Source organism: Pseudomonas typographi, assembly GCF_014694385.1.
GTDB classification, from domain to species: domain Bacteria; phylum Pseudomonadota; class Gammaproteobacteria; order Pseudomonadales; family Pseudomonadaceae; genus Aquipseudomonas; species Aquipseudomonas typographi.
In genome coordinates, this window is the sequence record NZ_JAAOCA010000020.1 from 1 (window position 1) to 54,762 (window position 54,762).

At 61.7% G+C, this 54,762-nt stretch carries 58 protein-coding genes; 29 read left to right on the top strand and 29 right to left on the bottom strand.

Features of this window, described 5'->3' with window-relative positions:
• The 3 genes from HAQ05_RS16090 to HAQ05_RS16100 form a co-directional block, all read left to right on the top strand.
• The coding region (locus HAQ05_RS16090) for an oligopeptide/dipeptide ABC transporter ATP-binding protein (protein WP_338050240.1) at positions 1–259 on the top strand (259 nt) is incomplete at its 5' end.
• The gene (locus HAQ05_RS16095; RefSeq protein WP_190422368.1) at positions 256–1,665 is read left to right on the top strand and encodes a M20 family metallopeptidase; all 1,410 of its coding nucleotides are present in this window, start codon (positions 256–258) and stop codon (positions 1,663–1,665) included. The genes HAQ05_RS16090 and HAQ05_RS16095, both read left to right, overlap by 4 nt.
• Positions 1,662–2,801 carry a M20 family metallopeptidase gene (locus tag HAQ05_RS16100; RefSeq protein ID WP_190422370.1) on the top strand — a complete coding sequence of 380 codons (1,140 nt, stop codon included), beginning with the start codon at positions 1,662–1,664 and terminating at the stop codon, positions 2,799–2,801. The genes HAQ05_RS16095 and HAQ05_RS16100 overlap by 4 nt, the downstream gene beginning before the upstream one ends.
• A 70-nt stretch (positions 2,802–2,871) precedes the next feature.
• Here HAQ05_RS16100 and HAQ05_RS16105 read toward each other — a convergent pair whose 3' ends face one another.
• Positions 2,872–3,888 carry a 1-aminocyclopropane-1-carboxylate deaminase gene (locus HAQ05_RS16105; RefSeq protein WP_190422372.1) on the bottom strand — a complete coding sequence of 339 codons (1,017 nt, stop codon included), beginning with the start codon at positions 3,886–3,888 and terminating at the stop codon, positions 2,872–2,874.
• A gap of 169 nt (positions 3,889–4,057) precedes the next feature.
• Here HAQ05_RS16105 and HAQ05_RS16110 point away from each other — a divergent pair, with 169 nt between their 5' ends.
• The 3 genes from HAQ05_RS16110 (at position 4,058) to HAQ05_RS16120 (ending at position 5,569) form a co-directional block, all read left to right on the top strand.
• Positions 4,058–4,567, top strand: a complete 510-nt coding sequence (locus tag HAQ05_RS16110; protein WP_190422374.1) for an Lrp/AsnC family transcriptional regulator — start codon at positions 4,058–4,060, stop codon at positions 4,565–4,567.
• 119 nt (positions 4,568–4,686) lie between these two features.
• Positions 4,687–5,067, top strand: a complete 381-nt coding sequence (locus tag HAQ05_RS16115) for a lysozyme inhibitor LprI family protein (RefSeq protein WP_190422376.1) — start codon at positions 4,687–4,689, stop codon at positions 5,065–5,067.
• A 19-nt stretch (positions 5,068–5,086) separates the two neighbouring features.
• Entirely contained in the window at positions 5,087–5,569 is a 483-nt protein-coding gene (locus HAQ05_RS16120) for a DUF2938 family protein (protein ID WP_190422378.1), read from the top strand.
• Positions 5,570–5,576: 7 nt separating this feature from the next.
• Here the strand turns inward: HAQ05_RS16120 and bkdR are convergent, their stop codons facing one another.
• The gene (gene bkdR, locus HAQ05_RS16125) at positions 5,577–6,065 is read right to left on the bottom strand and encodes a Bkd operon transcriptional regulator BkdR (protein ID WP_190422380.1); all 489 of its coding nucleotides are present in this window, start codon (positions 6,063–6,065) and stop codon (positions 5,577–5,579) included.
• A 271-nt stretch (positions 6,066–6,336) separates the two neighbouring features.
• Positions 6,337–7,224, bottom strand: a complete 888-nt coding sequence (locus tag HAQ05_RS16130; RefSeq protein ID WP_190422382.1) for a LysR family transcriptional regulator — start codon at positions 7,222–7,224, stop codon at positions 6,337–6,339.
• 131 nt (positions 7,225–7,355) lie between these two features.
• Between HAQ05_RS16130 and HAQ05_RS16135 the strand changes: the two genes are divergently transcribed.
• Positions 7,356–9,017: a GMC family oxidoreductase gene (locus HAQ05_RS16135; RefSeq protein WP_190422384.1), complete on the top strand. Its 1,662-nt coding sequence runs from the start codon at positions 7,356–7,358 to the stop codon at positions 9,015–9,017.
• Between the two features lie 113 nt (positions 9,018–9,130).
• Entirely contained in the window at positions 9,131–10,753 is a 1,623-nt protein-coding gene (locus HAQ05_RS16140) for an MFS transporter (RefSeq protein WP_190422386.1), read from the top strand.
• A gap of 109 nt (positions 10,754–10,862) precedes the next feature.
• On the opposite strand, the gene HAQ05_RS16145 is transcribed toward HAQ05_RS16140, so the two are convergent.
• From HAQ05_RS16145 to glyQ, 4 genes are read right to left on the bottom strand one after another with little or no spacing between them, the layout of a single operon-like run.
• Positions 10,863–11,624: a lysophospholipid acyltransferase family protein gene (locus HAQ05_RS16145; RefSeq protein WP_190422574.1), complete on the bottom strand. Its 762-nt coding sequence runs from the start codon at positions 11,622–11,624 to the stop codon at positions 10,863–10,865.
• A gap of 38 nt (positions 11,625–11,662) precedes the next feature.
• Positions 11,663–12,196 carry a D-glycero-beta-D-manno-heptose 1,7-bisphosphate 7-phosphatase gene (gene gmhB, locus HAQ05_RS16150; RefSeq protein ID WP_190422388.1) on the bottom strand — a complete coding sequence of 178 codons (534 nt, stop codon included), beginning with the start codon at positions 12,194–12,196 and terminating at the stop codon, positions 11,663–11,665.
• A 3-nt stretch (positions 12,197–12,199) separates the two neighbouring features.
• Positions 12,200–14,254 carry a glycine--tRNA ligase subunit beta gene (glyS, locus tag HAQ05_RS16155; protein WP_190422390.1) on the bottom strand — a complete coding sequence of 685 codons (2,055 nt, stop codon included), beginning with the start codon at positions 14,252–14,254 and terminating at the stop codon, positions 12,200–12,202.
• Complete coding sequence (gene glyQ / locus HAQ05_RS16160) at positions 14,251–15,198, bottom strand: glycine--tRNA ligase subunit alpha (RefSeq protein WP_190422392.1); 948 nt, start codon at positions 15,196–15,198, stop codon at positions 14,251–14,253. The genes glyS and glyQ overlap by 4 nt, the downstream gene beginning before the upstream one ends.
• A gap of 84 nt (positions 15,199–15,282) precedes the next feature.
• Between glyQ and HAQ05_RS16165 the strand changes: the two genes are divergently transcribed.
• Positions 15,283–15,834 (top strand): DNA-3-methyladenine glycosylase I, encoded by a 552-nt coding sequence (locus tag HAQ05_RS16165; protein WP_190422394.1) that lies wholly within the window; start codon positions 15,283–15,285, stop codon positions 15,832–15,834.
• A gap of 47 nt (positions 15,835–15,881) precedes the next feature.
• Positions 15,882–16,769 (top strand): lysophospholipid acyltransferase, encoded by an 888-nt coding sequence (locus HAQ05_RS16170; RefSeq protein ID WP_190422397.1) that lies wholly within the window; start codon positions 15,882–15,884, stop codon positions 16,767–16,769.
• A gap of 59 nt (positions 16,770–16,828) precedes the next feature.
• Here HAQ05_RS16170 and HAQ05_RS16175 read toward each other — a convergent pair whose 3' ends face one another.
• From HAQ05_RS16175 to def, 7 genes are all read right to left on the bottom strand, one after another.
• Complete coding sequence (locus HAQ05_RS16175; RefSeq protein ID WP_190422400.1) at positions 16,829–17,278, bottom strand: hypothetical protein; 450 nt, start codon at positions 17,276–17,278, stop codon at positions 16,829–16,831.
• Between the two features lie 63 nt (positions 17,279–17,341).
• Entirely contained in the window at positions 17,342–17,878 is a 537-nt protein-coding gene (locus tag HAQ05_RS16180; protein WP_190422402.1) for a lipid II-degrading bacteriocin, read from the bottom strand.
• Positions 17,879–18,297: 419 nt separating this feature from the next.
• Entirely contained in the window at positions 18,298–18,576 is a 279-nt protein-coding gene (locus HAQ05_RS16185) for a tetratricopeptide repeat protein (RefSeq protein WP_190422576.1), read from the bottom strand.
• A gap of 45 nt (positions 18,577–18,621) precedes the next feature.
• Positions 18,622–19,995, bottom strand: coding sequence for a Trk system potassium transporter TrkA (gene trkA, locus HAQ05_RS16190; protein ID WP_190422404.1), 1,374 nt, complete (start codon positions 19,993–19,995; stop codon positions 18,622–18,624).
• 12 nt (positions 19,996–20,007) lie between these two features.
• Complete coding sequence (rsmB, locus tag HAQ05_RS16195) at positions 20,008–21,318, bottom strand: 16S rRNA (cytosine(967)-C(5))-methyltransferase RsmB (protein ID WP_190422406.1); 1,311 nt, start codon at positions 21,316–21,318, stop codon at positions 20,008–20,010.
• Positions 21,315–22,259: a methionyl-tRNA formyltransferase gene (gene fmt, locus HAQ05_RS16200; protein WP_190422408.1), complete on the bottom strand. Its 945-nt coding sequence runs from the start codon at positions 22,257–22,259 to the stop codon at positions 21,315–21,317. Before fmt ends, rsmB begins: the two co-directional genes overlap by 4 nt.
• Positions 22,260–22,356: 97 nt before the next feature.
• Positions 22,357–22,863: a peptide deformylase gene (def, locus tag HAQ05_RS16205; RefSeq protein ID WP_190422410.1), complete on the bottom strand. Its 507-nt coding sequence runs from the start codon at positions 22,861–22,863 to the stop codon at positions 22,357–22,359.
• A gap of 135 nt (positions 22,864–22,998) precedes the next feature.
• Here def and HAQ05_RS16210 point away from each other — a divergent pair, with 135 nt between their 5' ends.
• The 3 genes from HAQ05_RS16210 (at position 22,999) to tsaC (ending at position 25,798) form a co-directional block, all read left to right on the top strand.
• Positions 22,999–24,024 (top strand): LysM peptidoglycan-binding domain-containing protein, encoded by a 1,026-nt coding sequence (locus HAQ05_RS16210; protein WP_190422412.1) that lies wholly within the window; start codon positions 22,999–23,001, stop codon positions 24,022–24,024.
• An 82-nt stretch (positions 24,025–24,106) separates the two neighbouring features.
• Positions 24,107–25,225: a DNA-processing protein DprA gene (gene dprA, locus HAQ05_RS16215; RefSeq protein WP_190422414.1), complete on the top strand. Its 1,119-nt coding sequence runs from the start codon at positions 24,107–24,109 to the stop codon at positions 25,223–25,225.
• An 18-nt stretch (positions 25,226–25,243) separates the two neighbouring features.
• The gene (gene tsaC / locus HAQ05_RS16220; RefSeq protein ID WP_190422416.1) at positions 25,244–25,798 is read left to right on the top strand and encodes an L-threonylcarbamoyladenylate synthase type 1 TsaC; all 555 of its coding nucleotides are present in this window, start codon (positions 25,244–25,246) and stop codon (positions 25,796–25,798) included.
• A 36-nt stretch (positions 25,799–25,834) separates the two neighbouring features.
• On the opposite strand, the gene HAQ05_RS16225 is transcribed toward tsaC, so the two are convergent.
• Positions 25,835–26,809 carry an NADPH:quinone reductase gene (locus HAQ05_RS16225; RefSeq protein WP_190422417.1) on the bottom strand — a complete coding sequence of 325 codons (975 nt, stop codon included), beginning with the start codon at positions 26,807–26,809 and terminating at the stop codon, positions 25,835–25,837.
• Between the two features lie 147 nt (positions 26,810–26,956).
• Here HAQ05_RS16225 and hemF point away from each other — a divergent pair, with 147 nt between their 5' ends.
• Together hemF and aroE are read left to right on the top strand one after the other, a co-directional pair.
• Entirely contained in the window at positions 26,957–27,892 is a 936-nt protein-coding gene (gene hemF / locus HAQ05_RS16230) for an oxygen-dependent coproporphyrinogen oxidase (RefSeq protein ID WP_190422419.1), read from the top strand.
• A 17-nt stretch (positions 27,893–27,909) separates the two neighbouring features.
• On the top strand, positions 27,910–28,737 hold the full coding sequence (aroE, locus tag HAQ05_RS16235; protein WP_190422421.1) for a shikimate dehydrogenase: 828 nt from the start codon (positions 27,910–27,912) through the stop codon (positions 28,735–28,737).
• Positions 28,738–28,773: 36 nt separating this feature from the next.
• On the opposite strand, the gene choX is transcribed toward aroE, so the two are convergent.
• Together choX and betC are read right to left on the bottom strand one after the other, a co-directional pair.
• A complete protein-coding gene (choX, locus tag HAQ05_RS16240; RefSeq protein ID WP_190422423.1) occupies positions 28,774–29,694 on the bottom strand; it encodes a choline ABC transporter substrate-binding protein in 921 nt (306 codons plus the stop codon).
• A 14-nt stretch (positions 29,695–29,708) separates the two neighbouring features.
• Positions 29,709–31,226, bottom strand: a complete 1,518-nt coding sequence (gene betC, locus HAQ05_RS16245; RefSeq protein WP_190422426.1) for a choline-sulfatase — start codon at positions 31,224–31,226, stop codon at positions 29,709–29,711.
• Between the two features lie 115 nt (positions 31,227–31,341).
• On the opposite strand from betC, the gene HAQ05_RS16250 reads away from it, so the two are divergent.
• From HAQ05_RS16250 to HAQ05_RS16270, 5 genes are all read left to right on the top strand, one after another.
• Complete coding sequence (locus tag HAQ05_RS16250) at positions 31,342–32,274, top strand: choline sulfate utilization transcriptional regulator (RefSeq protein ID WP_190422428.1); 933 nt, start codon at positions 31,342–31,344, stop codon at positions 32,272–32,274.
• A gap of 105 nt (positions 32,275–32,379) precedes the next feature.
• The gene (locus HAQ05_RS16255) at positions 32,380–32,841 is read left to right on the top strand and encodes a hypothetical protein (protein WP_190422431.1); all 462 of its coding nucleotides are present in this window, start codon (positions 32,380–32,382) and stop codon (positions 32,839–32,841) included.
• Between the two features lie 528 nt (positions 32,842–33,369).
• A complete protein-coding gene (locus HAQ05_RS16260) occupies positions 33,370–33,864 on the top strand; it encodes a hypothetical protein (RefSeq protein ID WP_190422433.1) in 495 nt (164 codons plus the stop codon).
• A gap of 85 nt (positions 33,865–33,949) precedes the next feature.
• A complete protein-coding gene (locus HAQ05_RS16265; protein WP_190422434.1) occupies positions 33,950–34,426 on the top strand; it encodes a hypothetical protein in 477 nt (158 codons plus the stop codon).
• Between the two features lie 209 nt (positions 34,427–34,635).
• A complete protein-coding gene (locus tag HAQ05_RS16270; RefSeq protein WP_190422436.1) occupies positions 34,636–35,415 on the top strand; it encodes a hypothetical protein in 780 nt (259 codons plus the stop codon).
• 1,758 nt (positions 35,416–37,173) lie between these two features.
• Here the strand turns inward: HAQ05_RS16270 and HAQ05_RS16275 are convergent.
• From HAQ05_RS16275 to trpB, 3 genes are all read right to left on the bottom strand, one after another.
• Positions 37,174–37,683, bottom strand: a complete 510-nt coding sequence (locus HAQ05_RS16275; RefSeq protein WP_190422438.1) for an anti-virulence regulator CigR family protein — start codon at positions 37,681–37,683, stop codon at positions 37,174–37,176.
• A 120-nt stretch (positions 37,684–37,803) separates the two neighbouring features.
• Complete coding sequence (gene trpA / locus HAQ05_RS16280; protein WP_190422440.1) at positions 37,804–38,622, bottom strand: tryptophan synthase subunit alpha; 819 nt, start codon at positions 38,620–38,622, stop codon at positions 37,804–37,806.
• A complete protein-coding gene (trpB, locus tag HAQ05_RS16285) occupies positions 38,622–39,842 on the bottom strand; it encodes a tryptophan synthase subunit beta (RefSeq protein WP_190422441.1) in 1,221 nt (406 codons plus the stop codon). The genes trpA and trpB overlap by 1 nt, the downstream gene beginning before the upstream one ends.
• Positions 39,843–39,952: 110 nt before the next feature.
• Here trpB and HAQ05_RS16290 point away from each other — a divergent pair, with 110 nt between their 5' ends.
• Complete coding sequence (locus HAQ05_RS16290) at positions 39,953–40,843, top strand: LysR family transcriptional regulator (protein ID WP_190422442.1); 891 nt, start codon at positions 39,953–39,955, stop codon at positions 40,841–40,843.
• Here the strand turns inward: HAQ05_RS16290 and HAQ05_RS16295 are convergent.
• Positions 40,840–41,163, bottom strand: coding sequence for an ElaB/YgaM/YqjD family protein (locus HAQ05_RS16295; protein WP_190422443.1), 324 nt, complete (start codon positions 41,161–41,163; stop codon positions 40,840–40,842). The genes HAQ05_RS16290 and HAQ05_RS16295 overlap by 4 nt on opposite strands.
• A gap of 159 nt (positions 41,164–41,322) precedes the next feature.
• Between HAQ05_RS16295 and HAQ05_RS16300 the strand changes: the two genes are divergently transcribed.
• Positions 41,323–41,538, top strand: a complete 216-nt coding sequence (locus HAQ05_RS16300) for a dodecin (RefSeq protein ID WP_190422444.1) — start codon at positions 41,323–41,325, stop codon at positions 41,536–41,538.
• Positions 41,539–41,632: 94 nt separating this feature from the next.
• A complete protein-coding gene (locus HAQ05_RS16305) occupies positions 41,633–41,857 on the top strand; it encodes a DUF1161 domain-containing protein (RefSeq protein WP_190422445.1) in 225 nt (74 codons plus the stop codon).
• A gap of 82 nt (positions 41,858–41,939) precedes the next feature.
• On the opposite strand, the gene HAQ05_RS16310 is transcribed toward HAQ05_RS16305, so the two are convergent.
• On the bottom strand, positions 41,940–42,944 hold the full coding sequence (locus HAQ05_RS16310) for an LLM class flavin-dependent oxidoreductase (protein WP_190422446.1): 1,005 nt from the start codon (positions 42,942–42,944) through the stop codon (positions 41,940–41,942).
• Between the two features lie 151 nt (positions 42,945–43,095).
• Here HAQ05_RS16310 and HAQ05_RS16315 point away from each other — a divergent pair, with 151 nt between their 5' ends.
• The gene (locus HAQ05_RS16315) at positions 43,096–43,536 is read left to right on the top strand and encodes an OsmC family protein (RefSeq protein WP_190422447.1); all 441 of its coding nucleotides are present in this window, start codon (positions 43,096–43,098) and stop codon (positions 43,534–43,536) included.
• Between the two features lie 2 nt (positions 43,537–43,538).
• Positions 43,539–43,775 (top strand): DUF1161 domain-containing protein, encoded by a 237-nt coding sequence (locus HAQ05_RS16320; RefSeq protein ID WP_190422448.1) that lies wholly within the window; start codon positions 43,539–43,541, stop codon positions 43,773–43,775.
• A gap of 22 nt (positions 43,776–43,797) precedes the next feature.
• Here the strand turns inward: HAQ05_RS16320 and HAQ05_RS16325 are convergent, their stop codons facing one another.
• Entirely contained in the window at positions 43,798–44,214 is a 417-nt protein-coding gene (locus HAQ05_RS16325; protein ID WP_190422449.1) for a PA0061/PA0062 family lipoprotein, read from the bottom strand.
• A gap of 47 nt (positions 44,215–44,261) precedes the next feature.
• On the bottom strand, positions 44,262–44,681 hold the full coding sequence (locus HAQ05_RS16330; RefSeq protein WP_190422450.1) for a PA0061/PA0062 family lipoprotein: 420 nt from the start codon (positions 44,679–44,681) through the stop codon (positions 44,262–44,264).
• Positions 44,682–44,753: 72 nt separating this feature from the next.
• On the opposite strand from HAQ05_RS16330, the gene HAQ05_RS16335 reads away from it, so the two are divergent.
• Positions 44,754–45,836 (top strand): aminopeptidase, encoded by a 1,083-nt coding sequence (locus tag HAQ05_RS16335; RefSeq protein WP_190422578.1) that lies wholly within the window; start codon positions 44,754–44,756, stop codon positions 45,834–45,836.
• Here the strand turns inward: HAQ05_RS16335 and HAQ05_RS16340 are convergent.
• Both HAQ05_RS16340 and HAQ05_RS16345 read right to left on the bottom strand, forming a co-directional pair.
• Complete coding sequence (locus HAQ05_RS16340; protein ID WP_190422580.1) at positions 45,811–46,491, bottom strand: HAD family hydrolase; 681 nt, start codon at positions 46,489–46,491, stop codon at positions 45,811–45,813. The genes HAQ05_RS16335 and HAQ05_RS16340 overlap by 26 nt on opposite strands.
• 2 nt (positions 46,492–46,493) lie before the next feature.
• Entirely contained in the window at positions 46,494–47,039 is a 546-nt protein-coding gene (locus tag HAQ05_RS16345) for a gamma carbonic anhydrase family protein (protein WP_190422451.1), read from the bottom strand.
• Positions 47,040–47,130: 91 nt separating this feature from the next.
• Here HAQ05_RS16345 and prlC point away from each other — a divergent pair, with 91 nt between their 5' ends.
• Both prlC and HAQ05_RS16355 read left to right on the top strand, forming a co-directional pair.
• Positions 47,131–49,182 carry an oligopeptidase A gene (gene prlC / locus HAQ05_RS16350; RefSeq protein ID WP_190422453.1) on the top strand — a complete coding sequence of 684 codons (2,052 nt, stop codon included), beginning with the start codon at positions 47,131–47,133 and terminating at the stop codon, positions 49,180–49,182.
• A complete protein-coding gene (locus HAQ05_RS16355) occupies positions 49,179–49,448 on the top strand; it encodes a YheV family putative zinc ribbon protein (RefSeq protein WP_190422455.1) in 270 nt (89 codons plus the stop codon). The genes prlC and HAQ05_RS16355 overlap by 4 nt, the downstream gene beginning before the upstream one ends.
• 12 nt (positions 49,449–49,460) lie before the next feature.
• On the opposite strand, the gene HAQ05_RS16360 is transcribed toward HAQ05_RS16355, so the two are convergent.
• Entirely contained in the window at positions 49,461–50,174 is a 714-nt protein-coding gene (locus tag HAQ05_RS16360; protein WP_190422457.1) for a FadR/GntR family transcriptional regulator, read from the bottom strand.
• Between the two features lie 254 nt (positions 50,175–50,428).
• On the opposite strand from HAQ05_RS16360, the gene gudD reads away from it, so the two are divergent.
• Positions 50,429–51,775 carry a glucarate dehydratase gene (gene gudD / locus HAQ05_RS16365; RefSeq protein WP_190422459.1) on the top strand — a complete coding sequence of 449 codons (1,347 nt, stop codon included), beginning with the start codon at positions 50,429–50,431 and terminating at the stop codon, positions 51,773–51,775.
• A gap of 16 nt (positions 51,776–51,791) precedes the next feature.
• Here gudD and HAQ05_RS16370 read toward each other — a convergent pair whose 3' ends face one another.
• Both HAQ05_RS16370 and HAQ05_RS16375 read right to left on the bottom strand, forming a co-directional pair.
• Positions 51,792–53,825 carry a GGDEF domain-containing protein gene (locus HAQ05_RS16370; RefSeq protein ID WP_190422461.1) on the bottom strand — a complete coding sequence of 678 codons (2,034 nt, stop codon included), beginning with the start codon at positions 53,823–53,825 and terminating at the stop codon, positions 51,792–51,794.
• 81 nt (positions 53,826–53,906) lie between these two features.
• Entirely contained in the window at positions 53,907–54,545 is a 639-nt protein-coding gene (locus HAQ05_RS16375; RefSeq protein WP_190422462.1) for a thiol:disulfide interchange protein DsbA/DsbL, read from the bottom strand.
• Between the last annotated feature and the right edge of the window lie 217 nt (positions 54,546–54,762).

Consider the following 54,762-nt stretch of genomic DNA (forward strand, 5'->3'; position numbering starts at 1 on the left):
AGCCCACCCTTACACACGTGCCCTGCTCGGCTCGGTGCTGACCCCCGACCCCCACATGGGTATCCCAGACATCGGCCTGGGCGGCAGCTTCCCCAACCCTATCTCGCCACCCAGCGGTTGCGCTTTCCACCCGCGCTGCCCGCAGGTGTTCGGCACGTGCGCCAGCCAGCGCCCGGAAACCTTGCCGGTCAGCGGCGGCCGAGTGGCCTGCCACCTGAATGCCCCCCCTTCTCAACCCCTGGAGTTAATCGCCTCATGAGTCGCTCCCTTGCCATCGAATATGCCACCGAACACTTCGAAACCGGCCGCTTTCTCGAACTGCTCGACAGCGCCGTGGCGCACCCCACGGAAAGCCAAGAGTCGGAACGGCTGGCGGCCCTGTATGTGTACCTCAGCGACTTCATCGCCCCCCAGGTGCAGGCGTTGGGGTTCGAGGTGGTGATCCATGACAACCCGGTCGCCGGCCGCGGGCCTTTCATGATCGCCAGCCGGGTCGAAGGCCCTGGCCTGCCGACCTTGCTCAGTTATGGCCATGGCGACGTGGTGCGCGGCTACGATGCACAATGGCGTAAAGGCCTTGAGCCGTGGAAAGTGGTGGTAGAGGGTGAACGCTGGTATGGCCGCGGCACGGCGGATAACAAAGGCCAGCACCTGATCAACCTGACCGCATTGGAGCAGGTGATCCGGGCCCGGGGTGGCCAGCTTGGCTTCAACGTCAAGCTGCTGCTGGAGATGGGCGAGGAGACCGGCTCGCCGGGCTTGAGAGCGTTCTGTGCCGCACACAAGGCCGAGCTGGCGGCGGACGTGTTCATCGCCTCCGACGGCCCACGGTTGAATGCGGCCCGGCCCACGTTGTTTCTGGGTTCCCGGGGCGCATTCAACTTTGAACTGAGCGTGGAGCTGCGCGAAGGTGCCCACCATTCCGGCAACTGGGGCGGGTTGCTGGCCAACCCCGGCATCATATTGGCTAACGCCATTGCCTCTATGGTCGACCAACATGGCCGGGTGAAGGTGGCCGCGCTCAAACCCCGCGGCCTGCCGGCGGCGGTCAAGGCGGCGTTGAGCGATATCGAAGTAGGTGGCGGCCCCGATGACCCGGCCGTAGACCCCGATTGGGGTGAGCCTGGCCTGAGCGCCAGCGAAAAGGTCTTTGGCTGGAATACCCTGGAAGTGTTGGCCTTCAAAACCGGGAATCCGGATGCCCCGGTGCATGCCATTCCGGGGACAGCCTGGGCGCTGTGCCATGTGCGCTTCACCGTCGACAGCGATTTTGAAACCTTCATCCCGGCGGTGCGCGCACACTTGGACGCCCACGGGTTCGATGGGGTCAAGGTGACCCAGACCCGGATGGAGGTGATGCACGCCACGCGCCTGGACCCGGCTAGCCCCTGGGTCGGCTGGGCCATGGACTCGCTGCGCAAGACCACTGCGAAACCGCCTGCGCTGCTGCCGAACCTGGGTGGCTCGCTGCCTAACGACGTGTTTGCCGATGTGCTGGGCCTGCCGACAGTGTGGGTTCCCCACTCCTACCCGGCGTGCTCGCAACACGCTCCCGACGAACATGTGTTGGCGCCGGTGGTGAAGGAAAGCCTGCAGATCATGGCCGGCATGTTTTGGGACCTGGGCGAAGACGGCGCGCGGCTGGTACGGGAGTGCCAACCATGAACCCGGCGCTGCAATGGCTGGCGACCCAGGAGGGCGCTATGGAGCGGCTGCTGGCCAGGTTGGTGGATACCGATTCCAACAGCTATGACAAAGCGGGTGTCGATGCGGTGGGCGACCTGCTGGTGGCCGAGTTGCAAGCGGAAGGCATCGAGGTCCGGCGCACGCCGATGGAAGGCTTCGGCGACCTGTTGATGGGCGAGCTGCCAGGCGGCCCGGGTAAACCGGTGCTGCTGCTGGGCCATCGCGACACGGTGTTCCCCAAAGGGACCGTTAGCCGCCGCGGCTACACCCGCCAAGGCCACCTGGCCTATGGGCCCGGAGTTGCCGACATGAAAGGCGGGCTGGTGCTCGACTGCTTCGCCCTCAAGGCATTGCGCCGTGCCGGGCCGCTGCCGTTCGCCGTGCAGGTGCTGTACACCGGTGATGAAGAAATCGGCTCGGGCAGCGCCAGGGCTGCCATCGAGGTAGCGGCGCGGGCGGCGCAGGCGGTGCTCAATACCGAGCCGGCTCGGGCCACCGGCAATGTGGTTAGCGCGCGCAAGGGCGGCGCCAGCCTGGTCATCGAGGTCAGCGGCCGCGCCGCGCACGCGGGCGTCAACCATGCCGACGGCGCCAGCGCCATCGAGGCGCTGGCGCGCAAGGTCATCAAACTGCATGCTCTGACCGACTATGGGCGCGGTATCACCACCAACGTGGGGCTGGTGGCCGGCGGCACGTCCAGCAACACCGTGGCGCCGTCGGCCAGCGCCAAGCTGGATATCCGCTTCGTGGAGCTGGCGCACTGGCCCGGCATCCGCGCCCAGGTCGAAGCAATCATCGCCGAGCAGGAGCTGCCCGGAACCACGGCGGTGCTGAGGGAAGGCTCGACCTTTCTGCCGATGGAGGCGCGGTACAGCGCGGCTTTGCTGGAAACATACCAGCAGCAGGCGCGGGCATTGGGCTTTAAGGTAGAGGGGGAGTTCACTGGCGGTTGTGCCGACTCCGGTTTTACCGCGAGCCTTGGCGTGCCGACCTTATGCGGCCTGGGCCCGGTGGGCGGCAAGGTGCATACCGAGCATGAATACCTGGAGCTGGATACCTTGGTGCCCCGGGCACAGGCGTTGGTGGGGACGATCCTGGCCTTGGCCGGCCAATAGCGGCCCGCCAGGCGCGGTGTATGTTGCAGCTACGGGGCTGCCTGTAGCTGCATGCAGCTAAACCGACGGTTCAACCGTTGCGGAACAGGAAGCTGTAGGCGTTCAACGCCGGGGCGCCCCCCAAGTGCGCGTATAGCACCTTCGAGCCTTTGGGGAATTCGCCGTTACGCACTTTATCGATCATGCCCTGCATCGACTTGCCTTCATACACCGGGTCGGTCAGTACCCCTTCCAAGCGCGCGCACAGGCGAATGGCCTCCAAGGTGCCTTCGCTGGGCAGGCCGTACTCGGGGCCACCATAGCGGGTGTCCAGTACCACGTCTTGCTCGCTGATCGGGCGGCCCAATTCGACGATTTCGGCGGTATGGCGGGCGATGCGCAGTACCTGCGCACGGGTTTGCTCGGGCTTGGCCGAGGCGTCGATACCGATCACCCGGTTGGCACGGCCATCGGCTGCGAACCCCACCACCATGCCAGCTTGGGTGCTGCCGGTTACCGAGCACACCACGATGTAGTCGAAGGTAAAGCCCAGGTCTTTTTCTTGTTGGCGCACCTCTTCGGCAAAGCCGACGAAACCCAGGCCGCCATAAGGGTGTTCGGAACAACCGGCAGGAATCGGGAATGGCTTGCCGCCTGCTGCCTTCACGTCGAGCATGGCTTGTTCCCAACTCGGGCGAATGCCGATGTCGAATCCGGCGGCGTCCAGGCGCACGTCGGCGCCCAGGATGCGCGACAGCTCGATATTGCCCACGCGGTCGTATACCGCATCGGAGTAGTTCACCCAGTTTTCCTGCACCAACACGCACTTCATGCCCAGGTGCGCCGCCACTGCCGCCACCTGGCGGGTTTGGTTGGACTGTATGCCACCGATCGAAACCAAGGTGTCGCAGCCTTGGGCCAGCGCTTCGGGAATGAGGTATTCCAGCTTGCGGGTTTTGTTGCCACCGAAAGCTAGGCCGCTGTTGCAATCCTCACGTTTGGCGTACAGCTCGACCGTGCCACCCAGGTGTTCGCTCAGGCGCTTCAAGGGCGTGATCGGCGACGGGCCGAAGGTTAGCGGGTAGCGCTTGAATTTATCGAGGTTCATGGCTGTTCTCCTGCATCGATGAGGGTTTCGGGGGCCGGAGCACAGCGGCCGGCGATGCAAAATAGGGTAGGAGAAACGGCGTGGCCCGTGGTTGCAAATAGTTGATTATTTTCAGCTATTAATTAATAAATAAAGCATTATGGGTAATTTAAATAAGGCCATACCCCTTATGAAAGCAATAAATGAACGAAAGAAGCGCGCCGCGCCCAGCTTGGCGCCCCTGGAGCTGGACCGTACCGACAGGGCCATCCTCAAGGCCCTGCAAAAGGACGCCTCGGTGTCCAATGTGGCGTTGGCCGAGAAGGTCAAGCTCAGCCCACCAGCGTGCCTACGGCGGGTGGAACGGCTAAAGGATGCCGGCCTGATCAAGGGTATCGTGGCGCTGCTCAACCCGCTGGCGATGGAACTGGGGATGGTCGTATTGATCGGCGTGGTGCTGGACCGCTCTACGCCAGAGTCGTTTGCCGACTTTGAAAAGGCTGCCCAGCGGGTGTCTGGCTGCATGGAGCTGCATGTGGTAACCGGGGAGTTCGACTATTTTATGTTGTTGCGAACCCGCGACAACCAAAGCTTCAACCGGCTACATGCCGAGCAGTTGCTGTACCTGCCGGGCGTGCGGCAGATCCGTTCGTTCATGGGCTTGCGGGAGGTGCTGTCTACAACATCGTTGCCCATATAACGCAGTGGGGCACTCGCACGGGCAAGCGCAGCCCCACAGCCGGCACCGATACAAAAGTACTTGGCCTCGGCAACCCCCCGAGCCATCATGGCGCAAACTTGCCCTTGCCAAGGAACTCGATGTTGCGTGCCATCGCATTTGCCTTTGCCCTCGCGTTGCCATTGGCGACTGCCCTGCCGGCCTACGCGGGCGCCGCCACGCCCTGTGCCGAAGCCACCAGCACCCGTGCATTGGAGCAATGTGCCCAACAAAGTTTAGCGACTGCAGACCAAGCCTTGAACAGCGCCTACCGTGACCTGCTGGGGCATGTAAGCGAGCCTGCCGCCAACACTAAATTGGTCGCGGCGCAAAGGGCCTGGGTGGCGTTTCGCGACGCTGACTGCGCTGCGCAATATCAGTTATACGAGGGCGGCAGTATGCGGAACCTGGCGTTGCTAGGGTGCAAACAACAGCGCACCGAGGAGCGCACCCGAACGCTACGCAATTACTTACCCAACTGACGCGCTCAAGGAGCTCCGGGTGTTCGATTTTATTGTATCTGCTGTGGTAATAGGCGCAGGCGGCACGGCGCTGCTGGACCTATGGAACCTCTTTTTGAACCGCGTGCGTGGCTTGCCATTGCCCCCGTGGCACTTGGTCGGGCGCTGGTTCGCGGGGTGGGTGCAAGGTGTATTCGTGCATCGCCGGGGGATCACCCAGTCACCGCCGGTTCATCGAGAGCTGGCGCTCGGTTGGCTGATGCACTATGTGGTGGGCGTGGTATTCGCGGCGGCGCTGCTGCTGCTCTGGGGGCCGGGCTGGGCCCACGCGCCGAGCTTTATCCCGGCGCTGATCGTGGGCTTGGTCACGGTCGCGGCCGGCTGGTACGTGCTGCAGCCCGGCATGGGCGTTGGCGTGGCCTGCTCCGGTGCGGCCAACCCGGTGCAGGCCCGTTGGCTCAATGTGATCGGCCACGTGGTGTTCGCCATCGGCATGTACGCCAGTGCGCGGCTGTTTCTTTGAGCTGCGCTCAACATGGCACGCTCAAGCCATTGGCCGGTAACGGCAACGCGGTTTTGTAGCGCACCTGTTTGAGCGCGAAGCTCGAGCGGATATTGGCAACGCCCGGAAAACGTGTGAGGTGGTCCATGATGAACCGCTCCAGGGCCTGGATATCGGGCACCAACACGCGGATGAGAAAGTCCGCGTCACCGCTCATCAGATAACACTCCATCACTTCATCGCGCTGGGCGATCGCCTGTTCGAAACGCGCTAATGCATCTTCCACTTGCTTCTCAAGGCTCACATGGATGAACACATTCACGTGCAGCCCGAGCATTTCAGGGGCCAACAAGGTGACCTGTTGGCGAATCAACCCTAATGCCTCCATGGCTTTGACCCGGTTGAAACACGGCGTGGGTGACAGGTTCACCGCCCTCGCCAACTCGGCGTTGGTGATGCGGGCGTTGTCTTGTAGAGCGTTGAGGATGCCGATATCCGTTCGGTCCAGTTTACGCATGGGCTTTCTCCGTTGCCGCTTGGGGTGGTGTCTTAGAAATTAGGACCCGATGTGACGAGTGAATGTTGTGGTCAGGCTAGGCCCCTGACAAGCGACAGCTTTGACCCCGCCTTCGATAACGGCGCGACTGGCCCTGCTTACGGCGTATTTTGGCTGCCTGCTATCCCTCGGCGAGCGACTGTTTGGGGCCTAAAAAAGAAAATGGTACATACCACGTTCTATCCCAGGCAGCCCCCGATAGCACGGGGGCGAAGGGCGGTAAGTAGCCATGCTACGGCGCCATAAGCTCGCCCTGGGCCTCGTTACACAGCTCGGCCAGGAAGTCCCAAACCACCCGCAGCCGTACCGAGCGGTGCAGCTCGCGCCGGCAACTGATCCAGTAGCTGCGCTGGATGGTTTCCTGCGGCAGTAGCCGCTCAAGCTCCAGGTCGTGGCGGGCCATGTAATTGGGCAGCACGGCAATGCCCAAGCCCGCGCGCGCGGCAACCTGTTGTGCCACCACACTGGTGCTGCGGTACACCACATTGGGGTTACGGCAAAAGCCGTCGAGAAACAACAGTTCTTGGCTGAACAGCAGGTCGTCGACGTAGCCGATCCAGGCGTGCTGGCTTAGGTCTTCATGGGTGTGCAACGGGGCGGCCCGCGCCAGGTAGTGGGGGCTGGCGTAAAGTGCCAGGCGGTAGTCGGTCAATTTGCGGCTGATCAGCAGGTCTGCCTGGGGGCGCTCGAGTTGTACGCTGATCTCCACCTCCCGGTTGAGAATGCTCACGAACCGGGGCACCGCCACCAGCTCCACTTCCAGGCCTGGGTACCGCGCCAGCAGCAGGCCCATGCGCGGGGTCAAAAACGCCACGCCCAGCCCTTCGGTCACGCCCAGGCGCACCTTGCCCAACGGGGTGGGGCTTTGGCTGATCGCCTCCTGGGCCTGCAAGGCAGCATTCTCCATCGCCTCTGCATGCGTGACCAATGCCTGCCCGGCGGGTGTCAGCTCATAGCCTTGTGCGTGTTGTACGAACAGCGCGGTGCCTAGCTCGCGCTCGATGTTTTCGATGTGCCGCGCCACCGTCGTGTGGGTAGTGCCCAGGCGGCGGGCGGCCGTCAGCAAGCGCCCGCTGCGCTGCAGCTCGAGAAAAAACCGCAGGTCATTCCAATCGAACATCGCCAGCACCCCCCGGTTCGGTGACGCTGCTGTGCGAAAACGCACAAGCACTGGGCGAAAACTATCGTAGGCAAATGGTTTTCTATCAATGAATATGAAGCCCAACAACAATAAAAGCGGCGAGGTGTTCAATGCCATCAGCCACCGATACCTATGACTACATCATCGTAGGGGCCGGCCCCGCGGGTTCGTTATTGGCCAACCGGTTGTCTGCCAGCCCAGCGGTACGGGTATTGCTACTGGAGGCCGGAGGCGAAGACAACTACCCCTGGATTCACATCCCGGTGGGCTACCTCTACTGCATCGGCAACCCCCGCACCGACTGGTGTTTTCAAACCGAGGCACAACCCGGCCTACACGGCCGCCGGCTGAGTTACCCGCGCGGCAAGGTGCTCGGCGGTTGCTCGTCGATCAACGGCATGATCTACATGCGCGGCCAAGCCCGCGACTATGACCTTTGGGCGGCGCAGGGCAACCCAGGCTGGGGCTGGGACCAGGTATTGCCGCTGTTTCGCAAAAGCGAGAACCACTTCGGCGGCAACAGCCCAGCCCATGGCGGTGACGGCGAATGGCGGGTGGAGCGGCAACGCTATCACTGGCCAATCCTCGACGCCTTTCGCGATGCCGCCGAGCAATGTGGTATCGCCAAGGTCGATGACTTCAATACCGGCGACAACCAGGGCTGTGGCTATTTTCAGGTCAACCAGCGCAACGGCGTGCGCTGGAACTCGGCCAAGGCGTTTCTGCGGCCTATCCTCAAGCGGCCCAACCTGACGGTGCTGACCAAAGTCACTGTAGACCGCTTGCGTTTCGAGCAAGGCCGTGTGGTGGGGCTGGAAGCCGATTGGTTGGGCGCCAAGCGGGTATTCAATGCCCGCCGCGAAGTGGTTTTGTGCGCCGGTGCCATAGGTTCGCCCACTATTATGCAGCGCTCGGGGTTGGGCCCTCGCTCATTGCTGGAGCGCCTGGGCATCGCGGTACGCCGCGACATGCCGGAGGTGGGCGGCAATCTGCAGGACCACTTGCAGCTAAGGCTGATCTACCAAGTCACCCGGGTGCGCACGCTCAACCAGGTGGCGGGCAGTGTGTGGGGCAAAATGGGCATGGGCTTGCGTTACCTGTATGACCGCAGCGGCCCGTTGGCCATGGCGCCTAGCCAACTGGGCGCGTTCGTGAAATCCGATGCCAGCCAGCCCAGCGCCAACCTGCAATACCATGTGCAGCCGCTTTCGCTGGAGCGCTTTGGCGAGCCGCTGCACAGTTTCCCGGCCTTCACCGCCTCGGTGTGCAACCTACGGCCACTGAGCCGCGGTTCGGTGCGCATTCAGGCTGCCGCGCCCGAGCAGGCGCCCTCGATTGACCCGAACTACCTTAGCCACCCGCAAGACCTTCACGTGGCCGCCCAGGCCATACGCCTGACCCGGCAGATCGTGCAAGCCCCGGCCCTGGCCCGCTTCGCCCCGGTAGAGTACCTGCCCGGCGCGCAGCTTCAAACCGACGAGCAACTGCAGGAAGCGGCCGGGGCCATAGGCACGACCATATTCCACCCGGTAGGCACCTGCCGCATGGGCAGCGATCCGAGCGCGGTAGTCGATGCGCAACTACGGGTGCATGGCGTGGCAGGCTTGCGCATTGCTGATGCGTCGATCATGCCGCAGATCACCTCTGGCAATACCTGTACGCCCACCTTGATGATCGCCGAGAAGGCCGCGCAGATGATCCTTCACGCGCATAACTGGCAGGCACCCAATGCTGTGGGCCAGCCTCGGGAGGTGGAAACCGCCGTGGGGTAACCCCACACAGACGACCTGATACAGCGATCAGGGCCCCGCGGGGTGCGGTAGCGCGGGGCCGACAGTGGACAACAAGAATAATCACTGTGCCCCCGGGCCCGAGGATTTCACCCATGTCGGATTATATCGAGCATCACCCCCAAGCTTCCGTTGCCGCCGCGCGCCGTGAGGAACGCAAGATCATTTTCGCGTCCTCGCTGGGCACGGTATTCGAGTGGTATGACTTCTTTCTCTATGGGGCCCTGGCGGCGCTGATCAGTAAGCAGTTCTTTGCCGGTGTGAACGATACCACCGCGTTCATCTTCGCCCTGATGGCGTTCGCGGCGGGGTTTTTGGTGCGGCCGTTCGGCGCGTTGGTATTCGGCCGGCTCGGCGACATGATCGGGCGCAAGTACACCTTTTTGGTCACCATCGTGCTCATGGGCCTCTCTACCTTCGCCGTAGGGCTGCTGCCGGCCTATGCCAGCATCGGCATAGCCGCGCCGGTTATCCTCATTGCCTTGCGCATGCTCCAGGGCCTGGCGCTGGGCGGGGAGTACGGCGGCGCCGCCACCTATGTGGCGGAACATGCGCCCGCAGAGAAACGCGGGCAACACACCGGCTGGATTCAGTCCACCGCCACGTTGGGGCTGTTGTTGTCACTGGTGGTGGTGATGGTCTGCCGTTATATCACCGGCGACCAGTTCGAGGCCTGGGGCTGGCGTTTGCCGTTCCTGCTGTCCATCGTATTGCTGGGTATTTCTACCTGGATTCGCCTGAGCCTTCATGAGTCACCGGCGTTTCTTAAAATGAAAGCCGAGGGCAAGGTGAGCAAAGCGCCGATCCGGGAGTCGTTCGGTTCCTGGCAGAACTTGAAGGTGGTGCTGATCGCCTTGTTCAGCGTCAATGCCGGGCAAGCGGTCACGTTCTATACGGCGCAGTTTTATGTGCTGTTTTTTCTTACGCAAATCTTGAAGATGGATGCCGCGCAAGCCAATAGCCTGCTGATCGTGGCGGTAATTCTCGGGGCGCCGTTCTTCGTCATCATGGGCTGGCTGTCCGACCGGATTGGGCGTAAACCGGTCCTGTTGATAGGTTTGCTGCTGGCGACGGTCTTGTATTTTCCGCTGTTCAAAGCCTTGAGCTACTACGCTAACCCTGCCATCGACCAAGCCAGTGCCCGGGCGCCGATTACCGTGATCGCAGACCCCGCCACCTGCACCTTCCAATTCGACCCCGTGGGCAAGGCGCGCTTCGATAGCCCATGTGACAAGGTCAAAACGTTTTTGGTCAAGGCGGGTTTGCCTTATAGCAGCCAAGAAGCGCCGGCGGGCAGCAACGTGGTGGTTTCGATCGGCGATACCCGCATCGAAGGGGTGGACACCGCCGCGATGGCCACGGCGATCAATGCCGCGGGGTACCCGGCCAAGGCGGACCCCAGCCAAGTCAACCAACCCATGGTGGTGGCCGTGGTGTTTGCGCTGATCCTGATTGCCACGATGTGCTATGGCCCGCTGGCGGCACTGATGGTCGAGCTGTTCCCCACGCGGATCCGCTATACCTCGATGTCACTGCCCTACCACATCGGTAACGGCTGGTTCGGCGGGTTATTGCCGACCATCTCTTTTGCGCTGGTGGTGTATACCGGCGACATCTTCTATGGCTTGTGGTACCCAGTTATCGTCACGGCGGTGAGTGTGGTGGTGACCCTGGCGTGCCTTAAAGAAACCCGGCAGGTTGATATCACCCGTACCTGAGTCGAAAATGTCATTCACAGTTATGCGATAAAAAAATAAGCAGTTAATTCATGTGGTTAGCTGCTTATCGAAAAAGTTATTCGAGGTTTTGCCCACAAGTTATCCACAATTACGCCGGGTGTGTCTCGGCGGCTTGGGGCAAGGCGCCCAAGGCTTGCTGGGTCCCTTCGTTCCAAGCGAATACCTGGTCATTCAGGTTAGCCACGTCGCGCGGCCCGGTGCCCGCCGCATATAGCGGCGCACCGATCACTACATCGATGGTGCCGGCGTATTTACCCCAGCCCTTACGCGGCCAAAACTTGCCAGCGTTGTGGGCTATCGGCAGCACAGGCAGGTTGGCATGGGCGGCCAATGCTGCCCCGCTACGGGTGAATTTGCCGATTTGCCCATAGGGCACGCGCGTGCCCTCGGGAAAGATCAGCACCCACACGCCATCCTTGAGCAGCTTGTTACCCTCGCTGGCGACCCGCTTCAGCGCTTCCTTGGGGTTGTCGCGGTCGATCGCGATCGGCCGAAGCATGGCCATTGCCCAGCCAAAGAACGGCACGTACAGCAGTTCCTTCTTCAGTACCTGGCTCATGGGCTGAAAATACGCAGACAAAAAGAATGTCTCCCAGGTGCTCTGGTGGTTCGACACGATCACACATGGCTGCGCCGGTACGTTTTCCGCGCCACGGATACGAACCTTTAACCCTAGCACCGCCCCAGCCAACCAGATGGCGAACCGGCACCAGTAGCCGTTGATGAACCGGTAACGCCGGGGAAAACTCATGAATGGTGCAAAGAAGAAACTTAACGTGCACCAGAGAAAGGCACTGGTGCCGAGCAGGAAATAAAATAAGGCGACGCGAAAGGCCGGCAGTTTCGACATAGCGATGTGGTCCATGGGCGGATGCGCCACCTTCGTGACTAAGCGTTGATCAAGGCCTGGGCCACAGCGGCCAGGTCGTCGAAAAGCAGTGTATCGCCGGCCACCCCCTCGTTCGCGGTTTTCTCGCCTTTGCCGGTTTTTACCAGCACCGGCTGGGCCCCCACGGCGCGCGCCGCCTGCAGGTCGCTATGGCTGTCGCCCACGAACCACACCCCAGGCAGGGCTACCCCATAGTGCCTGCCGATGGTACGCAGCATGCCGGGGCGCGGCTTGCGACAGTCACAGCCGTCGCCGGGGCCATGGGGGCAGTAGACAATCAAGCCGACTTCACCGCCTTGCTCGGCCACCAACGTGCGCAGCCGTTCGTGCATTGCCTCAAGGGCGGCGACAGGGTAATAGCCCCGGGCAATACCCGACTGGTTGGTGGCCACCGCCACTGTCCAGCCGGCCTTGCTGAGCGCGGCGATGGCGCTGATCGAGCCGGGAATAGGCAGCCATTCGTCAACCGATTTGATGTACGCATCGGAGTCATGGTTGATCACGCCATCGCGGTCAAGAATCAGCAGCTTCACGCCTTACCCCAGCACCGATATGTCGGCGACGCCCAGGAATAGCCCCCGCAAGCGCGCCAACAAGGCGTAGCGGTTGGCCCGCACATTAGGGTCGTCGGCGTTGACCATCACCGCGTCGAAGAACGCATCGACCGGCTCGCGCAGGGCGGCCAGGCGGGCCAGCGCCTCGCTGTATTGGCGTGCCTTGAACATCGGCTGCACGGCCTGGTCGGCCTGCTGGATGGCGGAGTACAGCGAGAACTCATGGGCGTTGTCGAAGTACTTCGGTTCGACGCTGGCGGCGATGCCGCCCTCGGCTTTGCTCAACAGGTTCGACACGCGCTTGTTCACCGCCGCCAAGGCTTCGGCCTCGGGCAGCCTGCGAAACCCCTGCACCGCTTGCACGCGCTGGTCGAAGTCCAACGCCGAGCCCGGCTTGAGCGCCCGTACCGCCAAGTAGCAGGCCACATCCACGCCTTCGTCTTCATAGCGGGCGCGCAGGCGGTCGAACACAAACTCCAGTACCTGGTCTGCCAGCGCGGCGGTTTGTACGTGGTCGCCAAACAACGAGATGGCGTACCCCACCGCGTCGTTCAGGTTCAGGTCGAGTTGCTTCTCGATAAGAATCCGCAGCACCCCCAGCGCAGCGCGGCGCAGCGCGTAAGGGTCTTTGCTGCCGGTGGGAAGCATACCGATGCCGAAGATCCCGACCAGGGTGTCGAGTTTGTCTGCGATGGCCACGGCGGCGCCGGTCAGGGTTTGTGGCAACTCAGCCCCGGCACCGCGCGGCATGTACTGCTCGTTCAGGGCCTTGGCTACGTCTTCGGGTTCACCGTCGTGAGTGGCGTAGTAATAGCCGGCGATGCCTTGCATCTCGGGGAACTCGCCGACCATCTCCGTGGCCAGGTCGCACTTGGACAGCAACCCGGCCCGGGCAGCCTGGGTAGCGTCGCCTTGAATGCGCGGTGCGATGAAGGCGGCCAATTGCGACACCCGCACGGCTTTGTCGAACACACTGCCCAGTTGTGCCTGGAATACCACGTTGCGCAAGCGCTCGTTGAAGTGTTCCAGGGGCTGTTTTTTATCTTGGTTGAAGAAGAACTCCGCATCGGTCAGGCGTGGGCGCACGACCTTTTCGTTGCCCTGCACGATTTGTTGTGGGTCTTTGCTCTGGATGTTGGCCACGGTGATGAACCGTGGCAGCAGCTTGCCTTCGGCGTCGAGCAGGCAGAAGTACTTCTGGTTGTCTTGCATGGTGGTGATCAGCGCTTCTTGCGGCACGTCGAGGAAGCGTTCCTCGAACGAACACACCAGCGGCACCGGCCATTCGACCAGCGCCGATACCTCATCGAGCAGGGCCGGCGGCACGATGGCCGTGCCTTCTTGCTGCAACGCCAGTGCATCGACGCGCTTGGCGATCAACTCGCGGCGCTCGGCAAAGTCGGCCAACACGTAGGCCAGGCGCAGGTCTTCGCGGTAACTGGCCGGCGACTGGATGCGCACGGCCTGCGGGTGATGGAAACGATGGCCGCGGGATTCGCGGCCGGCGCGCTGGGCCAGGATCGTGCAATCGACCACTTCGTCACCGAACAGCATCACCAGCCATTGGGTTGGCCGCACGAATTCCTCTTTGCGCAGGCCCCAACGCATGCGCTTGGGGATCGGCAGGTCGTTGAGCGAATCCTCGACGATCGTCGGCAACAGGCTGGCGGTTGGCTTGCCCTTGATGTTCTGGCTGTAGCGCAATTTGGCGCCGCTGCGGTCGATTTCCGCCAGGCCTACCCCGCATTTGCGGGCAAAGCCTAGGGCGGCTTGGGTGGGGTTGCCGTCGGCGTCGAAGGCCGCCTGTATCGGCGGGCCGTCAAGGTTGATGGCGCGGTCGGCCTGCTGCGTATCCAGGCCCTGGACCAGCACCGCCAGGCGCCGGGGCGCCGCGAAGAAGCGCTTGGCGGTGTAATTCAGGCCCGCGGCCTGCAGGCCTTTCTCGATGCCGGCCAGGAACGCTTCGCCGAGGCTCAGCAGCGCTTTGGGTGGCAGTTCTTCGGTGCCCAGTTCAACCAAAAAATCTTGAGCACTCATTGCGCCGCCTCCAGCTTAGCCAACACTTCATCTCGCAGTTCAGGGGTTGCCATTGGGAAGCCCAGGCGTGCCCGGGCTTGCAGGTAACTGTGCGCCACGGCACGGGCCAGCGTGCGAACGCGCAGGATGTAGCGCTGGCGCTCGGTCACGGAAATCGCACGGCGTGCGTCAAGCAGGTTGAAGGTGTGCGAGGCCTTCAGCACCATTTCATAGGTCGGCAGCGGCAGTTGCAGCTCGATCAGCCGGTTGGCTTCGCTTTCATAGAAATCGAACAGCTCGAACAGCTTCTCGACATTGGCGTGTTCGAAGTTGTACGTCGACTGCTCCACTTCGTTTTGGTGGAACACGTCGCCGTAGGTGACCTTGCCAAACGGGCCGTCTGCCCAGACCAGGTCGTACACCGAATCCACACCTTGCAGGTACATGGCCAGGCGTTCCAGGCCATAAGTGATCTCCCCGGTGACCGGGTAGCACTCGATGCCGCCGACTTGCTGGAAGTACGTGAATTGGGTCACTTCCATGCCGTTGAGCCAGATTTCCCAGCCCAGGCCCCAGGCGCCGAGGGTGGGCGATTCCCAGTTGTCTTCGACGAAGCGGATATCGTGCACCTGCGGGTCCAGCCCAATACGCTCGAGCGACCCCAGGTAAAGCTCCTGGAAGTTTTCCGGGTTAGGCTTGAGCACCACCTGGAACTGGTAATAATGCTGCAGGCGGTTGGGGTTCTCGCCATAACGGCCATCGGCAGGGCGGCGGCTGGGCTGCACGTAAGCGGCGTTCCAGGTTTCCGGCCCCACGGCGCGCAGGAAGGTGGCGGTATGAAAGGTACCCGCGCCTACTTCCATATCGTAGGGCTGAAGCACCACACAACCTTGCTCGGCCCAGTACTGTTGCAGGGCCAGAATCAAGTCTTGGAAGGTACGCACGGCTGGCGTAGGCTGGGTCACGAATTCACCTGTATCTTGGGCTGCACATGTAAAGAGCGGAAGTATACCGCGAATCAGGCGGCCCCTTGCCACCCCCGGAGTCTTATGCCACGCTGCTTTTGGTGTTCCGACGACCCTATCTACCAGCTTTACCACGACCAGGAATGGGGTGTGCCGTTGCGCGACCCGGGCCGGCTGTTCGAGTTGCTGGTGCTCGAAGGGTTCCAAGCGGGGTTGTCATGGATCACCGTGTTGCGCAAGCGCGAGCGCTACCGCCAGGTGCTGTTTGGCTTCGACCCCACACGCCTGGCCGCCATGAGCGATGAAGACATCCAGGCGCGCATGCAAGACCCGGGTATCATCCGCAACCTGCTCAAGCTCAAGGCGGCCCGCCAGAACGGCCAAGCCTGGCTGCGCCTGGAAGACCCTGCCGGGTTTTTATGGTCGTTCGTGGGCGGTACGCCGCAGGTCAACCACCACCCCGATCGAAGCACCATACCCACTGAAACCGCTGCCGCCCTGGCCATGAGCAAGGCGCTGAAAAAGGCCGGGTTCACTTTCGTGGGGCCTACCATTTGCTACGCCTTCATGCAGGCCACCGGCATGGTGATGGACCACACCACCGACTGTGACCGTTACGCTGTGCTGGCGGGCTGAAACACCTGGGTTAGAATGGCGCCGCTCGAAACTTAAGGGAGTGGCCTGTGGAAACGTTCAAGGGTGCCTTGCTGGTCGGCGCGTTGAAAGCCTTCGCGCTGTTGCCGTGGGGCGCGGTGCAGCGGGTGGGGGCGGTGATTGGCTGGCTGATGTGGAAGCTGCCGAATCGCTCCCGCGACGTGGTGCGCATCAACCTCGCCAAGTGCTTTCCAGAACTGGACCCTGCCGCCCGCGAACAATTGGTGGGCCGTAGCCTGCAAGGTATCGGCCGCTCCTTCACCGAAAGCGCCTGTGCATGGATCTGGCCGGCCGAACGCTCATTGGCCTTGGTGCGCGAGGTGCAAGGCCTCGAGGTGCTGCAACAGGCCCTGGCCAGCGGCAAGGGCGTGGTCGGCATCACCAGCCACCTGGGTAACTGGGAAGTGCTCAACCACTTCTATTGCCACCAATGCAAGCCGATCATCTTCTACCGCCCGCCCAAGCAAAAGGCGGTAGACGCGCTGCTGCGCAAACAGCGCGTGCAACTGGGTAACCGCGTGGCGCCGTCGACCAAAGAGGGCATCCTCAGTGTGATCAAGGAGGTGCGCAAGGGCGGCCAGGTGGGTATCCCCGCCGACCCGGAACCGGCCGAATCAGCCGGCCTGTTCGTGCCGTTTCTCGGCACGCTGGCGCTGACCAGCAAGTTCGTGCCGAACATGCTCGCCGGCGGCAAGGCCGTGGGCGTGTTCCTGCATGCCCTGCGGCTGCCCGATGGTTCCGGTTTCAAGGTGATCCTCGAAGCCGCGCCTGAAGCCATGTACAGCACCGACACCGCGGTGGCCGTGGCGGCCATGAGCAAGGTAGTGGAGCGCTATGTGCGGGCCTACCCGGACCAATACATGTGGAGCATGAAACGCTTCAAGAAGCGGCCGGAGGGCGAGGCGCGGTGGTATTGAAGCCGGTCGTTGGGACGGGGTATGGGATGATGCGCGGGGATGGGTTGCGATGCTTAAGTTTATGGTTTGGGACTGGCCTCATGCTGGCCCCGGATATCTTTGTAGGGCGCTGCAAACCTAGCCAGAGCGGTCATGAGCGAAAGGGCAAACGTGACAAATGCGATGATGAACCAAATGTTGGTAAATTCCCTGATATAGGTCATCCACAGAGCGAATGATACGACTGCGCAAAATGGTAAGCACCCCCAGGGTTGGATGCATCGAATAATGACCGGGTTGAGTTTTCTAGTGAGGACGAGGCAAAATAACTCGGCAATAAGAAAAAGTATGATGCTAGCTAGGCCCACAAGGACCATGGTCACAAATAAGAAGTCGTAAGGATCTATGCCGTAAGTATCTTCGGTCGGATCAAAGCGAGCATGATTATCGATCGTAGTTGCTTCGGAAAGAAGAAGCCAGCCAATGCAGAGGAGGCCGGGACTATATAGAATTTTTAGAATCCTAGTCATGCTGGCTTCCAGAAAATATGTCCAGGTGGGCACAATAATACATTTACGAAATGTAGCGCTTGATTAATTGTTACTGGGTATGTGATATTGAATCGCTCCCGGCAGTTGAATTTCATAGGGTGTCGCTTTAGCTCTTTGTCCCACGAGCCTTCCAGCCGTCGTCGCAGCTTCGGTAAGGATCGATCTATGGGTGCTTTTGTCGAAGTCATAGAGGTCGTTATAAGCTCGGATCTCGCCGTTGAACGTGATAGGCCCTGACTCCGGACGCACTATTTTACCGACCGCTCGAATCGTTATATTGCCAATCACATATTTAGCTACACTGGAGTCAAGGCCCGCGTCATAAGCCATATTTATGTCTATATTCGTTATCCCGGTCCCTGCAAGACTAATTGCCCGCTGCAGATCCGGTAGCTTTGCTACTGTGGGTGTGATACCTGTATTCTCCAAGCGCCATGTCAGAGGCACGCCCTTTCCCATCAAGTAGTGGCTATACGCTTTCATGATAGTGAACGTATTTCCCGAGAGTTCTTCGGTCAATGTTGGCGTGCCATACATGCTTATCTGGTTGGCTTTTTTGCCGGCCCGCTCGCCACGCATCGGCGTCTGGCATATGCGGCGTTATACACTGTAAATAATCCGCATGGTGCGCGGTGACCAAATCATGCTTAAGGGGCTCAACAAAACTGTAAGCCGGGCGAGCATGCTTCAACGACTCTAAAAGCTTGGCAAACATCTCGAGGCAGCTGCCCTGGGTATAGGCGCGGTCACGCTGTGCCCGGGCGTGCATTTTCACCAGTGCAGGGTTACCCATGGGGGGCGAGCTACCCAAGCTAGGTGATGGCCCTATCCCGAAGCCGGGCGCCGAGATATTAATGGGGCCTAATTCGATCTGCGGCATAAGCCTTCTCCTTGTCGATGAGGAAGTTGGAAAGCAACTTCCTGGTCGATGTTAAGGAGGAGAAATCTTTGGCTGCGTTAATTAATGCTTCCCTTAGGCGATATAACCAAAGCTCCCGTTACAGTTTTTTCAAGAATACCGCCATCTCCCGCTCTGCCTGCTTATCCCCGTGCGCCTGTGCCGCGGCAATGCCCTTCTCCCAGGCCTCGCGCGCGCCGCCTAAGTCACCACTGGCCTTGCGCGCCTTGCCCAGTAGTTTCCAGGCGGCTGAATACTTTGGGTCAAGCTCGATGCAACGCGCCAGGTGCTCGGCGGCCAGGGCGGCGTTGCCCTGGTCGAGGTAGCCCTTGCCCAGGCCAAAGCGCAACAGCGGGTTATCCACACCCTTGGCGAGCATTTTTTCCAGCGATTCGATCACGGCAAGCCCTCGTTACAACACCCTTTAAAAAAAGCTCAACCCCACATGGAAGAGCTTTTCCACGTCCCTTATGAACTTCTTATCGACCACGAACAAAATCACATGGTCGCCGCTTTCGATTACCGTGCTGTCGTGGGCGATCAGCACTTCGTCCTGGCGAATGATTGCCCCAATGGTGGTACCAGAAGGCAGGTGGATATGGCCAATGGCGCGGCCCACCACCTTGCTTGAGCGGGGGTCACCATGGGCGATGGCTTCGATGGCTTCGGCCGCGCCACGGCGCAGCGAATGCACGCTGACGATATCGCCGCGGCGTACATGGGCGAGCAAGGTACCAATGGTGGCCAGCTGCGGGCTGATGGCGATGTCGATTTCGCCGCCTTGGATAAGATCCACATAGGCTGGGTTATTGATGATGGTCATCACCTTGCGCGCGCCCAGCCGCTTGGCCAACAGCGACGACATGATGTTGGCCTCGTCATCGTTGGTCAACGCCAGGAAGATATCGGCCTGGGCGATGTTTTCTTCGAGCAGCAGGTCGCGGTCCGAGGCGCTGCCCTGTAGCACCACGGTGCTGTCGAGGGTATCGGACAACTGCCGGCAGCGTGCCGGGTTCATTTCGATGATCTTGACCTGGTAGCGGCTTTCGATGGCCTCGGCCAAGCGTTCGCCGATATGGCCACCGCCGGCGATCACCACCCGTTTGTTGCGTTGGTCTACGCCGCGCAATTCGGCCATTACCGCGCGGATGTCATTGCGCGCGGCAATGAAGAACACTTCGTCGTCGGCCTCGATCACAGTGTCGCCGCGCGGCAGGATGGGCCGGTCGCGGCGGAAGATGGCCGCCACCCGGGTATCGACGTTGGGCATGTGCTGGCGAATCTGCCGCAGTTGCTGGCCCACCAGCGGGCCGCCATAGTACGCCTTGACCGCCACCAATTGCGCCTTGCCGCCGGCGAAGTCGATCACCTGCAATGCACCGGGTTGTTCGATCAGCCGCTTGATGTAATTGGTAACCACTTGCTCCGGGCTGATCAGCACATCGACCGGGATGGCCTCGTTGTCGAACAGGCCGGCGCGGGTGAGATAGGCCGATTCGCGTACGCGGGCAATTTTGGTGGGGGTGCGGAACAGCGTGTAGGCGACTTGGCAAGCCACCATGTTGGCTTCGTCGCTGCTGGTCACCGCCACCAGCATGTCGGCGTCTTCGGCGCCGGCCTGGCGCAGCACGGTGGGGAATGACCCACGGCCCTGTACGGTGCGGATATCGAGGCGGTCGCCCAGGCTGCGCAGAAGGTCGCCGTCGGTGTCGACCACGGTGATGTCGTTGGCTTCGCTAGCCAGGTATTCGGCCAGGGTGCCGCCGACCTGGCCGGCACCGAGAATGATGATCTTCACGGGTGGCTCCTGTTAGCGAGGGGTGGCGGCGATCTTGATCAGTTTGGCGTAGTAAAAACCATCGTGGCCGTTCGGTTGTGGAAATAACTGGCGGCCATTGGCCTGGGGTATACCGGCGGCGATCGGTAGGTCGAGCTCGCGCGCCCCGGGGGTGCGGGCCAGGAACGCGGCGAGGGTGTCGGTGTTTTCCGCCGGTAACACCGAACAGGTGGCGTACACCAGCAGCCCACCGACCTCCAAGGTGTTCCACAGGGCATCGAGCATCTCGCCCTGCAACTGCGCGAGCGCTGGGATGTCACCGGGTTGGCGGGTGAGCTTGATGTCTGGGTGGCGGCGGATTACCCCAGTGGCCGAGCAAGGTGCATCGAGCAGGATGCGCTGGAAGGGCTGGCCATCCCACCACGCTGCGGTGTCGCGCGCGTCGGCCGCCACCAGGCGTGCGCTCAGGCCAAGCCGGGCGAGGTTGCTGCGCACCCGCTCCAAGCGCTTGGGCTCCAGGTCTACGGCCAGCACTTCGGCCAGCGCCGGCTCGCGCTCGAGCAGGTGGCAGGTTTTACCACCGGGTGCGCAGCAGGCGTCCAACACCCGTTGCCCGGGTGCCAGTTCGAGCAGCCCGGCGGCCAGTTGCGCGGCTTCGTCCTGAACGCTCACCCAACCTTCGGCAAAGCCCGGCAGTTGTTCCACGGCGCAGGGCTGCAGCAAGGTAACGCCGTCTTCGCTGAAGCCACAGGGGCGCGCGTCGATGTCTGCCTGGGCCAGCAGGCGCAGGTAAGCGTCGCGGCGATGGTGGCGCCGGTTCACCCGCAAGGTCATCGGCGCGGGCTGGTTGTTGGCCTCGCACAGCGCTTGCCACTGCTCTGGCCAGGCGGCTTTGAGGGCTTTTTGCAGCCAGCGGGGGTGCGCGGTGCTGACCACCGGGTCGCGCTCCAGGCCAATCAGCAGTTCATTGCCTTCGCGCTGGGCGCGGCGTAGCACGGCATTGAGCAGCCCTTTTGCCCAGGGCTTTTTAAGTTTGACGGCGCAGCCCACGGTTTCGGCGATGGCAGCATGGGCCGGCACACGGCTGTAGAGCAGTTGATACAGGCCCACCAGCAGCAACGCTTGCAAATCCGCATCCTGCGCCTTGAACGGCTTTTGCATCAACGCGCCGGCCAGCAGCGCCAGCCGTGGCTCCCAGCGCGCGGCGCCGAAGGCGAGGTCCTGGGCCAAGCCGCGGTCGCGTGGTTCAACCTTGGCCAGTTGTGGCGGCAGCGAGCCATTGAGTGAAGCCTTGCCGGCCAGTACGGCGGCCAGCGCATGGGTGGCGGCCAGGCGCGGGTTCATTGGCCTAGCACCATGCCGGGGGCGAATTGTTCGCGGCGGCTATTGAACAGGTCGCTGAATGCCAGCGGCTTGCCGCCAGGCAGTTGCAGTTGGGTTATCAGCAATGCGCCCTCGCCGCACGCCACCGCCAAGCCCTGCTTGCTGGCGGCCAGTATCTGCCCGGGTTGGCCGTGGCCTTCGCCAAGGCTGGCAGCCAGCACCTTGAACGGTTCGCCGGCCACGGTGCTGTGGCATACCGGCCACGGAAACAACGCGCGCACCTGGCGCTCCAGTGCAACGGCCGGGCGCGCCCAGTCGAGGCGGGCTTCGTGTTTGCTCAGCTTGTGCGCATAGGTGGCCAGGGCATCGTCTTGCACTTGGCCTATGAGGGTGCCGCTGGCCAGGCCCGCGATCGCTTCGACCACCGCCGCCGGGCCCAGTTGGGCCAGGCGGTCGTGCAGGCTGCCGCCGGTATCGCGAGGGCTGATGGGGGTACGGACCTTGAGCAGCATGGGCCCGGTGTCCAACCCGGCCTCCATGCGCATCACCGTGACGCCGCTCTCGGTATCACCGGCCTCAACCGCGCGCTGGATCGGTGCGGCACCGCGCCAGCGCGGCAGCAGCGAAGCGTGGCTGTTGATGCAGCCCAGCGGCGGAATGTCGAGCACCGCTTGCGGCAGGATAAGCCCGTAGGCCACCACCACCATCAGGTCGGGCGCCAGGGCCGCCAGCTTTTGTTGGGCATCCGGCGCCCGCAGGCTGGCGGGTTGCACCACCTCGATACCCTGGGCCACGGCCAGTTGCTTGACCGGGCTTGGCAGCAACTTTTGCCCACGCCCAGCGGGGCGGTCGGGCTGGGTGTAAACAGCCACCACCTGGTGCGGTGTGTGGAGCAGGGCCTTAAGGTGTTCGGCGGCAAATTCGGGGGTACCGGCAAAGACAATGCGCATCGGTTCTACCATCAAATAAAAAAGGCTTGCCGGGGCAAGCCTCAGGTTGCTGACCACCTATGGGGTGGTAGGCGCGTGGTAGCGCCCGGCGGGCGCCCAGGCGGCCCGATCAAGCTTGCTGGCGGTGCTGTTTTTCCAGCTTTTTCTTGATCCGGTCGCGCTTGAGAAACGACAGGTAGTCAACGAACAGCTTGCCATCGAGGTGGTCGCACTCATGCTGCACGCACACCGCCAACAGGCCCTCGGCGACCAGCTCGAACGGCTCGCCGTCGCGGCCCAGCGCTTTGACCTTGACCTTTTGCGGGCGCTCGACGTTCTCGTAGAAACCCGGTACCGACAAGCACCCCTCTTGGTACTGGCCGAGTTCTTCGGTCAAGGCCTCGAACTCGGGGTTGATGAACACCCGGGGTTCGCTGCGATCCTCGGAAAGGTCCATGACCACGATACGCTTGTGAACGTTGACCTGGGTCGCCGCCAACCCGATACCGGGCGCTTCGTACATGGTTTCAAACATGTCATCGACCAGCTGGCGCACCTCGTCGTCGACCACCTCGACTGGCTTGGCGATGGTGCGAAGACGCGAATCCGGAAATTCGAGAATGTTTAAAATAGCCATATGCTCAAGTGCTGCACTTTAGGGTAATGTCGGGCGTCAGCGGCATCGCCTGACGCTGTTTGAGCGGTTTACGCCCAGGGAAAACCCGCTGCCCGCAGGTTTGATGAATGCGTACATGATAAAGGGATTCACGGCATGAGGAAATCTTTACTCGCCCTGCTGCTGCTGGCCGCTGCCAGCCTGGCACAGGCGCAGGTACAACTCAGGGACGGCTATCCACAACGTTACACCGTTATACAGGGCGACACGCTCTGGGACATTGCCGGCAAGTTCCTCAGCAAACCTTGGGAATGGCCGCACATTTGGCACGCCAACCCCCAGGTCGCCAACCCCGACTTTATCTACCCGGGCGATACGCTGGTGCTCAGTTTCGCCGGCGGGCAGCCGCAAATTTCCCTGCAACGTGGCGAAAGCCGCGGCACCATCAAGCTCTCGCCGCGGGCCCGCAGCACGCCCGTGGCCGAGGCAATCCCGACGATCCCGCTGGGCTCTATCAACGCCTTTTTGCTGGCCAACCGGGTGGTGCAAAGCCCGGAAGAATTCGAACAGGCGCCCTATATCGTGGCCGGCAACCAAGAGCGCGTGCTCAGCGGCCAGGGTGATCGGATTTACGCCCGCGGCCACTTCGACCCGCAACATACCGTGTATGGCATTTTTCGCCAGGGCAAGACCTATACCGACCCGGCTACCCATGAAGTGCTGGGCATCAATGCCGATAACCTCGGTGGCGGCGAGGTGGTTGCCACCGAAGGCGATATCGCCACGCTGAGCCTGCAAAGCTCCAATGCCGAAGTTCGCCTGGGCGACCGCCTGTTCAGCACCGAAGAGCGACCGGTCAATTCGTTCTTCTACCCCGCCGCGCCTACCCGCGAGGTGCATGGCACGATCATCGACGTGCCGCGCGGGGTGACCCAGATCGGCAAATACGACGTGGTGACGCTCGACCGTGGCAGCCGTGACGGGCTGCAAGAAGGTAACGTACTGGCCATTTACAAAACCGGCGAAATCGTGCGCGACCGGGTCAACGGCGAGCAAGTGAAGATCCCCGACGAGCGCGCGGGCCTTTTGATGGTGTTTCGCACTTACGAAAAACTCAGCTATGGTTTGGTGCTCAATGCCACCCGTTCATTGGCGGTTATGGATAAAGTCGCCAATCCATAGTGGCATTTGCTAAACATCCATCAACAGAGTTATCCACAGGTTGTGATGAGCGGCCTGTGGCGGTGAGATCAAGGACGATCACATGCCACTTATCGACGCCCTGGCGGGTTCGCCCGCCGAACTGGACGCGCGCTTGCGCCTGCATTCGTTGCCCAAGGTTGGGCCTGTACATTTTCGTAAACTGATCGACGCGTTCGGCAGTGCCTGCGCCGCGCTCGCCGCGCCGGCGCCTGCCTGGGTGGCGTTGGGCCTGGCGCGGGAGAGCGCCGCCGCGCGCCGTGAGCCTGCGGTGCGCGATGGTGCCAGCGCCGCAATGCGCTGGCTAGAGCCATCGGGCCGGCACTTGTTGATGTGGGACCACCCCCATTACCCCGCCTTGCTGGCAGAAATCCCAGACCCGCCACCCCTGCTGTTCGTGCAGGGTAACCCCCACATACTTGAGCAGCCCCAACTGGCCATCGTGGGTAGCCGCCGTGCTTGCGCCCCGGGTTTGGACACCGCCCGGGCGTTCGCAATGGCCTTGGCGCAGGCCGGTTTCACCATCACCAGCGGCCTGGCGCTGGGTATCGATGGCGCCGCCCACAGAGGCGCGCTGCGGGTGGGCGGGGGGACGGTAGCCGTACTGGGCACGGGCCTCGAAAAAGTTTATCCACAGCGGCATGTGGGCCTTGCACGTGACATTACCGAGCAGGGCGGCGCCGTGATTTCGGAGTACCCGCTGGGCACGCCGCCGGCGCGGGACAACTTTCCCCGGCGCAATCGCCTGATCAGCGGTTTGGCCCTGGGCGTGCTGGTGGTGGAGGCGAGCCTGGGCAGCGGTTCGCTGATCACGGCGCGCTTGGCCGCGGAACAGGGCCGGGAGGTGTACGCCATCCCCGGGTCCATTCACCACCCTGGGGCAAAAGGCTGCCACCAGTTGATCCGCGACGGTGCGCAATTGGTCGAAAGCATCGAGCACATCTTGGAAAGCCTGCAGGGCTGGCACGGGCCGGCGGCGCAGATGCCGGCCAGCCCGGCCGACCCGGTGTTGGCCGAGCTATTGGCCGGGCCGCGTTCGGCCGAAGCGTTGGCGGGGGACTTGCACTGGCCGCTGCCGCGGGTGCTGGCCGCGCTTACCGAGCACGAGGTAACCGGGCAGGTGGTTTGCGAAGCGGGGCGATGGTTCGCCAGGCCCATGCCAGATACACTGCGCTCACGTTGAGCCGGGAGGGTGTCGAACATGGTGAACAGTTGGCGTGCGCAGCAGGCCGCGCGGGAGATACGCGCCGGTGCGGTGATTGCCTACCCCACCGAAGCTGTTTGGGGGCTGGGCTGCGACCCTTGGGACGAAGACGCGGTGTACCGCTTGCTCGCCATCAAGTCGCGCTCGGTGGATAAAGGCCTGATCCTGATCGCCGACAACATTCGCCAGTTCGATTTTTTGTTCGAAGACTTCCCGCAAACCTGGCTCGACAAAATGGCGGCGACCTGGCCGGGGCCCAATACCTGGCTGGTGCCGCACCGTGACCTGTTGCCCGAGTGGATCACCGGCCAGCACGACAGCGTGGCCGTGCGGGTCAGCGACCACCCGCTGGTGCGCGAATTATGCGCGCTGGTGGGGCCCATCGTATCGACCTCGGCCAACCCCCAGGGCAAGGCCCCGGCACGCACCCGCCTGCGCGTAGAGCAATATTTTCGCGGCCAGGTCGACTACGTGATGGGTGGCGCGTTGGGCGGCCGGCGCAGCCCCAGTGTGATTCGGGATCTGCGCTCAGGCGAGGTCATCCGCCCGTAAAAACGCCTGCGCTATCGGCTGCTGTTTCGGTGGGCACTACGGGATCAAAACCGTCGACCCGGTAGTGCGCCGCCCGGAGAGCTCGGTATGCGCCTTGGCGGCCTCGGCCAGTGGGTAGCGGTGGTTGACCTCAATTTTAACCTTGCCGCTGGTAACGTTCTCGAACAGTTCGTTGGCCATCGCTTGCAAGGCCGACGGCACCGCATAGGTGGCCAGCGTTGGGCGGGTGACGTACAGCGAGCCTTTGCTGCTGAGGACGGCAAGGTTGACCCCGGTGACCGCGCCGGAGGCATTGCCGAAGCTTACCAACAGCCCGCGAGGCGCTACGCAATCGAGCGAGGTTTCCCAGGTGTCTTTGCCTACGCCGTCGTACACCACCGGGCATTTTTTCCCGTCGGTGAGTTCCAGCACGCGCTTGGTCACGTCTTCGCGGCTGTAGTCGATCACTTCCCAGGCGCCGGCGGCCTTCGCCGCGGCGGCTTTCTCCGGCGAGCTTACCGTGCCGATCACCTTGGCCCCGAGTTCCTTGGCCCATTGGCAGGCGATCAGCCCCACCCCGCCCGCGGCGGCATGCCATAGCACGGTTTCGCCCGCTTCAACGCGGTAGGTTTGGCGCAGCAGGTACTGCACGGTCAGCCCCTTGAGCATCATGCCGGCGGCCTGTTCGAAGCTGATCGCCTCGGGCAGTTTCACCAGCAGGTTGGCGGGCAACACGTGCAGTTCACTGTAAGCGCCCAGCGGGCCGCCGGCGTGGGCCACGTGGTCGCCCACCTGCAAGCCGCGGACTTCGCTGCCCACCGCATCGACCACACCGGCCGCCTCGGTGCCCAGGCCCGACGGAAACGTCGCGATGGGGTAAAGGCCGCCCCGAAAGTAGGTGTCGATGTAATTCAGCCCGATCGCCTTATTGCGCACCCGGACCTCATGGGGCCCCGGTTCGGCAGGAGTGTAGTCGACATATTGCAGAACCTCCGGGCCGCCGGTGGCAGTGAACTGGATACGCTTGGCCATCTTGTTCTCCTCAGGGGGTGGTCAATGCCCTATCGGACGCCTTTGCACGACCTGCGTCAACTGCCTGCGCCCGGCCGGGGTGGTATGCTACGCGCCGATTTTCCTGGCAGCGCTGGCGGCCGGGGCCGTTCTTGATCGAGGTCCGCGATGAGCAACCCCCGTACTGAAGCTGTGAAGGCCTACCTGCTCGACTTGCAGGGCCGTATTTGCCAAGCACTCGAAGGCGAAGATGGCCAGGCCTGCTTCGCCGAAGACGCCTGGGTGCGCGACGCCGGGGGCGGTGGCCGCACGCGGGTGATCGCCGACGGCGCGGTGTTCGAAAAAGGTGGGGTCAACTTCTCCCACGTGTTCGGTGCCGGCCTGCCGCCTTCGGCCAGCGCCCATCGGCCGGAACTGGCCGGGCGCGGGTTCGAAGCGCTGGGGGTGTCGTTGGTGATGCACCCCCGTAACCCCCATGTGCCCACCTCCCATGCCAATGTGCGGTTTTTCAGCGCTGAAAAAGACGGCGAGGAACCCGTGTGGTGGTTCGGTGGCGGCTTCGACCTCACCCCGTATTACGCCCATGAAGAAGACTGCGTGCATTGGCACCGGGTAGCCGAGCGCGCCTGTGCCCCCTTTGGGGCCGGGGTGTATGCCGAATACAAGGCCTGGTGCGACCGCTACTTTCACCTAAAGCACCGTAACGAGCCGCGCGGTATCGGCGGGTTGTTCTTCGACGACCTCAATACCTGGGGTTTCGAAACCTGCTTTGCTTTCGTGCGCGCGATCGGTGATGCCTACACCGAGGCGTACCTGCCTATCGTGCAGCGCCGCCGGCACGTGCCATGGTCGGCGGCGCAGCGCGAGTTCCAGGAGTACCGCCGTGGGCGCTACGTGGAATTCAACCTGGTCTATGATCGCGGCACACTGTTTGGCTTGCAGTCCGGCGGCCGTACCGAGTCGATCTTGATGTCGTTACCGCCTCAGGTGCGCTGGGGTTACGACTTCCACCCCGCACCGGGTAGTGAAGAGGCGCGGCTGACCGACTACTTTCTTCAAGACCGCGATTGGCTGGGCCTAGCCCCGGATAACCACACCCCTTGAGCGCAGGATTGCCCCGAATGGACCGCTACGTCGTGTTTGGAAACCCCATTGGCCACAGCAAGTCGCCAACCATTCACCGCCTGTTCGCCGAACAGGCGGGCCAACAGCTGGAGTACCGCACGCAGGTAGCCCCACTGGGCGGCTTCGGCGAATGTGCCCGCGAGTTTTTTCAGGCGGGTGGCTTGGGCGCCAACGTGACCGTGCCGTTCAAGGAGGACGCCTACCGCTTCTGCGATGAGCTTACCCTGCGCGCGCAGCGGGCCGGGGCGGTAAACATGCTCAGCCGCCAGGGCGATGGTGGCGTGCGCGGCGATAACACCGACGGTGAAGGGCTGGTGCGCGACCTTACGGCCAACGCCGGCTTGCCCTTGGCCGGCAAGCGCATCTTGCTGCTCGGGGCCGGCGGTGCCGCACGTGGCGTGCTCGAGCCTTTACTCGAAGAAGCGCCCGCGCAGGTGGTGCTTGCCAACCGTACGCTGGAAAAGGCACAGCGGCTGGTAGAAGCGTTCGCCGAACTGGGCCCGCTGCGTGCCTCGGCGTTCGCCGAGCTGGCCGGGCCGTTCGATGTGATCATCAACGCCACGGCAGCGAGCCTGGCCGGGGAAATCCCCCCGGTGGCCGCCAGCCTGATCGAGCCGGGCCGCACGGCGTGTTACGACATGATGTATGGCAAGGCGCCGACGCCGTTCTGCCACTGGGCCACCGAGCATGGCGCGGTGAAGGCGCTCGATGGCCTGGGCATGCTGGTGGAGCAGGCTGCCGTGGCGTTCCGTTACTGGCGCGGCGTAGAGGTAGACACCGCACCGGTATTGGCCAACCTGCGCCAGCAACTGCTGAACGGTTAAACCGCGCACCGGCCGCGGTGGGCGGCGCAGGCTGGTTTACAGCTTGGCTTTCACCGCCGCCAGCGCATCCTTGCCGTCGGCGGTTTTCACCCCGGCAAGCCATGTGTCGAGCACTTGTGGGTTGGCTTTAAGCCACGCCCTGGCGGCCTCGGCATTGGTTTTTTTGTTGTCTACCACATCGGCCATGATGGTGTTCTCCATGGCGGGGGTAAACATCAGCTGGCTGAACAGCTTGCCCACCTCAGGGCAGGCTTGCGCGTAGCCCGGGCGCGTCAATGTGTACACACTGCCCGCGGTGCCGAAGTATTGCTCACCGCCGGTGAGGTAATGCATTTTCAGCTTCACGTTCATTGGGTGTGGGGTCCAACCCAGGAACGTGATGAAGCGCTTGTTTTTCACGGCGCGGTTCACTTCGGCAAGCATCGCTTGCTCACTGGACTCCACCAGTTTCCACTTGCCCAGGTTGAAGTCGTTCTTCTTGATGATTTCTTGCAGCGACTGGTTGGCTGGTGCCCCGGCGCCAATGCCGTAGAGTTTTTCGCCGAACTTGTCTGCGAATTTGTTCAGGTCGTCGAAGCTGTGCACGCCGGCATCGTACACATAGTCCGGTACCGCCAGGGTGAACTGGGTGCCTTCGAGGTTCTTGGCCAGTTGCACCACCTTGCCGTTGGCGATGAATTTATCGTGGAAGCCTTGTTGGGCCGGCATCCAGTTGCCGAGAAAAACATCCACCTGGCCATCTTGTAGGCCGCCGTAAGTGATCGGTACCGCCAGCGAATCGACCTTGGTCTGGTAGCCCATGCCCTCGAGCAGAAAACCGGCAATGGCGTTGGTGGCGGCAATGTCGCTCCAACCTGGGTCCGCCATTTTCACTGGGCTGCAGCTTTGCTCTGCCCAGGCAACGCTGGCGCCGAGCCCAAGGGCACCGGCAACGATCACGGTGGTCATCTTTTTCATGGCTTTCCCTTTTTCTATTCGGTTTGGCAGGGTTGTGGATAACGTGCCCTGCGCTCCAGATCGTCCAGGTCGATATGGTTGCGCATGTACTGCTGGCTGGCATCTACCAGCGGCTGGTGGTCCCAGCTCTTCAGCTTGCCCTGCGCCAGTGCCTGCGCCACGAAACGGCGGCGGCGCTGGCTGGCGAGCACCTGGCGGTGGATCGCCGGGATGTCCCACTTGGCCCGTGCTTCGGCCAGGAAAGCTGCAAAAAGTGCCTGGTGGTCGGCGGCGTTGCTCAAGTTTTCCCGTTCGTGAGGGTCTAGGCGCAGGTTGTACAGCAGGCACGGGTCGCGTTCGCTGTAGATGAACTTGTAGTCGCCACGGCGGATCATCATCAGCGGGCTGTTGGTTCCCTCGGCCATGTACTCGCCAAACACTTCGTCGTGGCCACCGTTGCCTTCGAGGTGGCCCACCAGCGAGCGGCCGTCCAGTGGCAGCCCTTCGGCCGGCTCCCCGCCGGCCAGTTCGACCAGCGTGGGCAGCAGGTCGGCGGTAGACACCGAGGCGCCGACACGGCGCGCCGGGAACTGGCCGGGGGCGCTCACCAGCAGCGGCACGCGCGCCGACATCTCGAACCAGTGCATTTTGTACCAAAGGCCACGCTCGCCGAGCATGTCGCCATGGTCGCCAGAGAACACGATGATGGTGTCGTCTGTTAAACCACATTCGCCCAGGGTTTGCAGTAGCCGCCCCACGTTGTGGTCGATGTAGCTACAGGCGCCGAAGTAGGCGCGGCGAGCGTCGCGGATTTTATTTTGCGGCAGCGGTTTATCCCACAGGTCGTACACTTTCAGCAGGCGCTGGGAGTGTGGGTCCAGCTCATCCTGGCTGGGTACGTTGGCTGGCATCGGGATGTCTTCATCACGGTACAAGTCCCAAAACGGCCGCGGGATGGTGTAGGGGTCGTGCGGGTGGGTCATCGACACGGTGAGGCAAAACGGCCGCCCGGCGCCCTCGCGCACATGGTCGTAAAGGTATTGCTGGGCCTTGAACACCACCTCTTCATCGAAGTCGAGCTGGTTGGTGCGCACGCACGGGCCGGCTTGTAGCACCGACGCCATGTTGTGGTACCAACTTGGGCGCACGTCGGGTTCGTCCCAATTCACCGACCAACCGTAGTCGGCCGGGTAGATATCACTGGTCAGGCGCTCTTCGTAGCCGTGCAATTGGTCGGGCCCGCAAAAGTGCATCTTGCCGGCCAGCGCGGTGTGGTAGCCCAGCTTGCGCAGGTAGTGGGCGTAGGTGGGAACGTCGGCCGGGAAGTCCGCTGCGTTGTCGTAAGCACCGATCTGGCTGGGCAACTGCCCGCTGACCAAGGTAAAGCGCGACGGGGCGCACAACGGGCTGTTGCAGTAGGCCGAATCGAACACCACGCCGTGTTCGGCGAGTTTCGAAAGGTTCGGCAATTTGATCGGCGATGGGGCGTAAAACGGCAGCATGGGCGCAGCCATTTGATCGGCCATGACGAAAAGAATGTTCTTGCGCTTCATGGGATCGCGGCGTTCCATTGTTGGAGGTTATGCGGTATTGCTTTAAGGCAGAATGAAGCCCATGGCGCTTAGCGGTAAATCCCACTCACGGCAATGCCTAGGATAAGTACAGCTTATGTTTGAGAGTTTGGGCGCCGTTTCGCTCGAGGCATTGCGCGCCTTCGAAGCCGCCGCCCGCCACCGAAGCTTTACCGCGGCCGCCGCGGAACTGGGAACTACCCAGCCGGCCATCAGCCAGCAGATCAAGCGCTTGGAGGGGCAACTGGCGGTGCGCCTGTTCGACCGGGTGTACCGCGGTATCGAGCTCACCGATGCGGGGGCCACCCTGTTCGAATACGTGCTGATCGGCCTGCAAAGTATCGACAGCGGGTTGGGCGCGATTACCAACCACAGCCAGCATGAGGTGCTGCAAGTGGCCACCGACTTCGCCTTTGCCGCTTACTGGCTGATGCCACGCCTGCATCGGTTTCACCAAGCCAACCCGCAGGTGGACGTGAGCTTGGTGACCTCCGAACGCAGCCATGGCATGTTCCGCAACGACATTGACATTGCCGTGCTGTTCGGCGACGGGCGTTTTCGTCAAGGCGAGAGCCACTGGTTGTTCGACGAAGAAGTGTTTCCGGTATGTAGCCCACGCCTGCTGGGCGAGCACACCTCGCCCCTGCCGCTGCAGAGCCTGCGTGAGCTGCCACTGTTGCACCTGCGTGGCGAAAGCAGCAGCCAATGGTTCGATTGGGCCCGGCTGTTCCGCCACTGGCAAATCCCCACCCTGCCGGCGCCGGGGCAACTGCGCTTCGACAACTACACGCTGTTGATCCAGGCCGCCATCGCGGGCCAAGGCGTGGCCATCGGCTGGCGGCATTTGGTCGATGCACTGCTCGACCAGGGGCTGTTATGCCGCCCTACCGAAGAAAGCGCCCGCTCGGCGATGGGGTATTACGCGGTGCTGCCGCAGCGTAAGCGGCGCGGGCGGATGATTCAGCGCTTTCTGGACTGGTTGGTTGAGGAGCAGCGGGGGCCGTTGAAGGCGGAGCATATGGCGGTGTGAACGCTTCTCATCGTTTGGCGAGCGGACATACTGGCAAGAAGCGATTTTTGGAAGCGTAACCCTATAATGGTTCCTATGCTTCTGTTTTTGCTCAAGAGATATGTAATGCCTATCAACGCTAATAGTGCTAATAGCGCGGCGCTCCGTCTTTATGCATCCGTAAAAGACGGCCCACGAAGTAACCGGTTATCGCGTATTTTAAAAGGGGCGGCTAATAGTGTACGCACCAGGAAAAGTACCGAGCTTTTGGTCATTAAGCATCAGGATCTGTCGAAAAGGCTTGACGCGGCGCGCAAAGAATGCGGCGGGCTAGTGGGCCTGGGTAAAGGCCATCCGCAAGGGGAAATTATTACTACTGTGCGTTCCGCTGTACCTAAAAAACGGCCCATAATCCCTTCGCTCAGCTTAATAAAAGCCACTGAGTTAAATCTTGAAAAAAACTTTGTAGTAGCTTCGGCTAAAAAAAAACTAGGGAAACTTAAAACAAAGATCGGGAAATATGAGAAGGAACTCCAGACGATCGACAACAAGATCAATAAAAGAGCTATCATAAAATCGGAACGGTAGCCTTGAGGACGAGTCCGGGGCGATCAGAGCTTTCGCGCAGATCCAGCGACGCATCAGCCTGCTTCCCCGTTATGGTTACCGTCACTTCTAGGGCTTACTGCCTCGCTGACGGGATACCCAACTACTGCCGTGTATCGGACCATGCGCCGTCAAACTCGCTGGCGGGGCTGAATCGCGCTTGATATTGGAAAGCGTGCAGACGCATTGTGATGATCAACTGCCGGGCACGCCAGTGCCCGGCCTATATCGCCGAGAAGCCGCATCTGTTCGCCCGCCTAAGATCGGCATGCAGCCTGTCACCGTGCAAGTCGCGGCCCGTAGAGCAGCAAGCTGTCAGATAGCTTAGTGAAAAGGATCAAGCGCGGCTATGTACCCCAGGGCAAGTCCCCTCGTCATCTAAACGCAAGCGCGTCATGTGTAGGCCAGCGGGCTTTCGCCACGTTAAGCCATCGTTCCGCTATGGGCGTTTTTAGTAAACCTGTCGGAATGAGGCAACTAAACTCGCTTATTCCGCCAGGAGTTTTACACATGCCGAATGTCTCGATCTCCACCTCGCCCGTTCGCCAAAATGCCGTGGCGGGTAGCTTTAATGCCCAGGAGCAAGCGCCTACGTCAGGGCTGTGGGCCAATTTTTTTCAAGGCGCTAAAAACATTTTTACGTGTAGAAGTGGCAATGCCAGGCTCCACGACGAATTGGCCAAAGCCACTCAGCGTAACGCTACAGTTTGCGAAAAGCTGCAAGCAGTCAAAAACAGGATTAATACTAACGAGCAGTTGTTGGCACATATACAGCAGTTGCCTGTTGGCGATGGTCTTAATAATGCCGCCTTGCAGAAGGCCGTCAGCGAGTATGGCTATATCGGCAGAAATATAAATACTTTCGACTCAAAAAGTGAATGGCTTAGTGAGCTGAAATTGGATCGCGAGAAGCTGCTTGGTAAAAAGGTAACTTTGGCTGCTAAGTATGAAAAGGTGCAACAGAAGTTACGGAGGATAAATAGCCAGCTTGACGCTAGGCCTTAGAAACAGAAGCTGAGCATCACTGGAAACCAGGTTGCAACCCAGCCATGATAAGGGCCCCATCGTCATCACGTAAGGTTTATTCTTCATGATCGAAGCCCGCGCTTTCCTGATCGCGCGCTACTGGGCCCACGCGTTTTGGGTGCTGCGTGATGCGCAAGGCCAGTGGTTGGGAGAGTTGCACGGCCTGGCCACTGACCGCCGTACCGGGCAACCGGTGCCGCTGGGGTACCGGCGCTGGCATACGCTGCGGGCCTGGCATTTCGAGGCTGGGCAGCGCATAACCTTGTGCCGCCCAGGCCAGCCAGTGCAGCAAGCCTACCAAGGCGAGGACGCGCAGGCGCGGTGGGATCGCGCGTTGGCATTGATCGCGCCGATCAATGCGTTGGATTTGCCTTATCCACGTGGTGGTGTCCATTGGTTCGGCGCCACCGTTAATAGCAATTCTCTGTATGCCACGTTCGGCCAGGCTATGGGGTTGCCAGTGTCGCGTTTTTCGGGTTTGTGGCAACCAGGGTTGGCTAACCGTGTGTTTCTTACCGCTGGCGCTTCGCCCGAGGGCTGACCGCAGAACAACCTGTGGCGCGCTGGAGCATAGTCAAGCTTTGTAAAGCGTCGCACCTTACGCACTGAACGTAACAACCTGTATCCCGTTGACGCTTTACCAGCAAGGCGAAGCGGTCCAACTATCCTTAGAGCGGGATTTGATAGCACCGGCGATTGGCGGCGCGCATGCTGTGCCGTGAAACGTTTGCTGGATTTAAGGATATATCCATGGGTATCAAAACTATAGGCCAGTCGCTTGTCGCAAAGCTAGGGTGGGCGCCGAAACAAGCATCTTCAAGCTCTCTGCTACTTAAAAAGTGGCTTGTCACGACCAAGATGTGTTCCAAGCAATACCGGCAGTTAGAGCTGGATATGGGGCGATGCAGGAACGCCCATGCCGCTTTTCTAAGGACAGGCCTAAGTGACGTTACAGCATGTCGCTGGAGAGTGTTCAACTCGCAACTCCTCACGCTTCAGAGTGATCTAAGGATAACTTATAGTAAAGCCTCCGTGGCGGACGGGGATGGTGTGAAACGTGAAAGATTATTTTCGAAGCTTGCGAAAATTGAAGCCAATTGTGCCATTTTGGCCGGCACTAACAATCGTTTCGTAGACCAAATCAATGACGACCATTCGTTATGGCGGGCGAATTGCCCCAAAGATGGTCGCGAGGTCTTTGCCCTTAACAAATTCGAGCTCAATACTCCGCAGCTCGAATTTCTTGCGACAGAGCAAAAGGCTCTTGGAAAGTTGAAGATGAGGTGCGAAGTTCTTAAGTCAGGCTTTTCACGGATTGGCCAACCTTCCCAGTGTTTGCTTTCGTGGTGGGATTCTTTAAAAGACGAGGTGCGGACCTGTCGTGATCAACTTGCTTATGATAGTGAATTTGTGAGTGAAAAGTGGCTGAAACAAGAACTCAATGTTCTAGACGACGCCTATACCTGTCTAATTGAGAACATGGCTCGGTTTTCTGATGAAAACGAGGAGCTGTTCCAATCGGATAATTAAGATTCTGGCTCGCCATTTTCCTATAATCCATTTTTATGACCCTCCGCGTGCCTGAGGAAGCAGGCGCAAGCCGGGCATAGTGCCCTACTCGCTAGCAGCGGTAGCTGAAGAATGAACCGGTACGCAATTGGATACGCCCATGTGGGGCCGATGGAGCGGAGCCGGTTCAACAGGCACGTAGTTCGGCGGCCTTAATGTTTGTCAGGGCATCGAATTGTTGCATGCGCGCCGAGCGTGGCTTATGCATACGCCGAATAAACCGGTGAGCGGTTTTGAAAGACGGGCATCCGGGCTCCCCTCATAGTAGGACCATTTAATGGTCCGAATGGGGATGGATCAATGCCAATGTAACAGCATCGCCGATAATCAATAACGTTGAACAGTCAAAGTCACAGGCTGAGGATCCGGTAAAGTCGGTAAATGACATAGCTCTAGATATAAAGAGGTAAAAGCATCGACAGTCGAGTTGAGTCGAGTTCTGCGCTCGTCCCAAAAAATTATTTCGGCTATGTAAAGAACCTAAGATAATTAATTTCAACTGCGTCGGGCGAAGAAATATACCCAAATTGATCTGGGACTGGGAAGATGCACGGTTTGAGTTGGAGCCCTGCCGATATAGAGGCTGACGCTGCTTCGCTTATTTAACACAGAGGTAAAAGCGGGTGCCTTTCAGGGGATACCCGGCGCGGCTCCAAATGAGCGATTTCGATTAGTACGTGGGTGTGCTGGCGTATACATAGCCGCATTGCATAAGGCAAGTAGCTGCCATGTTCGATGCCACCAGCGTCAGGCGCGGCCTTTTGGTTGTGGCGTAACAGTGTTTACGGCCATTGGCCTGCGGGCAGGGAAAACGATCCGACAGCGATTGGTAGCCAGTTTCCAAACTGTTACTTTGCTGAAAGTTACCGCGCAGCCCATCTATGCTGAACGACAGGTGCCACCGATAGTGCCCTGGCGTAACGAGCTTCGCGAACGGATAAAAATATTCAGCGGCCCCACAATGAAGCTTGTCTCTGCTCATATGCGAATGATGTAACGGAGCGGCTGGGGATCGTCGAAAACGTTGTGGCAGATCTCGCAGATCGCCACCCTCGGCCGCTGGCGCTGGTCGCCCCCTGGTTAGAGCGTAAGCAAGCGCTTGAGGCACAACGGGATATGATCAACGAGGCATTCATTCCGCCTGCGATGCACGCTATTTTGTTGAGCGAGGTTGGCCGCGCTTACGCCAACCAACTCCTGGAACCTGTTCCGCCCAATAGCGCTGAGGACATCACCCTAACCCCGTGCACCGCGCAGGATATGCCGTCGTCCCCCCGCTGGGCAGGCGCTTTGCGCAAGGTCGCGGCAGGTGGTAGAGGAAACCCTGGCGCACGCCGGCGCCGAGCTGCCCGCTCTTTTACGCCAGGCGTTGTGTTGCCCATTGCCTAGGCAACCGGTTTACAGAGCCCTGACCCTAACTGACCAAGAGATGCAGCGTTTTTGTAAAGTGTTCAGGGCGGGACAATGGGCGCCTGTGGGAGGCTTCGTCAAGGTGGAAAGTGACTCAGCGCGTGCGCTTCAAGCTGAACAGGCCTCACCGCGGCCCTGGCGGATAGTGTTGGCCATGGGGGCTGCACCCTTCGAGTTGCGCGTTGGCGACCTACAAGGGCAGGCATTGTCCCCAGAAACATTGCTAAAGCAGCTCGGCCACAAGGTGGCCGATGGGGTTCAGGTATTTCGGTTCGAACAAATGTAGCCATCCCTGGCGTTCACCCCCATTCAGTTGAGCACGCCACTGAGCAGCTCATAAACAATGCCGGTGCCGACCGCCACTAGCGCTACGTCGGTGCCCAAGCGGCGCCATTCGTACCCTTCGTAATGGGGCAGGCGGGCCCGGGCGCGGGCATCCAGGGGGCGGCCGTAACCGCGTGGCAGTGGTTCGCCCTTGGCAATGCGCACGTTCGGCGGCAGCTGCTGGCCGCGGCCGAAGTCGGCGCGGTGTTCACTGATGGTATTGCGCACCTGGTCGAAATCCGCCGGGGGGCGTTGGCCCAGGCCGTTCTGGCCCCGGGCCGCTGCCTCGCGATTATCCTGGTGACCTTGACCCCCTTGACCCCCTGGGCCGCCAGGGCCACGTTGAGCGCTTTGGCCATCTCGTCCACCTTGCCCGCCTTGCCCTTGTGAATGTTGCTGGCCATGGTCATCCGAGCCAGGGCCTGCCTGCACCAACGGGGCAGCGGCAGCTAGCATGAGGCTCAAGCCAGCGATCACGGAACGGGCCGATTTCATAGTGTGTGTTTCCTTTAAGGTACGGGCAGCGAAAAGGAGAAGAGAACAGCTGTTCCCTTTACCTTCGTTCTTGGCGGTTAGTCGCTGAAAAACGGGGCAAATTCCACTGTATCAGAAACTTTACCCGGCGCTGACGCGGGCCTTACGTACGCCCTCTGCCAACTGCCGGCAAAGGCCCAGTACCCCCTCTACCGCTTCGCCAGGGTGGTTGGCCTTGGCAATCTGGTCCACCAGTGCAGACCCTACTACCACCCCCTCGGCCAGCCGTGCGATCGCCGCGGCCTGTTCGGGGGTGCGAATGCCGAAGCCCACGCTGATCGGCAGATCGGTGTGGCGGCGCAGGCGCGCCAAGGCATCGCTCACGTGCTCGGCGGTCGCCGCGCCGGCGCCGGTCACGCCCGCGACGGAAACGTAATACACGAACCCCGAGCTGCCCGTGAGTACGGTCGGCAGGCGGTTATCGTCGGTGGTTGGGGTGGTCAGGCGGATAAAGTCCAGGCCCGCCGCCTGGGCCGGGTCGCACAATTCGCCATTATGTTCAGGGGGCAAGTCGACCACGATCAGGCCGTCGACGCCGGCCTCGCTCGCCTCGGCAATAAACCGCTCGACGCCGTAGGAGTGGATCGGGTTGTAGTAACCCATCAGCACCAGCGGCGTCGTAGCGTTGCCGACACGAAAGTCGCGCACCATCTGCAGCGTCTTGGCCAAGGTTTGTTTGGCGGCCAAGGCGCGGATGTTCGCCAGTTGGATGGCCGGGCCATCGGCCATCGGGTCGGTGAAGGGCATGCCCAGCTCGATCACGTCGGCACCAGCATCCGGCAGGCCCTTGAGGATGGCCAGCGAGGTGTCGTAGTCCGGGTCGCCGGAGGTCACGAAGGTTACCAAGGCGGCGCGGTTGTGCGCCTTCAGTTCATTGAAACGGGTGTGCAGGCGGCTCATCAGTGTGTCTCCTGCTTGGCCAGGTCTAAGTGGTGCATCACGGTTTGCATGTCTTTATCGCCACGGCCAGAGAGGTTCACCACCATCAGGTGATCACCCGGCAGCGTAGGCGCGCGCTTGAACACTTCGGCCAGGGCGTGGGCGCTTTCCAGCGCGGGGATGATCCCTTCCAGGCGGCAGCATTGGTGGAAGGCGGCCAGCGCTTCATGGTCGGTCACCGAGGTGTACTGCACCCGGCCGATGTCGTGCAGCCAGGCATGCTCGGGGCCAATGCCGGGGTAGTCCAGGCCGGCCGAGATAGAGTGTGCGTCGATGATCTGGCCGTCTTCGTCCTGCAGCAAAAAGGTGCGGTTGCCGTGTAGCACGCCGGGGCGGCCGCCGTTAAGGCTGGCGGCGTGCTTGCCAGTGTCGATGCCGTGGCCGGCCGCTTCGACGCCGATGATCTCGACGCTTTCGTCATTCAGGAAGGGGTGGAACAGCCCCATGGCGTTGGAACCGCCGCCGATGCAAGCGACCAGGCTGTCGGGCAGCCGCCCTTCTGCAGCTTGCAATTGCTCGCGGGTTTCCTTGCCGATCACCGCCTGGAAGTCACGCACCATTGCCGGATAAGGGTGCGGGCCGGCGACGGTGCCGATCAGGTAGAAGGTGCTTTGTACGTTCGTGACCCAATCGCGCAGGGCTTCGTTCATCGCATCCTTGAGCGTGCCGGTGCCCGCGGTGACCGGGATCACTTCGGCGCCGAGCAGCTTCATGCGAAACACGTTCGCCTGCTGGCGTTCGATGTCGGTGCTGCCCATGTAGATCACGCACTGCAGGCCAAAACGCGCCGCCACGGTGGCGGTAGCGACCCCATGCATGCCGGCGCCGGTTTCGGCAATGATGCGTTGTTTGCCCATGCGCCGGGCCAGGAGGATCTGCCCAATGCAGTTGTTGATCTTGTGCGCGCCGGTATGGTTGAGCTCTTCGCGCTTCAAGTAGATTTTCGCCCCACCGCAATGTTCGGTCAGGCGTTGCGCGAAATACAGCGGGCTTGGGCGGCCCACGTAGTCACGTTGGAAATACGCAAGCTCCGCCGCAAATGCGGGGTCGTGCTTCGCCGCTTCGTATTCGCGGCTCAGGTCGAGGATCAGTGGCATCAGGGTTTCGGCGACATAGCGGCCGCCGAACTGGCCAAACAGGCCGTTGCTGTCGGGCCCGTTTTGGTATTGAGCTTGGGTCATGAGGTGCTCCTGGTCGCAGTCGCTGGCAATGGGCTCACTTTAACCACGACACAGGGCCCTGAAAACCGATAAGATCGCCGAAACCTGTTAAAAAAACTCACAGATGCCTCATGAGCCATGACCTACCCTCCCTCAACGCGCTTCGGGCCTTTGAGGCCACTGCCCGCCACAATAGCGTGAGCAAAGCCGCCGAACAGCTGCATGTGACCCATGGCGCAGTAAGCCGGCAACTGAAAGCGCTTGAACACGAATTGGGCGTAAGCCTGTTCACCAAGGACGGGCGCGGCCTTAAACTCACAGAAGCCGGCAGCCGGCTACGCGACGGCTGTGTCGACGCCTTTGGCCGGCTACGGGCGGTGTGCCGTGAATTAGAACAGGTGCAAGCGCAAGCCCCGTTCCTGCTGGGGTGTTCCGGCAGCTTGTTGGCGCGTTGGTTTATCCCGCGGCTGGGTAAGCTCAATGCCGACCTGCCCGACTTGCGTCTGCATTTGTCGGCCGGTGAAGGCGACGTAGACCCGCACCGCGCGGGGTGGGATGCCCTGTTAGTGTTTGCAGAGCCGCCATGGCCGGCCGATATGCACGTGCACGACTTAGGCCCGGAACGTATCGGGCCAGTGATTAGCCCCCACCACCAGCAGTTTGCCCGGCTGGCCACGGCGCCGGCCAGCGCCCTACTGGGCGAGCCCTTGTTGCACACCTACTCGCGCCCGCAAGCCTGGCCCGAGTGGGCCCGACAGCAAGGCTTGGCCCCGGCCCAACTGAAACTGGGGCAGGGTTTCGAGCACCTGTACTATTTGCTGGAGGCTGCAGTGGCGGGGTTGGGCGTGGCTATCGCCCCGCAAGTGCTGGTGGCCGAAGATATCCTGGCCGGCCGCCTAGCCGCGCCTTGGGGCTTCACTGAAACCCCGGCGCGGTTGGCGTTATGGGTGGCGCAGCGCCGCCAAGACCCGCGTGCGCTGCGCTTGGCCGATTGGCTGCGCGAAGCGCTGCAGGGTGCTTAGTGCGAGCGTTTGCACAGCAAGTAGGCCGCCAACAGCCCGAGCGCGCCCACCGCGATACCGGCAGTGGTCAAGGGGTGTTCGTGGGCATAGTCGCGGGTGGCCACGCTGGTTTCACGGGTCTTGACCTTAACGTCTTCATAGGCATCGGCCAGCAAGCTGCGCGATTGTTTCAACGCGCTTTCGGCGCTGGCCCTCAGGGTTTTGAGGGTTTTGCGCGATTCATCCGATGTGTCGTCCTTAAGGCTTTCCAGCGACCGAAGCAGGCTTTCGATCTCTGCTTCCATGCTCTGCAGTGAGGCTTTGCGTAACGAGTTTGCCATGGTTGAACTCCTGCTTAAAAAGGTAGGTAACGTGCATAAGGGTCCGACTACGGGGCGTGTAGAAAGTGCAGTGCGTGTGAACTTTTAGCGCTTCGGCAAGCACTGATGCAGTACCGGCCATCCGTGTGCATGGCCCTTTTTCCGTTACGGGAGCTAACCATGTCTGACCACCACACCTACAAGAAGGTCGAGCTCGTGGGCTCGTCTGCCACCAGCATCGAAGATGCCATCAACAACGCCCTGGCCGAAGCGGCCAAGACCATCGACAACCTGGAGTGGTTCGAAGTGAGTGAAACCCGCGGCCATATCAAGGACGGGCGCGCCGCGCACTTTCAGGTGACCCTCAACGTCGGGTTTCGTATCAGCCACAGTTGAACTGGCGCAGCCACGCCTTTTGCGCTAATAAAGGACGGCCCTCGCCAGAGGGCCAGGACCGTTTGGATGTTTTATTGACCAAGGAATATGACCGATGAAAACGTTTTTGTTGGCAGCAGGTTTAGTGGCTATGGCAAGCAGCGCCTTTGCAGCAGGCACCCCCTGTGACAAGGTCAAGGATGAGATCGACGCCAAAATCAAAGCCAATGGCGCTACGGGCTATACCCTTGAAGTGATCGACGAGGGTGCACCGGCTGACGGTAAAAAGGTCGTAGGCACGTGCGAAGCTGGTACCAAACAAATCGTTTATAAGCGCTAACCCACGCTCACGGCCAGAGCCAGTGCGGCGCTGGCCGTAAGCCCGCCCTGAAGCAGGTAAGCCAGCGCTGGCTGGCCGCCCCCTACGGGCCCTTCATCACTTCTGCCAGCAGCTCATAGGAATGCAACCGGTCGGCGTGTTCATACAGGTCGCAGGTGAACATCAACTCATCGGCGCCGGTTTGTTCGATCAGCACCTCCAGTTTGCCGCGGATCTTTGCCGGGCTACCGACCATGGCCAAGGCCAAGAAGCTGCCCACTGCCTCTTTTTCGTGGGGCAGCCAGCGGCCGGTCATGCTCTGTACCGGTGGCTGTTGTACCAAGCTTTGGCCGCGGATCAGGTTGAGGATGCGTTGGTACACTGAGGTGGCCAGGTAGTCGGCCTGCTCGTCGGTATCGGCTGCCACCAGCGGGATGCCAAGCATCACGTAGGGTTTATCCAGTTCCGCCGAGGGCGTGAAGTGGTCACGGTAAACGCGAATGGCCTCGTGCATCAGCCGGGGCGCAAAGTGCGAGGCGAAGGCATAGGGCAAGCCGCGCATGCCAGCCAACTGGGCGCTGAACAGGCTGGAGCCGAGCAGCCAGATGGGCACTTCGGTACCCGTGCCGGGCATGGCGATCACCCGTTGGCCTGGGGTACGGGGGCCCAGGTAGGCGGCCAGTTCGGCGACATCGTCGGGAAAGTCGTCGGCCGAGCCTGAGCGTTCGCGGCGCAGGGCCCGGGCGGTCATCTGGTCCGAGCCTGGCGCACGGCCCAGGCCCAGGTCGATACGGCCGGGGTAAAGGCTGGCCAGGGTGCCGAACTGTTCGGCGATCACCAGGGGGGCATGGTTGGGCAGCATTACCCCACCCGACCCCACGCGGATGGTCGAGGTGCCCCCCGCCAGATAGCCCAGCAGCACCGCCGTGGCCGAGCTGGCAATGCCGTCCATGTTATGGTGTTCGGCCACCCAAAACCGCGTATAGCCGAAGCGCTCCAGGTGTTGGGCAAGGTCCAGCGAATGCCGCAGCGATTCGGCCGGGCCTCTGTCTTGCCGTACCGGCACCAGGTCCAAGGCCGAATACTTGACGTCGTTCAAGGCTTTCATGAAATCTCCAGTAATGATAACGCCCCCGCGCTGTTCTTATGGTTTGCCGCTACAGTGAACGCATTGGCGCACTGAGGCAAATCCCGTGAACTTGCCGGGCCGCCGGCGCCTCTGATGCTCTACGTGTTCAGGTTATCTATTGGAGGTACGCATGACCATCAAGAAGAAAGCGTCCGCGGTTTGGCAAGGCGGGCTTAAAGACGGAAAGGGCGCCATCTCTGTGGGCAGCGGGGCGTTCCGAGACCTGCCCTATGGTTTCAAGGCACGTTTCGAAGCCAATGAACCCCAGCACACCAACCCTGAAGAGCTGATCGGCGCGGCGCATGCAGGTTGTTTTTCCATGGCCCTGTCGATGATCTTGGGCAATGCAGGGTTTACCGCGACCAAGATTGAAACCGAGGCTGAGGTGTCGCTGGAGCAGCAGGAGGGTGGTTTTTCCATTACCGCGATTGCGCTTAACCTCAAGGCTCAAGTGCCTGGCGCCACCGATGAGCAGTTCCAGAAACTGGCCAACGATGCCAAGGTGGGCTGCCCAGTCTCGAAGGTGCTCAAGGGCGCCGCCATCACGCTGCACGCCACCCTGGAGCAATAAGCATGTGGCTGGCCCGGTGCGGTTATCTCGTGGCGGGCCTGTGCGCCGCCACCGCCCAGGCGGCGCCGCTGGATTGTGAAACGTTAAAGGCTGAAATCGAAACGAAGATCCAGTCGCAGGGGGTCGCCAACTATACCCTTGAAGTGGTCGATAACGCCGAGGTGCACGACCCGAGCATGGTGGTGGGCACCTGCGCCGGCGGAACGCGCAAAATCATCTATCAAAAAAACAACGAGTGAGCGCTCGGCCCCCAGGCGCCTATTACCACAGGCAGTACTGTTCTTTGTCTTCGGCGACGATCTGGTTGCTCTCATCGTAAAGCCGTGCGCTGGGCTCCATGCCCACGTTGCGCGCTTGTAGGCGGTAACGCACCCCGGGCTTGAAGTCGGTATATTCCAGCGTGATATAGCACATGCGCTCGGCAGGGTCGCTCATGAAGGTGGGCAGCACCATCACTTCGTAATCGTAACGGACCACCAATGCGTGGGCGCCGGGTGCGACCTGGAAGTAACGGCCGTCTTCAAGCCGTTTGCCGTCGAGCCGTTCGGCCAGGATGGCCGTGCCGCCCAACATCGCCAAGTCGACCCAGGCCAACTGCGGGTCATGGGCCGGTTCCGGTCCCGAGCTACAGGCCGTGAGTAAGGCAAAGGGGGCAAGGCGGATCAGCGGGTGGCGCATGCTTGGGCTCCGGAACGTACATGGCCCAAGCATACCGGCAAACAACCTCAGGTGCGTTGGCAACCGGCTGGTTCCGCGCGGCCCACCATGTTGCGTTGTTGGTCATAGAGCTTGGCCCAGGGCCGGAAGCCCACAGTGCCGGCTTGGATCATGTAACGCTCGCCAGCGGTAAAGTGGTTGAATTTCAGATTCAATTGGCAATCGCGCCACAGCGGGTCTGCCCCTGGGCCGATATTGGAGGGGGCCACGGTAAACTGATAACGCATCGTCAGTTCATGGCTGCCCGGGTCGACTTCGAAGTAGCGTTTGTCGGCCCACGCCTTGGCGTCGACTTCTTCGGCATGCAGCGAATTGTTGGTGGGTACCTGCAAGTCGATCCAGGCTTGGTTTGGGTCGGGCTTGGGCATGCCAATCAGGGAGCAACCCGACAGCGCCAGCAGCCCACAAAATAACAATGTTTCACGCATGGACTTACCCCGGAAAAGGCAGAATAACAGCACTCTCAAGGCTGGCGAACCAGGTCGCGCCTCATGTTTAGAATGGTTTTCAAGCGGCGTTTCGGCCACGGCTGTCGAGACAACCAAAAGGCCTACTGGGTTCCCCTAGCCCTGTGTTTGTTGCTCTGTGGGTGCGACACGTTGCGCTATTACGGGCAGTTGGCCGAGGGCCAAGCGGCCCTGTTGCGGGCGCGGCAGCCGGCCGAGCAGGTTATCGCAGCCCCGGGCACCCCCGTACTGCTGCAACAGCGCCTGGCCTTGGCGCTGCGTGCACGGGCCTTCGCCAGCGAGCAACTGCACCTGCCGGATAACCGCAGTTACCGGTTGTATGCCGACGTACACCGGCCATTCGTGCTGTGGAATGTGTTCGCCACCGGTGAATTCTCCCTGCAGCCGGTCACCCATTGCTTTCCCATTGCCGGCTGTGTGGCTTACCGCGGGTACTATGACCAAGGTGCGGCGCGAGGCGCCGCCGCCCTGCTGCGCCAACAAGGCCAGGATGTGTATGTGGGGGGCGTGGAAACCTATTCGACGCTGGGCTGGTTCGACGACCCGATCATCAGCACCATGGCCCGTTGGGGTGGCGAGCGCTTGGCCACGCTGATTTTTCACGAGTTGGCGCACCAGCGCTATTACGTGAAGGACGACACCGAGTTCAATGAGTCTTACGCCACTTTCGTTGAGCAGGAGGGCACCCGCCAATGGCGTGCTTGGCGGGGCCTACCGCCGCAGAGCCTTAGCCAGGCGCGCCAGCAAGAACAGTTTGTGCGGTTGGTGCTCGACACCCGTGATCGCTTGGCCCAGGTGTACCGCCAGCCATGGGCGCCCGAAGCCATGCGCGCGGCCAAACAGGCCGAGTTCGAACGGCTGCGGCGCGAGTACCGGCAACTGCGGGACGGCCAATGGGGCGGCCAGGGGCCATACGACGCTTGGGTAAACGGCCCCCTGAACAACGCCAAGCTATTGCCCTTCGGCCTGTACGACCAGTGGGTGCCGGCGTTTGCCCAGCTTTTCGAGCAGCAAGGTAAAGATTGGCCACGGTTTTTTCGCGCGGTGCAACGGCTAGGTGCCCTGCCAGCGGCGCAGCGTAAGGCGCGCCTCAGCCAATTGATGCCCCCGGTTTAGCCGGCGGCGTATTCAGCAGCGCCTGGTACAGCGCCGCCAGCGTGGCGCAGTACCCGGTGGGCGAATGCTGGCTCAGTTCCTCGGCACTGCCGAAGCCATAACCCACCGCGACGCAATCCAAGCCGTTGGCCTGGGCACCGAGCAGGTCGTGCTTACGGTCGCCGATCATCAAGGTGTCGGCAGGCGTTAGCCCTTCGGTGTGCAGCAGGTGGGCAATCAGCTCCGCCTTGTCGCTGCGGGTGCCGTCCAGCTCGCTGCCGTAGATCACCTTGAAGTGGCGGGCGAAGCCAAAGTGCCGGGCGATTTCGTGGGCGTACGCCCAGGGTTTGGCGGTTGCGATGTACAGGTGCCGGCCCTGGGCGACGAGCATATCCAGTAGCTCGATGACCCCTTCGAACAGTTGGTTTTCGTAGAGCCCCGCTACGCCAAACCGTTCGCGGTAGTGGTTTACCGCTTGCCAGGCCCTGGCTTCGTCCATGCCGTAGTGCTGCATGAAGGCCTGCAGCAGTGGCGGGCCGATGAAGTGCTCGAGCCGGCGCAGGTCGGGCTCATCGATGCCGAGTTTGCCCAATGCATATTGGATCGACCGGGTAATGCCTTCGCGCGGGTCGGTGAGGGTGCCGTCGAGGTCGAATAGCACGTTGCGGTGGTGCAGGTTCATCGCGTGCCGTAGCCTTCGGCCAGGTGGCGGTCTTTGAGTTTTACGTAATTGCCGGCCGTGTAGCTGAAAAACGACCGTTCCTTATCGGTCAAGGGCCGCACGGCCTTGGCCGGGCTGCCCACGTACAGGTGGCCGCTTTGCAGTACCTTGCCAGGCGGCACCAAGCTACCGGCACCGATGATCACCTCGTCTTCGACGATTGCGCCGTCCATCACGGTGCTGCCCATGCCCACCAAAATGCGGCTGCCCAGGGTGCAGCCATGAAGCATCACCTTGTGGCCGACGGTCACGTCGTCGCCGATGGTAAGGGCAAAGCCCTGCGGGTTGTAGGGGCCGGCATGGGTGATGTGCAGCACACTGCCATCTTGCACACTGGTGCGCTGGCCGATGTGGATGTGGTGCATGTCGCCGCGCACCACCACCAGCGGCCATATCGAGCTGTCGTCGCCAATGGTCACGTTGCCGATCACCACCGCGGTGTGGTCGACGAAGGCCCTGGCCCCCAGTTGGGGCGTGTGTTGTTCGAAGCGGCGGATGGTCACGATAGCCTCCTTTGATTCGGCTGATAGCTGCACGCGGCACCGATTGTAATTAAGATGGTCGCATGATTCTTCAAAGCCAAGGTGCAATACCGTGAGCGAGAACAACCCCCTGCTGCAGCCATACGACCTCCCGCCCTTCTCGGCAATCCGCCCGGAGCACGTGCAACCGGCCATCGAGCACATCCTGGCAGGCAACCGCGCGGCCCTGGTGCGTATGCTGGCCGAACAGGGTAGCAAGCCCACCTGGGAAGGCCTGGTACTGGCCATGGACGAGCTCAACGACCGCCTGGGCGCGGCCTGGAGCCCAGTCAGCCACCTCAATGCGGTGTGTAACAGCCCGCAATTGCGCCAAGCCTATGAAGCCTGCCTGCCCGCGCTGAGCGCCTACTCCACCGAGCTGGGGCAAAACCGCGCCCTGTTCGACGCCTTTCAGGCGCTGGCTGCCAGCCCCGAGGCGAGCCAGTTCGACACCGCCCAAAAGACCATCCTCGAGCATTCGCTGCGGGACTTCCGCTTGTCCGGTATCGACCTGCCGCCGGCGCAGCAAAAGCGCTACGCCGAGGTGCAAAGCAAGCTGTCGGAGCTGGGCAGCCAATTCTCTAACCAATTGCTCGACGCCACCCAGGCGTGGACCAAGCACATCACCGACGAAGCCGCCCTGGCCGGCCTGGCAGATTCGGCCAAGGCGCAGATGGCCGCCGCGGCCCAGGCCAAGGGCCTGGAAGGTTGGCTGGTGACCCTGGAGTTCCCCAGCTATTACGCGGTAATGACCTACGCCCACGACCGCGCCCTGCGCGAAGAGGTGTACAACGCCTATTGCACCCGCGCCTCCGACCAGGGCCCGAACGCCGGGCAGAACGACAACGGCCCGGTAATGGAACACATCCTCGGCTTGCGCCAGGAGCTTGCGCAGTTGCTGGGCTTTGCCAACTACGCCGAATTGAGCCTGGCCACCAAGATGGCCGAGTCCAGCGACCAGGTGCTGAGCTTTTTGCGTGACCTGGCCCGGCGCAGCAAACCGTTCGCCGCCGACGATTTGCAACAACTCAAAGCGTTCGCGGCCGAGCAGGGTTGCAGCGACCTGCAAAGCTGGGACAGCGGCTACTACGGGGAAAAACTGCGCGAGCAGCGCTACAGCGTGTCCCAGGAGGCCCTGCGCGCGTATTTTCCGATCGACAAAGTGCTGGGCGGGCTGTTCAGCATCGTTGAGCGCCTGTATGGCATCCAGATTAACGAGCTCAAGGGCTTCGACACTTGGCACCCGGACGTGCGCTTGTTCGAAATCAGTGAGAATGGCCAGCATGTTGGGCGGTTCTTTTTCGACCTTTACGCCCGTGCCAACAAGCGCGGCGGTGCCTGGATGGACGGCGCCCGCGATCGCCGCCGCACGGCGGAGGGCACACTGCAAAGCCCGGTGGCCAACCTGGTGTGCAACTTTACCCCGGCGGTGGCGGGCAAGCCGGCGCTGCTCACTCACGATGAAGTGACCACGCTGTTCCATGAGTTTGGCCACGGCCTGCACCACCTGCTAACCCGCATCGAGCACGCCGGCGTTTCTGGCATCAATGGCGTGGCGTGGGATGCGGTGGAGCTGCCCAGCCAGTTCATGGAAAACTGGTGCTGGGAGCCCGAAGGCCTGGCACTGATCTCGGGCCACTACGAAACCGGCGAGCCACTGCCGCAGGCGCTGTTGGAAAAAATGCTAGCCGCGCGCAATTTCCAATCTGGGTTGATCATGCTGCGCCAGTTGGAGTTCTCGCTGTTCGATTTCGAACTGCATGCCACCCATGGCGATGGCCGCTCGGTGGCGCAGGTGCTCGATGCGATCCGCGATGAAGTGTCGGTGATGCGCCCGCCCGCTTACAACCGCTTCCCTAATAGCTTCGCGCACATTTTCGCCGGGGGCTACGCGGCGGGCTACTACAGCTACAAATGGGCCGAAGTGCTGTCGGCCGACGCCTTTTCGCGCTTCGAGGAAGAAGGCGTGTTCAACGCCGAAACCGGCCGCGCTTTCCGCGAGGCGATCCTGGCGCGCGGTGGCTCCCAGGCGCCGATGGTGCTGTTCGTCGACTTCCGTGGACGTGAGCCGTCGATCGACGCCCTGCTGCGCCACAGTGGCCTCACGGAGGAGGCTGCTGCGTGACGGAGGTAACCGTGAGCAAAACCAAGAAACGCTTCATCGCCGGGGCCGTGTGCCCGGCCTGCAGCGAGCAAGACAAACTCATGATGTGGAGCGAAGACGACGTGCCGCACCGTGAATGCGTGGCCTGTGGTTATGCCGACACCCTCAATGCCCAGGGCCTGTCGGTACCGAAGGAGCTGGGCACGCGAGTGAACCAGCAGGCCCTCAAACCTAAGCCCAAGGTGCAGACCGTGCAGTTTTTCCCGAACCCCAAGCTTAAAAAATAAGGCCCGCGGTGCTTATCGGCCGCCGTGAAAACGCGCGCGGCTGTTGCTCAGGTGCAACCACATGGCCGCGCGGGCGGCGTCCGCGTCTTGGCGTTGGATGGCATTGAAAATTGCCTCGTGCTCCTGCATGGCCATGTGCGCCAGGTGGGTGAAGTCGGCGCTGCCACGTTCCCGCTCAGCCACCTGGGTGCGCGGAATCATGCCTTGGCCCAAGTGCAACATCAGGTCGGTGAAGTAGCGGTTACCGGTCGCTTCGGCCACCAGCAAATGAAAACGCCAGTCGGCCAGGGCGCAACTGTCGTGGTTAGCCAGCAGCGCCTGGTATTGCTGCAGTGCTTGGTGCATCTCGCGCAGGTGTCGGTCGCTGCGGTGGCGCGCGGCCAGGGCGGCCGCCTGTGGCTCAAGGCCGGTACGCACATCGAGAATGCGCCCCACCGAGCGCGCGGTATCGGCGGTCAAGCGCAGGCCACCGCCCTCGCCCTGGGCCAGCACGAAGGTACCGATACCGTGGCGGGTTTCAACCAAGGCGGCCGCCTGCAACCGCGACAACGCCTCACGTACCACGGTACGGCTAACGCCGAATTGCGCCACGATGGTGTTTTCCGGCGGCAGTTTGCTGCCAGCGGCAAGCTCGCCCAACCGTATGCGCTGGGTCAGCTCCTCGACCAGGTCCTGGGCCAGGCTTTGGCCTTTTTTCCGCGCGGTGGGGCTGGGCGTAGCGGGCATCGGGCGTTCCTGGGGTTATGCCAAAGGTTGTATTACAACTATAGCGAATAGCTCGGGCTGCTGGAATCGTTGATAAATCTAAGGGCTTTAGCCCTGAGCCGCCGCGTTCGGGGAGGTTGTTTGCCGCGCAAGTGTAGTTGTATGATCTCTGCAGACCCGGCCGAGTTCAGCGTCGGCTTATAACAACAACGCAGCGGCAAGCTATTGGCATGCCAGCCTTTAGGCTTTGCGCTAATGACCCTGAGGATACTCCCATGAACCCTCCCTATGCCGTGGGCAGCGCCCCTGTCGTGACTGACCTGCAAGTCGTGCCTGTTGCCGGCCATGACAGCATGTTGCTGAACCTCTCGGGCGCTCACGGGCCGTTCTTCACCCGTAATATTTTGATACTCAAGGATAACGCCGGGCATGTGGGCGTGGGTGAAGTACCCGGTGGCGAAAAGATCCGGAAAACCCTTGAAGACGCCCGCACCTTGGTCGTGGGGCAACCGATCGGCCAATACCAACATATTCTCAACAGCATGCGCCGTGAGTTTGCGTCCCGCGACGCCGGTGGCCGTGGCCTGCAAACCTTCGACCTGCGGGTCACCATCCATGCGGTGACCGCCGTTGAAGCGGCCCTGCTCGATTTGCTGGGGCAGTTTCTCGACGTGCCGGTGGCCGCCCTGCTGGGTGAAGGGCAGCAGCGCGATGCGGTGAAAATGCTCGGTTACCTGTTCTATGTGGGTGACCGTAATAAAACGGACTTGCCCTACCGCAGCGAGGCGGATGCCGACAACGAATGGTTCAAGGTACGCCACGAAGAAGCCCTGACGCCTGAGCGCGTGGTGCGCTTGGCGGAGGCGGCGCAGGCCAGGTACGGTTTCGAAGACTTCAAGCTCAAAGGCGGCGTGCTGCGCGGCGATGAAGAGATCGAGGCGGTCACCGCCTTGGCCGAGCGCTTTCCCCAGGCGCGCGTGACTCTCGACCCGAACGGTGCCTGGTCGCTTGAGGAGGCGATTCGCTTGTGTCGCGACCAGCACCACGTGCTGGCCTACGCCGAAGACCCTTGTGGTGCGGAGAATGGCTATTCGGGCCGCGAAGTGATGGCCGAGTTTCGCCGTGCCACGGGCCTGCCCACTGCCACCAACATGGTTGCCACCGATTGGCGGCAGATGGGCCATGCCATCCAGTTGCAGTCGGTCGACATCCCGTTGGCCGACCCGCACTTCTGGACCATGCAGGGTTCGGTGCGGGTGGCGCAAATGTGCAATGAGTGGGGCCTGACCTGGGGCTCGCATTCGAACAACCATTTCGACATTTCGTTGGCAATGTTCACCCATGTTGCCGCGGCGGCGCCCGGCAACATCACGGCGATCGACACCCATTGGATCTGGCAAGACGGCCAGCGCCTGACCAAGCAGCCACTGCAAATCGTCGGCGGCGAGGTGAAGGTGCCGGCCAAGCCGGGCCTGGGCGTGGAGTTGGACATGGACGAGGTGGCCAAGGCCCACGAGCGCTACAAAGGGATGGGGCTGGGCGCGCGCGATGACGCGGCGGCCATGCAGTTCTTGATCCCGAACTGGACGTTCGATAACAAGAAACCCTGCCTGGTACGTTGAACTGTCGGACCGCGTATCAGCCCAGCGCGATGCGATTGCGCCCAGCGCCCTTGGCGCGGTAAAGCGCTTGGTCGGCCCGCTTCAGGGCCGGCTCGCCGGCCTCTTTGGGGGTGAGCGCCGTGGTGCCGATCGATACCGTGACGGTGACCCGCACCCCCTTGAAGTGGAACGGGCAGGCCTCGATGGCTTCGCGCAGGGTCTCCAGCAGCGCCCCGGCCTCCTCTGGGGTGCTCGCCGGCATCAACAGCACGAATTCCTCTCCGCCGAAGCGCGCGAGAAAATCCTGCGGGCGTAGGTGGCGGCCCAGTACCGTGGCCACGATCTTCAGCACCTTGTCGCCGGCCAAGTGCCCGTAGGTGTCGTTGATGGCTTTGAAGTGATCCAGGTCGAATATGGCCACATGCAGCGGTGTTTCGTCGTGCTCGCGCAGGCTGGTCGCTTGGGCCAGGCGTTCGCCCCAGGCGGCACGGTTAGGCAAGCCCGTGAGCGGGTCAAGTAAGGCCTTTTGCCGCTGTGCTTCGAGGCTTTCGCGGTAATGCTGGGCTTGCTGCTCCATGCTCGCCACGCGCGCGGCCAAGCCTTGTAAACGCTCAGCCACTTCCCGGTCGCATGTCTCGCGCTGCTTGCGGTGTTGGTCGAGCGTGCCGATCAGCCCCTCGAAGCGGGTTTCCATTACCCGTTTCAGGCCCTCGGCGTCGCGAGCTTGGGCGACCGATTCACGAAGGCTGCCGACCTGCTCGCGCAGGCTCTCGTCGAGCCGTTCGGTGGCGCCGAGGCCTTGCGCATGGCCGTCGCTGGCGGCGTGGAGTTGGTCGATGAACTGGTCGAAACGCTCATTGAGCAGGGCCAGGTAACGTTGCAGCTCCAATTGGCCATGGTCGCTGATGGCGAGCACCAATACGGCTACATCATCCAGTAGCGGCAACAGCTCGTACCAGTTCAGCCCGCTGGCCAGTCGTTGGCGCATGGCGTTGGCCAACGGCCGTAGTTTTTCCGGCAGTGACAGGTCATCGAGCATGCCCAACAGGGTGCTTTCGATGTGCGCCGCCACGCTGCTGTAAGACGGTTCCGGGGTTTCCGGTAGCGCATACACCGCGCTGTGCCCTTCGGCCGGTGCGGTGGCCTGCGGTAACGTGGCATGTTCGGGTAAGGGCAGACTGGCTGGTGCTGGTGCTGGTGCTGGTGCCTCTGCCTCTGCCTGTGTATGTGGCACGGGGGTGGCCGGTGGTTCGGCCGGTAGGGAGCCCGGGCTGGGTGGCATTTGCGGTGCCGGCTCTGCTTCGAGCTGGGGTGGGGGCGCTGGTGCGGCGGCCAGTCCCACAGGCTCGGGTGTTGCCTGCGGGGCCGCCGTTGCGGTGGCTGCTGGCGTTGCGGCGGGCGCCGCGGCTTGCGGCGTGGCCTCGATGGGCGCGGTTGCCTCGGCTGTTGCCGCGGGCACAGGTTCGTCGGCAGGGGCGCCAGCCACACTCGGTGCGGCCATGGCCGTGTTTTCCCCGGGGCCGGCCGGTGTTTCGCGATGCGCCTCGCGGCGTGGGCCGAACAAACGCTGCAATAACCCTATGTGCGGCCGCGTGGCACCCGCTTCGAGGCTGGCCAGCGCCTGGCCTTGCAGGCTGCTCAGTTCGCCCAGTAGCACGGGCAATTCACGGCTTTGGGTGGCACGCTTGTCGAGGCTGCCTGCGAATTTCTTCAGCGGTTTGCTCGCTTCGCGCGGCAAGGGCAGCGCCTGCAACTGGTTGACCAGTGCCCCCAGGGCGGTGGCGACGTCGTTCACCCGCGCCTGGCGGCGCTGTTCGGAGTCCAGTACGGCCTTCTCCAGCCGTGGAATCAAACCGGCCAGGGCGGCGTCCATGTCGTCGCTGCGCACCACTTCGCGCATTTCCTTCATGCAGGCGTCCACGGCTTTGTCCGCCCCCTCGGCGGCCAGCGTGCTGCGTACTAGGCCCCGGCGCAGCAAATCGAGCCGGGCGGCCCATCGGCGTTCGAGCTGTTCCTGCTCTTCTAAGCTCTTAAGGTATTTTTCTTTCCAGCGCTGGGCGTCATCGGTCATGGGGGGCTCATAAACGCAAAAAGCGCCCTTCGCCGCCGCTTTCGCGGGGCAAAGAGCGCCTTTACAGGGCCGCGGCGCTGCTTACTTGCTCGCCTGCCGCTCTTTCTCGATCAGGGTATCGGCCAGTTTCAGGGTTTCTTCAGGGCCACCTGCCGAACCCAGGTCGAAGCGGTATTTGCCGTTGACGATCATGGTGGGTACGCCAGTCGCGCCGTAGTCCTGGGCCAGCTTCTTGTCTTTGGCTACCAGGCCTGCCACGGCGAAGGACTTGTAGGTCTCGAGGAACTTGGTTTTGTCCACGCCCTGGGTGGCCACGAAGTCGGCCATTTCCTCGGGCGTCTTGAACATCTTGTGTTCCTTGTGGATGGCATCGAACACCGCGGTGTGCACGCTGTGCTCCACGCCCATAGCTTCAAGGGTCACGAACATTTGCCCGTGGATGTCCCAGATACCGCCGAACATGGCGGGAATGCGGCGGAAATTCACATCCGCTGGGAGTTTGGCGACCCACGGGTTGATGGTGGGCTCGAAAGCATAGCAGTGCGGGCAGCCGTACCAGAACAGCTCGACCACTTCGATCTTGCCGGGTTCGGATACTGGCACCGGGTCTTTGAGAACCTTGTACTGTTCGCCGGCTTCGATATCGGCCGCTTGGGCGGTGCTGGCGATTCCGAACACGCTGACCAGCGCGAGGGCCGCGCTGATAACCAGGTTACGCATGCTTGACTCCTGAGCATTTGATAAGTCGCCTTGAGTACAACGAGCTCATAGGCCCCGTAAACAAGAATGGGTTTGTAGTGTAACGGTTGGTGTGGCGAAAATATCGCCGATGCTGGGCCTGAACCACAATTTATGTTCGGAGGATGAAGCGAAGGTTAAGGCCGGCCGCCACATCTAGGGCTAAGGGGATATACTGGCGGCCATTGGCTAAACCGCG

Coding starts and splice junctions, on each gene's coding strand:
- HAQ05_RS16095 (WP_190422368.1), top strand. CDS start 256: ATGAGTCGCTCCCTTGCCATCGAATATGCCACCGAACACTTCGAAACC.
- HAQ05_RS16100 (WP_190422370.1), top strand. CDS start 1,662: ATGAACCCGGCGCTGCAATGGCTGGCGACCCAGGAGGGCGCTATGGAG.
- HAQ05_RS16105 (WP_190422372.1), bottom strand. CDS start 3,888: ATGAACCTCGATAAATTCAAGCGCTACCCGCTAACCTTCGGCCCGTCG.
- HAQ05_RS16110 (WP_190422374.1), top strand. CDS start 4,058: ATGAAAGCAATAAATGAACGAAAGAAGCGCGCCGCGCCCAGCTTGGCG.
- HAQ05_RS16115 (WP_190422376.1), top strand. CDS start 4,687: ATGTTGCGTGCCATCGCATTTGCCTTTGCCCTCGCGTTGCCATTGGCG.
- bkdR (WP_190422380.1), bottom strand. CDS start 6,065: ATGCGTAAACTGGACCGAACGGATATCGGCATCCTCAACGCTCTACAA.
- HAQ05_RS16130 (WP_190422382.1), bottom strand. CDS start 7,224: ATGTTCGATTGGAATGACCTGCGGTTTTTTCTCGAGCTGCAGCGCAGC.
- HAQ05_RS16135 (WP_190422384.1), top strand. CDS start 7,356: ATGCCATCAGCCACCGATACCTATGACTACATCATCGTAGGGGCCGGC.
- HAQ05_RS16140 (WP_190422386.1), top strand. CDS start 9,131: ATGTCGGATTATATCGAGCATCACCCCCAAGCTTCCGTTGCCGCCGCG.
- HAQ05_RS16145 (WP_190422574.1), bottom strand. CDS start 11,624: ATGTCGAAACTGCCGGCCTTTCGCGTCGCCTTATTTTATTTCCTGCTC.
- glyS (WP_190422390.1), bottom strand. CDS start 14,254: ATGAGTGCTCAAGATTTTTTGGTTGAACTGGGCACCGAAGAACTGCCA.
- HAQ05_RS16165 (WP_190422394.1), top strand. CDS start 15,283: ATGCCACGCTGCTTTTGGTGTTCCGACGACCCTATCTACCAGCTTTAC.
- HAQ05_RS16175 (WP_190422400.1), bottom strand. CDS start 17,278: ATGACTAGGATTCTAAAAATTCTATATAGTCCCGGCCTCCTCTGCATT.
- HAQ05_RS16180 (WP_190422402.1), bottom strand. CDS start 17,878: ATGCGTGGCGAGCGGGCCGGCAAAAAAGCCAACCAGATAAGCATGTAT.
- HAQ05_RS16185 (WP_190422576.1), bottom strand. CDS start 18,576: ATGCTCGCCAAGGGTGTGGATAACCCGCTGTTGCGCTTTGGCCTGGGC.
- rsmB (WP_190422406.1), bottom strand. CDS start 21,318: ATGAACCCGCGCCTGGCCGCCACCCATGCGCTGGCCGCCGTACTGGCC.
- fmt (WP_190422408.1), bottom strand. CDS start 22,259: ATGGTAGAACCGATGCGCATTGTCTTTGCCGGTACCCCCGAATTTGCC.
- def (WP_190422410.1), bottom strand. CDS start 22,863: ATGGCTATTTTAAACATTCTCGAATTTCCGGATTCGCGTCTTCGCACC.
- HAQ05_RS16210 (WP_190422412.1), top strand. CDS start 22,999: ATGAGGAAATCTTTACTCGCCCTGCTGCTGCTGGCCGCTGCCAGCCTG.
- dprA (WP_190422414.1), top strand. CDS start 24,107: ATGCCACTTATCGACGCCCTGGCGGGTTCGCCCGCCGAACTGGACGCG.
- tsaC (WP_190422416.1), top strand. CDS start 25,244: ATGGTGAACAGTTGGCGTGCGCAGCAGGCCGCGCGGGAGATACGCGCC.
- HAQ05_RS16225 (WP_190422417.1), bottom strand. CDS start 26,809: ATGGCCAAGCGTATCCAGTTCACTGCCACCGGCGGCCCGGAGGTTCTG.
- hemF (WP_190422419.1), top strand. CDS start 26,957: ATGAGCAACCCCCGTACTGAAGCTGTGAAGGCCTACCTGCTCGACTTG.
- aroE (WP_190422421.1), top strand. CDS start 27,910: ATGGACCGCTACGTCGTGTTTGGAAACCCCATTGGCCACAGCAAGTCG.
- choX (WP_190422423.1), bottom strand. CDS start 29,694: ATGAAAAAGATGACCACCGTGATCGTTGCCGGTGCCCTTGGGCTCGGC.
- betC (WP_190422426.1), bottom strand. CDS start 31,226: ATGAAGCGCAAGAACATTCTTTTCGTCATGGCCGATCAAATGGCTGCG.
- HAQ05_RS16250 (WP_190422428.1), top strand. CDS start 31,342: ATGTTTGAGAGTTTGGGCGCCGTTTCGCTCGAGGCATTGCGCGCCTTC.
- HAQ05_RS16255 (WP_190422431.1), top strand. CDS start 32,380: ATGCCTATCAACGCTAATAGTGCTAATAGCGCGGCGCTCCGTCTTTAT.
- HAQ05_RS16260 (WP_190422433.1), top strand. CDS start 33,370: ATGCCGAATGTCTCGATCTCCACCTCGCCCGTTCGCCAAAATGCCGTG.
- HAQ05_RS16265 (WP_190422434.1), top strand. CDS start 33,950: ATGATCGAAGCCCGCGCTTTCCTGATCGCGCGCTACTGGGCCCACGCG.
- HAQ05_RS16270 (WP_190422436.1), top strand. CDS start 34,636: ATGGGTATCAAAACTATAGGCCAGTCGCTTGTCGCAAAGCTAGGGTGG.
- HAQ05_RS16275 (WP_190422438.1), bottom strand. CDS start 37,683: ATGAAATCGGCCCGTTCCGTGATCGCTGGCTTGAGCCTCATGCTAGCT.
- trpA (WP_190422440.1), bottom strand. CDS start 38,622: ATGAGCCGCCTGCACACCCGTTTCAATGAACTGAAGGCGCACAACCGC.
- trpB (WP_190422441.1), bottom strand. CDS start 39,842: ATGACCCAAGCTCAATACCAAAACGGGCCCGACAGCAACGGCCTGTTT.
- HAQ05_RS16290 (WP_190422442.1), top strand. CDS start 39,953: ATGAGCCATGACCTACCCTCCCTCAACGCGCTTCGGGCCTTTGAGGCC.
- HAQ05_RS16295 (WP_190422443.1), bottom strand. CDS start 41,163: ATGGCAAACTCGTTACGCAAAGCCTCACTGCAGAGCATGGAAGCAGAG.
- HAQ05_RS16300 (WP_190422444.1), top strand. CDS start 41,323: ATGTCTGACCACCACACCTACAAGAAGGTCGAGCTCGTGGGCTCGTCT.
- HAQ05_RS16305 (WP_190422445.1), top strand. CDS start 41,633: ATGAAAACGTTTTTGTTGGCAGCAGGTTTAGTGGCTATGGCAAGCAGC.
- HAQ05_RS16310 (WP_190422446.1), bottom strand. CDS start 42,944: ATGAAAGCCTTGAACGACGTCAAGTATTCGGCCTTGGACCTGGTGCCG.
- HAQ05_RS16315 (WP_190422447.1), top strand. CDS start 43,096: ATGACCATCAAGAAGAAAGCGTCCGCGGTTTGGCAAGGCGGGCTTAAA.
- HAQ05_RS16320 (WP_190422448.1), top strand. CDS start 43,539: ATGTGGCTGGCCCGGTGCGGTTATCTCGTGGCGGGCCTGTGCGCCGCC.
- HAQ05_RS16325 (WP_190422449.1), bottom strand. CDS start 44,214: ATGCGCCACCCGCTGATCCGCCTTGCCCCCTTTGCCTTACTCACGGCC.
- HAQ05_RS16330 (WP_190422450.1), bottom strand. CDS start 44,681: ATGCGTGAAACATTGTTATTTTGTGGGCTGCTGGCGCTGTCGGGTTGC.
- HAQ05_RS16335 (WP_190422578.1), top strand. CDS start 44,754: ATGGTTTTCAAGCGGCGTTTCGGCCACGGCTGTCGAGACAACCAAAAG.
- HAQ05_RS16360 (WP_190422457.1), bottom strand. CDS start 50,174: ATGCCCGCTACGCCCAGCCCCACCGCGCGGAAAAAAGGCCAAAGCCTG.
- gudD (WP_190422459.1), top strand. CDS start 50,429: ATGAACCCTCCCTATGCCGTGGGCAGCGCCCCTGTCGTGACTGACCTG.
- HAQ05_RS16370 (WP_190422461.1), bottom strand. CDS start 53,825: ATGACCGATGACGCCCAGCGCTGGAAAGAAAAATACCTTAAGAGCTTA.
- HAQ05_RS16375 (WP_190422462.1), bottom strand. CDS start 54,545: ATGCGTAACCTGGTTATCAGCGCGGCCCTCGCGCTGGTCAGCGTGTTC.